The organism is Mycobacterium sp. (genome assembly GCF_052144515.1).
GTDB lineage: Bacteria > Actinomycetota > Actinomycetes > Mycobacteriales > Mycobacteriaceae > Mycobacterium.
This window is the reverse complement of sequence record NZ_JBKQQD010000373.1, coordinates 1-57671: the sequence shown is the minus strand read 5'-3', so window position 1 is coordinate 57671 and position 57671 is coordinate 1. Positions and strand designations below refer to the sequence as shown.

Here is a 57671-nt window from a genome sequence, read left to right as displayed (position 1 = left end):
ACACCGGCATACTTGCCGATCGGTTTCCCCTCGTAAAGAGGCGTCTTGGAGATGGGGTTCATCCACTCCGCGCGGCGGTCCATATTCTTGAACGTGGAGAAGGTATCGTCTCGCGACGGGTCGTTGATAGTCCAGCGTCGGCCGCGCTCCAGAACGATCGTATCCACACCCGCCTCGCCGAGGCGCAGGGCGGCGACCGCCCCACCGAAGCCGCTGCCGATAACGATCGCGCGCACATCATTCATCTCGCACCCGCTCTCGTGCGCTCTTGTTCAACGCGACTCCGGCCCTACCACTCGGTGGTCGTTGCAAATAACAGTATGGACGTAGTCACCTCAGGAGATCGGCAAATTGCGCGAACGCTTCGTGCTGCCCTGAGGCCGAACGCTCGGGAGCTGGCAACCACACGATCGGACCATAACACCGGGGCACAGTCCCAGGATGGTCTCGCCGACGAAGACGGCTGATCCATTACGAAGTACTGAACGTAGCGCCTCAAGGAGCGATGATGCGCCGAGCTTTGTGGAACTTTGGTGGTCTTGGAGAGTCCCTTGCGCAGGCTGGGGGCCGGCCGGAGTCGATGCGATCGAGTTCGGCCGCTGGGTCCAGCAGCCCGAACTGGACCACCAGCGCCGACTCGGCAAGATAAGCGCCGGTCATCGTACTACCCGCAGAAGCCTGAAGGTCTTGCAGCAGAAGGTTTTTAAGCATTCGGATGTTGCGAATCTGACACGCCTCGGTCCGGCGGCCCGATCCTAAGCAGGAAATTCTGTACCCGAGCGCCAACGCCTGGGAAGCGTACGGTGACCATCCACGGCCATCCTGCTGCGGGTGATGAGATGCCGGAAGGCCAGTCCCGCAACATCATTCGAGACTCACACGCTTAAGGAACCGTGATGCTCAGCGACGACGTTACGCCAAGCGGGCCATCGGACCGTAAGCGAAAGGCTAGTGTTCACGCCACCGCCGGTGAGAAGCTCAGCTGTCCGGGGCGATTGGCAGTTGCTGGCACTGCTTGATGTAGCCGATGTCGGGTGACACCCACTCGTTCCACTGCTTGTGGCTCATGTTTTCGGCGAGGTCGTCGCACAGGGTCTTCTGAGCATCGACGGGAAACGGCCACAAGTGTAGGTTCGCATCGTAGCCAGCGGAAACTATTCGGCTACCGTCCGCGCTGAACGCCAACGCGTCAACGACGAATTTATTCGCGCTCATTGGTGCGCCGACAGTATGTCCGTCTTCGGCGTTCCATATGCGGATGGTGCCGTCTTCGCCGCCGGAGGCGAGGTAGCGTCCGTTCGGCGAGAACGCGACCACGTACACGCTGCCCGCGTGGCCAGTTAACGGTTCGCCGACTTCTTTACGTCCGTCGACATCCCATATTCGCACGGTGCCGTCAAAGCTCGCGGAAGCGAGCCGATGCCCGTCGGGACTGAACGCGACACTGTAAACGTCATCGGTGTGATCGGTTAGCTGAGCCACTTGTTTGCCACTGGCGACATCCCACAGTCGAATCGTTCTATCGTCTGAGCCCGACGCTATGAGGTGCCCGTCCGGGCTGAATACCACGATCTCGGCTGGTGCGGTATGACCGGTCAACGGAGCTCCGATCGGTTGACCGGTGTCCGGGTTCCACATTTGCAGGTTGTTGTCGGCGTCGGCGGAGACAATGCGATGCCCATCAGGGCTGAACGCCACTGCCGCAACCGACTTGGTGTGACTGTCGATTACGCGGATAGGTGTACCGGTGGCGGTATCCCATAGGCGGATGGTTCCGTCCCAACCGGCCGATACGATCCGTCGCCCGTCGGGACTGAACGCAAGCCAGCCAACGCCTTTGGTGTGGCCCCGCAGCACCTCTCCCTTGGGTATGCCAGTTTTGCTGTTCCCCAGCCGCCACAGCCGGACGGTTTGATCAGCGCTGCTGGAGGCGATGACCTGCCCGTCGGGACTGAACGCAACGCTGGTCACGTTGTCTTCGTGATCTTCGAGCGGAAACGCCAGCTCGAGATTGCTCCGGAGCTGGATGCCGCCGGCGGCGCTGCAGGACAACAGATTCAGCTGCTTGCCTGGGCGAAACGCGACGGCTTGCACGCTGTCTCCCGGTCGAGTCCCCGGTAGCTGTGTCGACAGTCCGGACGCCACGATCCACCATCGCACCGTGCCGTCGTCGCTTCCTGAGACAAGGCTTCTGCCGGTGTTGCTGAAGCCGACGCTGTTTACCGCTGCGGTGTGGCCGACGACAGGTTGGCCCGAGACATAATGGCCGATCAAGGCGTGGCCAACGGGCCGGCCGGTCTGTACCTGATCCCATATCCAGATTGTCTTGTCGTTGCTGGCCGAGGCGATCCGCTGCCCGTCAGGGCTAAAAGCGACAGATCGGACGGATCCGTTTTGACCCGTCAGTGGTTGGCCGATCGGTTCTCCGGTGTGGGCATTCCATAAGCGAACCGTCTTGTCGCGGCCGGCGGATGCGATCATGTCACCGACAGGGCTGAATGCAACGCTGAACACCGCATCGGTGTGACCCGATATCGGGGGGCCGCTGGGCTGCCCGGTGTTTGCGTCCCATAGCCGGACCATTTTGTCGGCGCCGGCGGACGCGATGCGTAATCCATCGGGGCTGAACGCGACCGCCCATACCGTGGAAGGGCTGGCGGGTGATTGATCACTCGCAGTGATCGGCGCGCCGATTTGCTTACCGGTTGCCACGTCCCACAGTCGGATGCTGCCGTCTTGGCTGGCGGACGTGACGCGCCGTCCATCCGGACTGAACGCCACACTGGTGATCCTGGCCGTATGCCCGGCGAGCGGTGGCCCGATTTGCTCACCCGTGTCGGCGTCCCATATCCGCACGGTGTGATCGAAACCGCCGGACGCGAAGCGCCGCCCATCCGGGCTGTAAGCGGCGGTTTCGGTGCGTCCGGGTGGGGAAATCACCTTGGAAGCCCAGGAGAGCTTCAGGGCGGCGGCGACCGCGAGATCACCAGTTGTTCCTGGCGAGAGGGCCGACGCTGCCAGCATCTCCTCAACCGCTCGGGCGTCTCCACCGGGACGGTCACCGTTGAGGATGGCCAGCGCCTCTGATGCGACGCGCTGTGCGGTAGCTTCGCGAGTGCGCTGCTGCGCCACATGCCGGGAATAGGTCGCCAAACCGAAGCCGACGACGGCGATGATCGCCACGATTGCGGTCGCAGCCAGGACCGCTCGTAGTACGCGCGACCGTTTCCGGAGCACCACCGCATGCGCCTGGGCTTCCTCCTTGGCGGCGGTTTCCGCAGCGGCGAGTTTTTCGGCGGCCTCCTGGCGATCTTTGGCTGCTTGTAGTTCGGCTTCTCGGTGTTGTTTTTCGATCTCGATGCGCTCGTTATCCCGTTGCCGCGAGGCCTGCAAAAAGCCGAGGGCGGGTTCGAGGCGGTCGCGAAATCCGGGTTTGTCCGCCAGCGCTTCGGCGTCGAGCAGCCGAGTGCCTTGCAGCAGCCAGGCGTCGTCGCGGTCGTTCTTGTCCCACGCGGCGGAGGCGCGTTCCAGGTTGTCGGCGGCTTTGAGATCTTCACGTTCGTCGGCCAGCCAGCCGGCGAGCTCATCCCATTGCCGCAGCAGGCTTTCCAAGGCAACCTCGACGACGACCTCACCGTGGCGGTCGTCTTCGACCAGCAACCGTTTGGCGACGAACTTCTCCAAAAGCGGCCGGCTTTCTGCCGGCAGGTCATTCCACCGCGCGACCCGCCGCAGGGCCTGGTCGCTGTCGGGGTTGATGGTGGCCAGCCACGGAATGAATGCGGAGCGGAGTAGCTCGAGTTGGGTCGCCCGTTGCACACCGTCGGTCGCGAGCAAACCGTCGATTTCGGTGTGCACCACATGGCGCATGCCGCCCATCGCCTCATAGTCGGCCAGGCTGAGGTTCGGGGTCTGCTCGTCGGCGGTGCCGTCACCGCGGTAGTCCTCATACAGCCGGGCCAGGGTCAGGGATAGCAGCGGCAGGGTGTCGGCGCCCTCGGTGCAGTCATCCAACAGTTTGTTGACTAGTTCGGGTTCGATCTGCAGTGGGTGGCCGCCCTGCGTGGCACGCTTGGCCGGCCCGGTTATGACCTCCTTGAATTGGGTGCGCGGCATGGGTTTGAGTTCGTCGAACACCACGCTGCCAACTCCGGCCAGCTGCGGGGCCTCCTGCAGAGCCTGGAAGCGGTCGGTGCGGATGGTGACCGCCGCAATCAACCCCAGCCTGCCCAGGCGCTCGGTCTCATCAACGCCGTCATCGGTGTCCCCGGCCAGGCCGCCGATCAGCTCCAGAAACAGCGGCGCCTCGGCACCGGCATCGGCGCCGAACAGTTCCTCGGCCTGGTCGACCGGCAACACCAGCGTCGGCAGCGGCAGCTCGTTGGGTTTGTTCAGCAGTTGGGCGCTCGCCGCCCGTTGCGCCTCGAGAAGCCACCCGCGCACACGAGCCACATCAGGCTTGAGGCAGGCTTGTTTGACCACGCCCAGGCTCGGCGTACGCAGCCCAACGCGGCTGCGGATAGCGTGAATCGCTCGGGCGAAACCGGTGTCGCCGGTCAATACGTCGCGTTTCGGCCGCACGATGTCGAGGATCAGAAAGTCGCTGCTATCGCGGCGCAACCGCGGAAGCAACCCGGCCCGCAGAAATGACGACTTCCCGGTCCCGGACGGGCCCAGCACAACGAACATCGTTTCCACGCCTGATGTGCGCATGCCGCGCACGGCATCGAGTCCACGCAGGATCTGGGCGTCGCGACCGAAGAACACCGCCGCATCGACCTCTTCCAGGGCCTCCCATCCCCGATAGGGGGCGCGATCCGGGTCTTTAGGTGGCGGCCATACGAACGACTCCGCGCCGATGCCAGCTCCCACGATGCCTTGCCGCAACCGGTAGAGGCCCTCGGAAAGAAACACGACCGGATCTCCGTCATCGGCCACGTCGACTTCGGTGGTGAGGCCCTCACCCACTAGATCGATCTGTTGCCACTCTCGAGTCGGGTCCTCACCGATCAGCGGGCTGATCCGGGCGCTGAAAATCCGCTTGTTCAAATACTCCGCGAACCGATATTCCGTCTTGCACTCAGCGGAGGCCTCCCAGTTCGGCGACAGCAGGCAGATCACCGCCTCACAGCTGGCGCTCGCTTGCCGCAGCGCATCCTTCCACCGCTCACCCGGACGAATCCCGACGTCTCGATGTAAGTCCAGAAAGATTTCTTCGGCCAACGGCGGATCCTGCTCAATCAGCCACTGCCGCAACGCAATTGCTTGCCGGTTATCCAAGCTGGAATGACTTAGAAAGATGCGTGGCATGTCATCACCGGTCTAAGCATTGCGACCTTGAAGGCGGCGGCCACGCGCGTGTGTCCTACCCACCATCCGCCACCCGCTGTTAGGGCCCGTCGAGGATTTTGCGCTTCTCGGCCTCGAACTCCGCTTGGGTCAGTGCGCCGGAATCCCGCAGCGCCGCGAGCGTTTTGATTTGCTCGAGCTTGCCGCCCTCGTTGGTCTGCCCGTTGCGGCCGGCGCGATCGGCGGGTTCGGGACTCGAGTCGAAGGTCACCGGAGCGGTCGCGGTCGGAGCGGTCACCGGCGGGCCGGTCTGCTCGACCGATGAGGTCGGCGACTGGGGACCAGGCCAAGCGGTGGGTGGGCGTGCCGGGTCGAAGACGGGCATCGGGCCGGAAGTAGCGTCAGGTGGCCCGGCCGGGTTGTAGACCGGCAATGGGCCGGAGTTAGCCGGGTTGTAGACCGGCAACGGGCCGGAGTTCGTTGTGGGATACTGGGTCGGGCCGGTGAAACCTGATGGTGCACCGGCGGGTTGGGTCCGCTGGCGGTTACCGCGGCGCCGAATCACCATTGTTGCGATCACCGCGGCGATCACGAGGAGGGCAACGCCGAGGCCTCCGACGACGTAGAGAATTGTCTTCGAGCCTGATGAGGTTGACACGTCCCCGTATTGGTCGCGGGCCTTAGTCGCGTTCGTCTTGAATACGGCGGCCTGCTGGTAGCTGGGGGCCAGCGCAAGGATCTTGTCGAAGGTAGCGATCGCCGATGTGTAGTGGCCGGCGTAGTAATCATTGAGACCATTGCGGAACTGGACGTCGAGGGGGCCCAGCTGGGCCTTGACCCCATTGCGGTTGAGCAACTCAGCGAGCCCTGCTGCGGGTGCAATGAAGTTGAACGCCTGCGTTTCTCCTGCGGGCCCGCGGCTGTTGATGCCGACCACGCGGCCATCGAGTCCAACGGTGGGCCCGCCGCTCATGCCGCCCGACAGCGCGGCGTTGGTCTCATAGACCGGCACGGATCCGGCGGTCTTCTTGGCGCTGACCGTGCCGTCCTTGTTGTCGGGGTCCATCGATTCGTCGGTTATCTTGTCCGTGCTACCGGGGTAGCCAACCGAGATGATCTGTTGGCCGACCTCCACGTCGGTGTCGGTGGCAAGCTCGCTAGAGGCCATGTCGTTAGCCTCCACCTTCAACAGCGCCACGTCGCCCTGCGACACCGGCCGGAAGTCGACGACCCTAGCAGGAAAGGATTGCGGCTTGTCTCCGTTGGCGCCACTGCGCAAAACGGCGAAGGTCTGGTCAATCGGGGACCCGCCAACCGCGCCCTCGACCTTCCAATTCGCCATCCCGAAATTAAAGAGCTTGTCGGGGTCGATTGTCGGATCGTGCTGGGCGTCCTGCTGCGCGATCGCCTTGATGATGTCGCCCCGCGCCCCCTCTGCGCCGGGATCCACGCAGTGGCCGGCTGTTGCCACGTATCCTGCCGGATTAACCACGAAACCGGTGCACCGGAAGCTCATCTTGACCGGTTGATTCAGGTCGTTGAACCATCCCTTGTCGTTCCCCACGTAGGCAGTCAGCTGCTCTTCGATGTAGACCACCGCGGGATGGATCAGATTCTCGGCCTTCTGCACGGGGGAAGGCTGCGGGCGGCCCTGCCCGTTATCGGCCCAGGCTGGCGGGGCGGCGATTACCGCAACGCCCAACACGGATAGGACGGCGCATGTTGATTTGACTTGGTTGAGAACCATCTCAAGCCTCACCTTCGAACGCTAGGCCGAAAAAATTACGGTAGCAGGAACCAGGTCACAAGGCAGCAGGATTCACCGGGATACCGACGAGCGCGCGACTCCCAGCGCATTGAGACTACCGGCCAACCACCACCGGCGGGGGTCACTAGGCCCGCATGGGCTTCTGCTCACGGACATGACCAACCGCAAAGCTGCCGCAGCCGCAGCGGTGACCTCCGGCCGAGATGCTGGCCGACAGGTACAGACGGATGATTCAGCTTTAGAATTATGCTGATTCCGCCTACCAGGTGTTCCAGTGCGTGACGTCCTCGGCGGGTAGCCGCTTGGCTGGCCGGAAGTCGGTGCCTTTGGTGTAAGCGATGGGAAACAGGCCGCCCTGGCTGTACTCGTCGTAAGGAATGCCGAGCACCTCGGCCGCGCGGCGCTCGCCGTCGCCGACCAGGTGCAGCGTCGTCCAGCAGGATCCCAACCCGCGGGAGCGCAGCGCCAGGCAGAAACTCCACGCCGCCGGGAACAACGACGCCCAGAACGACGCCCCACCCAACGGCGAAGTATCTTCCCGCCCCTCGATGCAGGGGATCATCAGCACCGGCGCCTCGTGCATGTGCTCGGCGAGATAGGTCGCCGAATCCCGGACCGCGCCCATCCGTTCGCCGCGGGTGTCGCCCTCGGGGTACTCGCGCCCGGGCGTGCCGAGGTAGGCGCGGGCGCGAGACAGGTAGATGTCGCCGATCGCCTTCTTTCTTTCAGGGTCGTCGACGAACACCCACTGCCAGCCCTGGGAGTTGGAACCGGTGGGGGCCTGAATCGCGAGCTCGAGGCATTCCATCAGCACGTCGCGGCCTACCGGCTTGTCGAAGTCGAGGCGTTTGCGGACCGAGCGGGTAGTGGTGAGGACTTCGTCGACGGACAGGTTCAGGGTCACGCTGTGGAGGTTACCGTTACGTCGTGAGCCTCGAACTGACCAAAGAAGTTTCCAGCAGACTGACGTCCGACCACTGTGGGTGGCTGACCACGGTCTCCAAATCGGGACAACCGGTGCCGCGGCTGATCTGGTTCTATTTCGATGGTGCGGATCTGGTTGTGTACTCGATGCCGCAGGCGGCCAAAGTAGCCCACATCAAGGCGCGTCCGCAGGTGAGCCTGAACCTGGACTCCGACGGCAACGGCGGCGGCGTCATCGTCGTCGCCGGGATCGCGACGGTAGACGCCACGGACGTCGACGGCCGCGAAGACGGGCCGTATTGGGCGAAGTACCGCGCCGACGCCGAGCGGGAGGGCCTGACGGAGATGATGGGCGACTTCACTACCCGGCTGAAGATCACCCCGACCAAGGTCTGGACGACCCCCACGGCCTGAGCCCTCAGCCTTCGGCCGCGAGCGTGCGCGTCTGTACGCGACACGCCGGGAATGGCTGACATTCTGCGCACGCTCGCGAGGCCGATCAGCGGAAGTCGCGGGACTTCGAACCGACCGTCAGGCTGATGCGGCCCATCCGCTCGGCCACGACGGTGATCGCGCCGCTGGCGTTTTGGACCTGACCGCGGATCAGCAGCGCCGGCGCCGTGTGCGCCAGCTTGCGGTGCCGCGCCCACACCCCCGGCGTGCAGAGCACGTTGACCATCCCGGTCTCGTCTTCGAGGTTGAGGAAGGTCACGCCTTGGGCCGTCCCGGGTCGCTGCCGATGGGTCACCGCACCGGCGATCAGCACACGGTCGCCGTCGGGCACCGATCCCAGCGCGTCGGCGGGGACCACGCCCATCGCGTCCAGGTCCGCCCGCAGGAACTGGGTCGGATAGCTGTCCGGGGAGATGCCAGTGGCCCACACGTCGGCGGCGGCAAGCTCCAGCTCGCTCATCCCCGGCAACGCCGGGATGCGCGACGAGCCCACCCCGGGTAACCGGTCCGGCCGTTGGGTGGCCGCGGCCCCAGCCGCCCACAGCCCCTCCCGCCGGGACATCCCAAAGCACCCCAGCGCCCCCGCGGTCGCGAGCGCCTCGGTCTGGGGCACGCTCAGCTGCAGCCGGGCGGTCAGGTCCAGCAGAGAGATAAAGGGGCCGTTGGCCTTTCGTTCCTCGACCAGCCTCTCGGCCAGGTTGTCGCCGATATGGCGGACGGCGCCCAGCCCGAGCCGCACCTCCGTTCCCGCGTTCTCAAGCGTCGCGTGCGCCAGGCTCGCGTTGACGTCCGGCCCGTGCACCGTCACGCCGTGCCTGCGCGCGTCGGCCACCAGCGACTGCGGCGAATAGAAACCCATCGGCTGCGCGCGCAGCAGCGCGGCGCAGAACGCCGCCGGGTGGTGCAGCTTGAACCACGACGAGTAGAACACCAGCGACGCGAAGGACAGCGCATGGCTTTCCGGGAAGCCGAAGTTGGCGAAGGCCTCCAGCTTTTCGTAGGTCCGGTCGATCACCTCGTCGGTGGCGCCGTGCAGTTCGCGCATGCCCTCGTAAAACCGGCCGCGCAGCCGTTGCATCCGTTCGGTCGAACGTTTGGACCCCATGGCGCGGCGCAGCTGGTCAGCCTCGGCGGCCGAAAAGCCAGCGCAGTCGACCGCGAGCTGCATCAGTTGCTCCTGAAAAAGCGGCACCCCCAGCGTCTTTCGCAATGCCGGCTCCATCGACGGGTGGTCGTAGACGACCGGGTCGATGCCGTTGCGCCGACGGATGTAGGGGTGCACCGACCCGCCCTGGATGGGCCCGGGCCGGATCAGCGCGACCTCAACCACCAGGTCGTAGAACACTCGCGGCTTCAACCTCGGCAGGGTGGCCATCTGGGCCCGCGACTCCACCTGGAATACGCCGACGGAATCAGCGCGCGCCAGCATCTCGTATACCGCCGGCTCGGAGAGGTCGAGCCGGGCCAGATCCACCTCGATACCCTTGTGCTCGGCCACCAGGTCTATGGCGTAGTGCAGCGCCGAGAGCATGCCCAGCCCGAGCAGGTCGAACTTCACCAAACCGATTGCCGCACAGTCGTCTTTGTCCCACTGCAAAACGCTGCGGTTCTCCATGCGCGCCCACTCCACCGGGCACACGTCGGCGATCGGGCGGTCGCAGATTACCATCCCGCCGGAATGAATACCCATGTGCCGCGGCAGATTCCGGATCTGGGTGGCCAGGTCGATCACCTGCGGCGGGATGTCCTCGATCTCGGGCGAGTCGGCCAGCCCGTTCCAGTGACCGATCTGCTTGCTCCACGCGTCCTGCTGGCCCTGCGAGAAGCCCAGGGCGCGGGCCATGTCGCGCACCGCGATCCGTCCCCGGTATGTGATGACATTGGCGACTTGGGCGGCGTAGTCGCGGCCGTACTTGTCGTAGACGTACTGGATGACCTTTTCGCGCTGGTCGGATTCGATGTCCATGTCGATGTCGGGCGGTCCGTCGCGGGCGGGCGACAAGAAGCGCTCGAACAACAGCTCGTTGGCCACCGGATCGACGGCGGTGACACCCAGGGCATAACAGACCGCGGAGTTGGCCGCCGATCCCCTGCCCTGGCACAGGATGTTGTTGTCCCGACAGAACCGAGCGATGTCGTGCACCACCAGGAAATAGCCCGGAAAGGTCAGTTGTGCAATGACTTTCAGCTCGTGTTCGATCTGCGCGTACGCTAGCGGCGCTCGCTCGGCCGGTCCGTAGCGGTCGCGCACACCCGCCATCGTCAACTGCCGCAGCCAGCTGTCCTCGGTTTGGCCGTCGGGCACGTCGAACGGCGGCAGTTGCGGCGCGATCAGCGCCAGCCCGAAGGCGCACTGCTCGCCGAGTTCGGCGGCGGCACTCACCACCTCGGGCCGCTGCGCGAACAGCCGGGCCATCTCCTCACCGGACCGCAGGTGCGAACCACCCTGCGGAGCCAGCCACCCGGCGGCAGCGTCCAGGGACTGCCGGGCCCGGACCGCGCCCATCGCCATGGCCAGCCGTCCGCGCGACGGGTGCGCGAAATGCGCTGCGGTGGTAGCGACGACGCCCACGCCGAACCGCGGCGCCAGCCCGGCCAGCGTGGCGTTGCGTTCGGCATCGAGCGGCTGGCCATGGTGGGTCAGCTCGATGCTGACCCGGCTGGCGCCGAACCGGTCCACCAGATCGGCCAGCGCCCGTCCCGCCGCGTCCGGGCCCCCCTCGGAAAGCGCCTGGCGCACATGGCCTTTGCGACATCCGGTCAGGATGTGCCAGTGCCCGCCGGCCGCCTCGGTCAGCGCATCGAAGTCGTAGCGCGGCTTGCCTTTCTCGCCGCCGGCCAGATGCGCGGCGGCCAACTGCCGCGACAGCCGCCGGTAGCCTTCCGGGCCGCGGGCCAGCACCAGCAGATGCGGGCCGGGCGGGTCCGGCTGCTCGGTGCGGGCACCAGACCCCAAAGACAATTCGGCGCCGAACACGGTACGCACGTCAAGCTCCGCGGCCGCTTCGGCGAACCGCACCGCGCCGTACAGGCCGTCGTGGTCGGTCAGCGCCAACGCACGCAGATCCAGCCGGGCGGCCTCCTCGACCAGCTCCTCCGGCGTGCTGGCGCCGTCGAGGAAGCTGTACGCCGAATGCGCATGCAGCTCGGCATACGAAACGGAATGGGCGACGGACGACCGGGCCACCCTCTCGCCACTGGGCGGCTCATACCTTCCGCGCTTGCGCGACAAGGGAACATCGTCGTTGTGCTCCGCAGGCGGCGCACCGGCATGGCGCGGCTTGCCGTCGAGCACCCGCTCCATTTCCGCCCAACTCGGCGGCCCATTAAACCAGCCCACGGTCCCAGCCTATCGAAAGTATGTTCGATATGAAATATGGGACCCGCACAAGGTGCCGTGAGCCCTTAGAGCGGCCTGAGACAATTTGCAAACAGCACCGCGCAGCAGGCTATCGCCGCAGTTAAACATATCTTTAACTACAAAACACGTTCTTAACCTGGCAGGCCTACCGTCGCGCGGGTGCCCGACGGATACTGGTACACGTTAAGAAACGACATTCAGGGACGGACCATGGCGCAGCTGACGGCACTGGACGCCGGCTTACTCAAGGCTCAAGATCCAGATCGGCAGGCGAGCTTAGCGCTCGCTGCAGTCGCCATCGTCGACGGCGCCGTCCCTGACTACGATTCGCTCAAAATGACGCTGGCAGAACGAATTCAGGCGATACCTCGCTATACGCAAGTACTGCGGACGCAACCGTTCGAGGATGTCCAGGAGTGGACGGACTATCCGGAATTCGACCTCACCCACCATGTGCGACGGGTGGCCCTGCCGCAGCCGGGCGACGACGCCGAACTGTTCCGCGCCATCACCTATGCCCTGGAACGTCCGGTGGACCTGGACCGTCCGCTGTGGGAGTGCTGGGTCATTGAGGGCCTGCGACACAACCAGTGGGCGATCTTGATGAAGGTCCACCACCGCATGGCCGACGGCATCTCGGCCGCCCACATTCTCACCCGGCTCTTTGACGACGCCGACAGCGATGCGTTCGCCAATCACGTTGGGGTCAAACCAGTTCCGGAATCACACACGCGGAATTGGGCCGACACACTGCTGCGGGCTTCGGCCGGCACAGTCGCACGGGCAGCGGGAGCCGCCGCCGCGGCGATGTGGCCCGGCGCGCGGATATCGCCAGTGCGTCCCGTCAAAACCATGCGGCGGTACAGCACGGTACGAGTTCCCATCGCCGCCGTCGACGATGTGTGCCGCAAGTTCGGCGTGACCGCCAACGACGTCGCGCTCGCCGCGATCACCGAGGGCTTCCGTACTGTCCTGCTGCACCGGGGCGAAGAGCCGCGCGCGGACTCGTTGCGCACCCTGGAGCAAATCGCCGATCGCCCCTCGGTCATGCTGCCGTATCTGCCCGTGGAACACCGCGACCCGGTTCAGCGCCTCCGCACGGTGCATACCCGGTTGAAAGCCAAGCAGAGCGAGCAGCCCACACCCGGTGGCATCTTGGAATCAGCACTCAACTACATGCCTTTCATGTTGTGCGCCAAGGCAGTCCAAACGCTGCTGGCTCGGCTGCCCGAACCTGGCATCGTGACACTGGCGACCAATGGGCCCGGGCCACGGCACCAGTTAGGGCTGATGGGCAAGAAGGTGAACAGCCTGCTGCCCATCCCCCCGACCGCGCTGCAGTTAAGCACCGGAGTCGCGGTGCTCAGCTATGGCGATGAGCTGGTTTTCGGGATCACCGCCGGCTACGACGACGCACCCGAGCTCGAACAGCTCGCCGCCGGTATCGACCGGGGGATCGCACATCTGGTGGCGCTCAGCCAAGACTCCGTGCTGCTGTTCACCAAAGACCGCCGCAAGGGCTCGTCCCGCGCGCTGGCTAACGGTACGCAACGCCGCCGGGCGTCCGCACCGACCGTGCGAGCGCGCCGCTAACCGGTCTCAGCCTCGTTGACGGGCCTAATTGACCACCGTGAGAAGGTTGGTCGTGGGCAAGTTGGAGCCGGTCCTCATCGACCCGCGCCGCCATGACGCGGTGCTGTTCGCGCTCGACGCGGTGGTGGCCAACGCGGCGTCCACGCTGACGCTCTTCCGGCAACTGCAAGAGATCGGCGTCGGCACCGCCGTTTTCTCGTCAAACCCCGGCTGCCACGACGTCCTGTCCGCGGCCGGGGTCGACGATCTGTTTGCCCTGTGCCTCGACGGCCCGGTGTCCGCGAGCGCACTGGTCGAGCTGGCCGGCCGACTGGCGGTGCGACCGGGCCGGTGCGTCGTCGTCGCGACGGACGCCGCTAAGGTCACGACCGGGCGCGAGGGTGGGTTCGCGTTGGTGATAGGTGTCGACCGGACGGGGCACCGCGACGCACTGCGCCGCAGTGGCGCCGACACGGTAGTCGCCGACTTGCGCGAGGTCACCGTGCGAACCGGTGACCAGCGGATGGCTCAGCTGCCCGACGCCTTGCAGGCCCTCGGCTTGATCGACGGACTCGCCGCGCGACGGCCGGCGGTGTTCTTCGACTTCGACGGCACGCTGTCAGACATCGTGAACGATCCCGACGCGGCCACGCTCGCCCCGGGCGCGGGCGAGGCACTGCAGAAGCTGGCCGCGCGTTGTCCGGTCGCGGTGCTGTCCGGCCGCGACCTCGCCGATGTGACCGAGCGCGTCGGCCTGCCCGGCATTTGGTACGCCGGCAGCCATGGCTTCGAGCTAACCGCACCGGACGGGACACACCACCAAAACGACGCCGCCGCGGCAGCCATACCGGTGCTCGAACAGGCGACCGCCGAGTTGCGCGAACAACTCGGATCGATACCCGGCGTTGTGGTGGAGCACAAGCGCTTTGGTGTCGCCGCGCACTACCGCAACGCCGCCCGCGACCGAGTTGGCGAAGTGGCCGCGGCGGTGCGCGCGGCCGGCCAGCGCCACGCGCTTCGGGTGACGACCGGCCGCGAGGTCATCGAGCTGCGACCGGACATCGACTGGGACAAGGGAAAGACCCTTCGCTGGGTGATCGATCACCTGCAGCAGGCGGGTTCAGGACCCATGGTGCCGATCTTTCTCGGCGACGACATCACCGACGAGGACGCGTTCGACGCAGTGCGCCACGACGGCGTTCCGATCGTGGTGCGGCATAACGACGACGGCGACCGCGCCACCGCCGCGGTGTTCGCGCTGGACAGTCCGACACGGGTCAGCGAGTTCACCGAGCGACTGGCACGTCAGCTCACCCAAGGGCCGGCCGGGGCCGGCGGAACCGAACGTTAGGACGGTGTGCGATCAGCAAGCTCGGCTTCTGGAGCGTCGTCCTGCTCGGGATCAATGGGATCATCGGGGCCGGCATCTTCCTCACCCCGGGGGCGGTGATCAAGCTCGCTGGACCCTACGCGCCGCTCGCCTACGTCCTGGCCGGCCTCTTCGCGGGCGTCGTGGCGATCGTCTTCGCCACGGCGGCCAGATATGTCAAAACCAATGGCGCGTCCTATGCCTACACGACGGCCGCCTTCGGGGAACGCATCGGCATTTATGTCGGTGTCACGCATGCGATCACCGCCTCGATCGCATGGGGAGTCCTGGCATCGCTCTTCACCTCAACCCTGTTGGAGGTGATCTTTCCCGATGAGGCCTGGGCCGCGGGCACCGAGCTGTTCAGCATCAAGACGTTGACATTTGTCCTCTTCATCGCCGTGCTGCTGGCCATCAACGTGTTCGGCAACCGGGCGGTCAAATGGGCCAACGGAATCTCAACCGTCGGAAAGATTTTCGCGCTTTCGTTGTTCATTGCCGGCGGGCTGTTGGTCATCGCCACACGTCACGCCAACAACTACGCGACGTCGACCTCGGCCTACCACCCGGCGGCGAGCACGGCCGCGAGCTTGACGCTGGCCACCATCGCCGCGCTGTACGCGTACACCGGTTTCGAATCGATCGCGAACGCCGCCGAGGAAATGGACACACCGGACCGCACCCTCCCAAAAGCCATACCGTTAGCGATCTTCAGTGTCGGTGCCATCTACGTGCTCGCCGTGGTGGTCGCCATGTTGCTAGGAGCGGACAAGATCGCGACGTCGCACGACACCGTGCAACTGGCCGCGGCAATCGCAGACGATAGGTTCCGGACCGTCATCGTTCTCGGAGCCCTGGTGTCGATGTTCGGTATCAACGTGGCCGCGTCGTTCGGCGCTCCGCGGCTGTGGACCGCGCTGTCCGACCGCGGGGTCCTGCCGATCCGGTGGTCGGACAAGAACCAATTTGGCGTGCCGATGCTCGCTTTCGGAATCACCGCCTCATTGGCGCTGGCATTCCCGCTGGCGCTGCGCTTCGACAGCGTGAACCTCGCCGGCCTCGCGGTGATCGCCCGGTTCATCCAATTCATCATTGTGCCAATCGCTCTCATGGCGCTGGCGCTCGATCGGACCCCGGAGCACGCGGCGGTCAAGCGGAATGCGTTCACCGACAAGGTGTTACCGATCGTCGCGGTCGCGGTCTCGGTAGCGCTCGCGGTGTCCTTCGACTACCGGACCATCTTCCTGACGGCGCGCGGCGACGCCAACTACTTCTCGATCGTTCTGATCGTGATCACGTTCGTCGTCGTACCGGCGATCGCTTACGTGCACTACTACCGTCAGCGACAAAGGACATCAGGGATGCCAGGCCACTAACCTTCCGTGTATTCCACCTCGCCGTCGTCGAGCACCACCCGCACAGCGTCATTGGAGGTGCCATCGGAGCCGGCGACCTCGGTGCGAAACACCGCCTTGCCCGGCTCGGTTCGCCAGATCTGCGTGCTCAGCGTCTCGCCGGGAAACACCGGCGAGGTGAACCGCGCGGCGATCGAGGTGATGTTGGCGGCGACGCCACTGCCGAGCTCAGCCACCAGCGCGCGACCCGACACGCCGTAGGTGCACAGCCCGTGCAGGATCGGCTTGGGGAACCCGGCCATCTCCTTGGCGAACCAGGGGTCACTGTGCAGCGGGTTGCGGTCACCGGATAGCCGATAGATCAGCGCCTGATCCTCGCGGGTGGGCAGGTCGATCCGGGCGTCGGGCGCGCGGTCTGGGAACTCGGGTGCGACGGGCCGCTGGCCGGGCACTCCCCCGAACCCGCCGGCCTGGCGGATGACTGCGGTGCTCAGCGTTTCCGCGACGAGCTCACCCGACTTCGGATCCGTGCCGCGGCCGCGCAACATGACGATGGCGTTCTTGCCCTCGCCCTTGTCCTGGATGTCGGCGACCTCGGTGACCACCGACAGCTTTCCCGACGCCGGCAGCGGCGCATGCAGCCGGATGGACTGCGAGCCGTGTAGCAGTAACGCCCAGTTGAACTTTCCGATCAGCGCGCCCGCCGCGAACGCCGGACAGCAGATCACCGCATAGGTCGGCAGCACTTGTTGGGCGAGGTCGTGGCTGTTCTCCGTGGTGAAGGACAGGTCATCGGTGCCGGCGCCGACACCGAGCGCGTAAAGCATGGTGTCCCGGTCATTCCATTCGAACAGCATCGGTTCGGTCGTCGCGCCGATGGCAGTCGGGTCGATCGCCATGCGAATCTCCTCTCGATTCCAAAAGGGAAGCTTTTCTGCACCCAACCATTACCCAACCATTGCCAAACCCTTCACAACGACGCGGTAGGCAGGGCAGGCTATTGATATGCGCATTCGCACCAGATGGAAGGCCCCCAAAGTCCTGGCCTTGCTCGCCGCCACGGTAATCATCGGTGCCTGCGGCGGAACACCGCAGGCGCGCAGCATCACCGTGACGTTCGTCCGCAACGCACAGTCCCAGGCCAACGCGGACGGGGTTCTCGACACCAACGTTCCCGGTCCCAGCCTCACCGACGAGGGCAAGGGGCAGGCCCAGCAGTTGGTGCGCCAGCTCCCCCACAACGACTTCGACGCCATCTACGCCTCGACCATGGCCGAAGCTCAGCAAACCGCCGCGCCGCTGGCCAGCGAACTAGGCAAGCAAGTCGAAATCGTTCAGGGCCTGCAGTCGATCAACGCCGGCTGGTATAACGGCAAACCCGAATCGATGGCCAGCTCGACCTACATGCTGGCGCCGGCGGCCTGGTTGAACGGCGACATCAAAGACAGCATCCCGGGCTCGGTCAGCGGCAAAGAGTTCAACGATCAGTTCGCCGCCGCCATCCGCAAGATCTACGACAGCGGCCACAGCAAGGCGGCCGTGTTCTCGCAGGGCACGGCGATCATGATCTGGACCCTGTTGAACGTGAAGAACCCCAAGAGCAGCCTGCTGACCAGTCATCCGCTGCCCAATGCCGGCCGCGTGGTGATCACCGGTAACCCGATGGACGGCTGGACGCTGGTGGATTGGGACGGCGTCCGCAACTTCAGCTGACGGTTTCAGACGGCTTTAGTTGACCTGCGCGGTTGACGTGTGCCTCCCGGGCCGCCACCATGGGCTGAATGCGGTATGTCGTTACCGGCGGTACCGGGTTCATTGGGGGCCGCGTCATCTCACGCATATTGGACACCCAGCCGGATGCGCAGGTGTGGGTGCTAGTCCGCCGCCCATCGCTTGGGCGGTTCGAACGCCGGTCCGCACACTGGGACGAACGGGTAAAACCGCTGGTTGCAGACCTGACGGAACTCGAGTTGACCGACGAGACCATCGCCGAGTTGGGCGAGATCGACCACCTGGTGCACTGCGCGGCCATCTACGACATCACCGCCGGCGAGGCCGAGCAGCGGGCCGCCAACGTTGAGGGCACCCGCGCCGTCATCGAGCTGACGCAACGGCTGAATGCGACGTTGCACCATGTGTCGTCGATCGCGGTCGCGGGCGACTTCGCCGGCGAGTACACCGAGGACGACTTCGACGTCGGCCAGCAGCTGCCGACGCCGTATCACCAGACGAAGTTCGAAGCCGAGATGCTGGTGCGCTCTACGCCCGGGCTGCGGTACCGCATCTACCGCCCGGCGGTGGTGGTGGGTGATTCACGCACCGGCGAGATGGACAAGATCGACGGGCCGTACTACTTCTTCGGCGTGCTGTCGAAGCTGGCCGTGCTGCCCCGGTTCACCCCGCTGATGCTGCCCGACACCGGACGCACCAACATCGTTTCGGTCGACTATGTGGCAGACGCGCTCGTCGCGCTCATGCACGCCGAGGACCGTGATGGGCAGACATTCCATTTGACGGCGCCGAAGACAGTCGGACTGCGCGGCATCTATCGCGGCATCGCCGATGCGGCCGGGCTGCCGCCCCTGCGCGGGTCGCTGCCCCGGTCGGTGGCGGCGCCGGTGCTCAAGGTGCGCGGGCGCGCCAAGGCGCTGCGCAACATGGCCGCGACTCAGGTGGGAGTGCCCCCCGAGATTTTCGACGTCGTCGACCTGAAGCCCACCTTCACCGCCGACGAGACCCGAAAGGCCTTGCAAGGAACCGGAATCGAGGTGCCCGAGTTCGCCGCCTACGCGCCCAAGCTGTGGCGGTACTGGGCCGAGCACCTCGACCCCGATCGCGCCCGCCGGGACGATCCGAAGGGACCCCTGCAGGGCCGGCACGTCATCATCACCGGCGCATCCAGCGGGATCGGCCGGGCGTCGGCGCTCGCCGTCGCGGAGCGGGGCGCGACCGTGTTCGCGCTGGCCCGCAACGCCGACGCGCTCGACGACCTGGTCGCCGAGATTCGCGTGAAAGGCGGTCAGGCGCATGCTTTTACCTGCGATGTCACCGATTCCACCTCGGTGGAACACACCGTCAAAGACATCTTGGGACGCTTCGGCCACGTCGACTACCTGGTGAACAACGCCGGCCGGTCGATACGTCGCTCGGTGGTCAACTCCACCGACCGACTGCACGACTATGAACGGGTGATGGCGGTCAACTACTTCGGCGCCGTGCGGATGGTGCTGGCGCTGCTGCCGCACTGGCGTGAGCGCCGATTCGGCCACGTCGTCAACGTGTCCAGTGCCGGTGTGCAGGCCCGCAATCCCAAGTACAGCTCATATTTGCCCAGCAAGGCGGCGCTGGACGCGTTCGCCGACGTGGTCGCATCGGAGACGCTGTCCGACCAGATCACGTTCACCAACATCCATATGCCCTTGGTGAAGACGCCGATGATCGCGCCGTCCCACCGGCTCAACGCGGTGCCGGCGATCAGCCCCGAGCGCGCGGCGGCCATGGTGGTGCGCGGGTTAGTGAAAAAGCCGGCGCGGATCGACACCCCGATAGGCACGCTCGCCGAGGCCGGCAACTACTTCGCGCCCAGGACGGCGCGACGGTTCTTGCATCAGCTCTATCTGGGCTACCCTGATTCGGCTGCGGCACAGGGGATTTCGTCGCCAGAGCCAGAGCCGAGCCACACCCAGGCTCCGCGGCGTCCCAAGCCGCCGGCGCGTGCCGTCACCCGGATCGGTGTGCCCAAGCCGGTCAAACGGCTGGTCCGGTTGGTCCCCGGCGTGCACTGGTAGTCACTTCTCGCACGTGAATTGGTTGACGTCGATGTAGCCGATGCGGAACATCTCGGCGCAGCCGGTCAGGTACTTCATGTATCGCTCGTACATTTCCTCGGATTGCAGCGCGATGGCCTGGTCCTTGTTGGCTTGCAGTGCCGCGGACCAGATGTCGAGCGTCTTGGCGTAGTGCGGCTGCAGCGACTGAACACGGGTCACGGTGAAGCCGTTCGCGGAGGCACGCTCGTGCACCATCGGTATCGACGGCAGGCGGCCGCCCGGAAAGATCTCGGTGATCATGAATTTGAGGAATCGCGCGAATGTGAATGACATGGGCAGGCCGCGTTCGTGCATCTCCTTCGGGTGCAGCCCGGTGATGGTGTGCAGCAGCATGATTCCGTCGGTGGGCAGCAGGCGGTGCGCCAGCGTGAAGAACGCGTCGTATCGCTCGTGCCCGAAATGCTCGAAGGCGCCTATGCTGACGATCCGGTCGACGGGCTCGTCAAACTGCTCCCAACCCTGCAGCAGGACCCGCTGGGCGCGGGGACTTTGCGACTTGGCGATCAACTGCCCGACGTGATTGGCCTGGTTGCGGCTCAGCGTGAGGCCCACGACGTTCACGTCGTACTTTTCCACCGCCCGCATCATGGTGGCGCCCCAGCCGCAGCCAACGTCCAGCACTGTCATGCCGGGTTGTAAGCCGAGTTTTCCCAGCGCCAGGTCGATCTTGGCGATCTGCGCCTCTTCCAGCGTCATGTCGTCGCGCTCGAAGTAGGCGCAGCTGTACGTCTGCGTCGGGTCGAGGAACAGCCGGAAGAAGTCGTCGGACAGGTCGTAGTGCGCCTGCACGTCGTCGAAGTGCGGGGTCAGGTCGTCTTCTGGGGGCTTGGGCACCGTGACAGCGTAGTCCCCAGGAAGCGGCACTAAGGTTGGCGCGGTGGCCCCCGTTTTCGTCGACGTCGACACCGGAGTCGACGATGCGCTGGCGTTGGTGTACCTGCTGGCCAGCCCGGACGCGGACGTGGTTGGCATCGCCTCGACCGGTGGAAACGTTGCGGTGGAACAGGTTTGCGAGAACAACCTGGGACTGCTCGAGCTGTGCCGGCTCACCGACGTACCGGTCTCCAAGGGCTCCGACGAAGCGCTGACGGGCCCGATCCGCGCTCCTTCTGTAGTGCACGGGTCCCGAGGCTTGGGGTATGCCGATCTGCCGCCGACCGATGGCCGGCTCACCGACTACGACTCCGCGACGGCCTGGGTGCGCGCGGCACACGCCTTTCCCGGTGAGCTAATCGGCGTCGCGACCGCACCGTTGACCAATCTGGCACTGGCGTTGCGCGCCGAACCGGCGCTGCCGACGCTGTTGCGCCGACTCGTGATCATGGGCGGTGCCTACGATTACCGCGGCAACACCACCCCGGTGACGGAATGGAACATCGGCGTGGACCCCGAAGCAGCAGCCGAGGTGTTCGCCGCCTGGTCCGTGAACGTTGTTGAACAGCAAAGACTTCCGATCCTGTGCGGGTTGGATCTGACGCGTCGCATCGCGATGACGCCGGAGCACCTGGCGCGACTGGCGGCGGCCGCAGGGTCAAACCCGGCCAATCCGTTGATCCGGGTGATCGACGACGCGATGCGCTTCTACATGGAGGCCTATCACAGCCTCGGCCATGGATATGTGGCGCATCTGCACGATCCGCTTGCTGCCGCAGTCGCACTCGACCCGCAGCTCATAGCGACCCAGCCTGCGACGGTGGACGTCGAGTTGACCGGAACCCTGACCCGCGGCATGACGGTGACCGACTGGTCGGGGCGCTGGGGCCGAGAACCCAACGCGCACATCGGCATTGATGTCGACCCAGCGGTGTTCTTCGACCGGTTCATCGAACGGGTCGGGCCGTTCGCGCGCCGGTTGGGCTGAGATGTCGGCCGAGCTGGGACGCCGCGGCACGAGACGTTACTCGGAGCTTCGCTGCACCAGTGCAGTTACAGTTGTTCACCAATAACGGCGATGTCAGCTATGGGCAACTCCAGAAGCAAGGCAGCGTCCTGAATGGCCACATACGGCACTACCCCGGTTTCGATAAGGCCCGCGGCAGTCACATCAACGGCGGCCTGCGCAATGTGACCCGAGCCGAGAGCGGTCCCGGCCTTACTGAGGTCTTTGATCGCGATATTTCCCGCACTGCTGAGCTCGGTCTTGGCCAGGTTCTTCTGGGTCACGATTGCTTGCTTGTCCTCGGTCGCTACAGTTTGCAGGATATTGGCGGCGGGTTTGGCGGCAGCCGAGCCGGCCAGGCCGGGCAGGGCTTGCAGCGCCTGCTGCCACGGCGCCAATTGGGCGGCCACCGCCGAAGCCGCGCCGTGATAACCCGACAGCGCGGTCACATTCTGGGCCCACATGGCCTCATATGCGCCCTCGGTGGCCGCAATCGCCGGGGCGTTGAAGCCGAATAGGTTCGACCTCACCAGGGATACCAATTGCGCGCGGTTGGCCGCCACCGCAGTTGGATGCGTTACCGCCGCCTTGGCCGCCTCAAAGACGCCAATGACATCCGGCAAACCGAACCATTTGAGGAGCCGTCGAAAAACCTTTGGAAAACTCTATGACAGATCGCGGATGAAATCAGGTGCTTTCACCACTGACGGAGCACTTACTCGTAGATTCCTTCGAGATACCACCTCCGTTGGCGGTAGCACAGCAGCAGCGCGCGCTCGCCCTCCAGCAAAACCTGCGCACGGGCGGTGCGACCACCTCCTTGACCGGCCCCAGGCCGGTCATCCCACCACCGCTCGTCGACCGGCCACGGTCCCGCCCACCAGCGCAGCCGGTCCTCCCGGCCGATAACGTCACTGCCGATCAGTCGCGCGGGGTCGGCAGAGAACATCCCCCGGCTGGTCACCCGTATCGGATTCCCTTGGGCGTCAAGCAATTCCACCGGATCGTCGAGCAGCACCGCCGGCGACGGCTGGGGCAGTTGGCCTGGCCATGGCCGATCCGGGTCGGCCCGCGGTTCCGGCTCGTCGCCCAGCGGGGTCAGCGTGATGCGTTCGGCCGGCCCGCGACCGCCGGACAGCACCGGCACCTGCACCGCCTCCGGACCGAGCAGACCCTGAACCCGCACCAGCGCCCGACGGGCCCGAAGCCTGTCCTCCTCGCCGAGCCCGCCCCATAGCGGTAACTGCAGCGCCTCGGCGGACACCACCTCCACCGCCTGCAGCCGTAACAGCGTCACCGCCGTGGTGGGACGGGGGTCGCGGGTCCGGTTGCTCAACCACCCGTCCAGTTGCCAGCGCACCCGGTCGGCGGTGGCGTCCTCGGTCAACGGCTCGGCGCAGCGCCAAACCCTTTCCAGCTCTTCGCCGTTGGCGGTGATGGCGTGAATGGCCAGCCGGGTACATCCCACACCGGCGGTCATCAGGGTCTGATGCAGCGTGCCGGCCAGCGAGCGTCCGGCGAATGCCGCGGCATCGACCCGGTCGATCGGCGGATCGCAGTCCAGCACCGCCTCGAGTTCCGGCGGCGGCTCCCGCCCGGACGGTCCCCGCTCGGGTTCGCCGCGGGCGAACCGGTGCGCGGTCACCCCGTCGGCACCGAACCTGGAAGCCACGTCGGTACGCGACAGCGCGGCGAACTGTCCGATGGTGCGAATCCCCATCCGCCACAACAGATCCACCAGCTCTTCTCGACCGGGACCGGACAGGCTCGGCTCGGTGGCGAGCTGCCGGATCGAGAGCGCCGACAGAAACTTCGCGTCGCCTCCCGCCTGGACGACACGGCCGGCACGCGCGGCGAAAACCGCGGTGGACAGCTGATCGGCGATTCCGACCTGACACTCGGCGCCGGCCGCGGCCACCGCGTCGATCAGCCGCTCGGCAGCCTGCTCCTCGGACCCGAAATAGCGGGCCGCACCGCGCACCGGCAACACCAACAGCCCGGGCCGCAGCACCTCGGCGCGGGGCACCCGGTCGTCCACCGCCGCGACCACCCCCTCGAAAAAGCGGGCATCGCGGTCAGCATCGGCGGACGCGACGTGCAGTTGCGGGCAACGGGCGGCCGCCTCCCGACGCCGTAGCCCTCGCCGCACTCCCGCCGCGCGGGCGGCCGATGAGCAGGCGACCACCCGGTTGGCCAACGTGACCGCGACCGGAGCCATCGCGGACAGGCCCGCGGCCGCCGCGGCCGCGACCGCGGGCCACTCCATGCACCAGATCGCCAGCACCCGGGAAGAGCTCACTCGAATTCACCCCGTCCGCGCCCGGCCGATCGTCCGTCCCCCTGCACACACACCGCTGACCTGCAGCCGCACCCCGCTGATCCGCCCGAATCCGCAGGCTGGTGCGCCCCGACCGCCCGCCGTGATGTCATAGCCGCACACCCGGGCCTGAAGCCGCGTCGGCGCCCCTTCCCAGTCACCGTCGGTGACCAGCAGGGTGCAGCCCTTGGCGCGGGCGCGGGCCACCACCGCCCGCGCCCGGGACCGCGGCACCCGGCGCCCACCCAGACCCAGCGCCACCAGGTCCATGCCGTCGATGAGCACCGCGGCCACCTCCACCGGGTCGGTCCCGGGATCCGGTATCACCGCAAGCCGGCTCAGATCCGCCCCCATCTCCAGGGCGGCCAGCAGTCCGATATCCGGCTGGCCGACGATTGCCGCGTTGCCCCCGGCTGCCGTCACCGCGGCCACCATGCCCAACAGCAGCGACCGGGCCCCCGACAACACCGCCACCGTCCCCCGGGGCAAGGGGGCCGGCAGCACCTCGGCAAGCCACTGCGGGACCGCCAGCCCGGCTTCCGACTCCGACAGCAGATCATCCGAGCGGGCGACGGCCTTCCCGGACGCCGCCCTCGACAGCTTTCCAGAAAGAAGAGCCATTTTCCGGCGCAGCGATTCGAGCTGTTCAGCGCGATCTTCATGCCGTTGATGGGAGGCCAAAGCAGCAGTCATCCCAAGCCTCCTACCAGCACCTTTTTTCTTACGTTTCGAATGCATGTTCGATAGCTGTTTCCGAGTAAACACCCACCCTCCGACAACCGTCAAGCAACGTGAGAGGCTGCTTTATGCGCTCGGTGCTGGTGTGGCTGATGGTGCTTTCCGGCGGTGTTTTCGTGCCGACGAAGCTGCCGATAACGCCAGCCCCGACCTGTCATCCGGCGGAGCTCTTCGTCACCGACAACACCGATCCCCTGTTCGAGATCCAGGCCGACGTGACGATCGCTCAGAACGGCGCCGCGGCGACGGGATCGACCCCGCTCGACGGCGTGTATTGGTCAACCGAGCTGCAGCAGACCACCTCCGAGCGGTCGCGCGAATTTCATCTCTGCAGTCCCGACGAGCTCACGTTGCACACCCTCGCCGAGGCGTTGCGCCGGCAGTTCGACCAAGAAGCGGTGCTGATCTTCGACTACCTGCCGCAGGATGCGCCGGGAGCGGACGCGATCGCCGTCACCGTGCCCGCCATCGACCTCGCCCGCTTCCGCGAGGCGTTCGTGTCCGCTCCGGCCGCACACCGTCGATTGCGGGGCGGATCCGTCACCACAACCGACCACACCCTGATCCTGATCACCGACACTGGCGATCTCGACACCGCCCGCCGGCTCGTCGGCGCTGCCGGTGGCCGCTGGAGCGCAGCCAATATCGCCTACGACAAGCGCGAATTCGTGAAACTCAAAATTACCGACTCTTAAAAGGAGGCCGGTCAACACGACCGCTGGCGGTAGCGTTGTCTTCTTCGCAAAATGACGTGGATTCGCCTCTGCAGCGATATCTGTCATCCGAGCCGGCGATCGACGTTCAGGGAGCGCGATGGAACGCAATGTAGGCCTGTTCATCGTGGTGGTAGGGATCGCGATCGTGATGCTGGGCGTGCTCATGTGGGTGGGCGGGCTGTCGTGGTTCGGCCACCTTCCAGGTGATATCCGGATCGAGCGCGGAAACGTGCGCATCTACATTCCGGTGATATCGATGCTGCTGACCTCGGTGGTGGCGACAATCCTGCTTTCCGTGTTGCGGTATCTGTTTCGGCGGTGACCAGTTTCTGGTGGGCCGGTAGGGTTTGCCTCGATGAGTCACCGGTCCAACAACCGCGCGGACGCCGGGCTGCTGACCGGTGTCTCGGAGACAGCACTTATGACCCTCTACGGCAGGGCTCACCAGGCCAGCCACCCCGACCCGATCATCGATGACCCGATGGCAATCAAACTTGTCGAGTCCATCGACTTCGGCTTCGAAAAATTCGGACGCAAAGGCCAGGAAATGGCGTTGCGCTCACTGGCTGTCGACCAATGCGCAATCAGCTACCTCAGCAAGCATCCCGAGGCGACGGTCGTCGCGCTTGCAGAGGGCCTCCAAACCAGCTTCTGGCGGCTGGACAGCGCACTGCGCGGCGGCAAATTCCGTTGGGTCTCATTAGATCTGGCACCCGTCATTGAAATGCGACAGCGCCTGCTGCCGTATTCCGCGCGAGTCGCTCACCTGGCAAAGTCGGCTCTCGACTACACCTGGATGGACAAAATCGACAGCAGCAACGGTGTATTCATCACTGCCGAGGGTCTGCTGATGTACCTGCAACCCCAACAGGCGATGGGCCTGATCGCTGCCTGCGCCAAACGATTTCCCGGCGGGCAGATGTTCTTTGACCTGCCGCCGACCGCCGTCAAGATGCTCGCCCCCAAAGGACTGCGATCATCCAGAAGCTACAAGGTGCCGCCGATGCCGTTCAGCCTCTCGGTGCATCAGCTGGCGGACCTGGTGCACACCATGCCCGGAGTCAGAGCGGTAAACGACGTGCCGATGCCCAAAGGGCGGGGCGTGTTCTTTGGCACCGTGTTTCCCGCCTTCTGGCGCTTTGGACCGACGAAGCGGTTTCGCGGCGCCTACACGCTGCTCGAATTCGGCTGACCGCGGGCCCAGTTCGGGTGCCGGACTACTCCCACTCGATCGTGCCGGGCGGTTTGCTGGTGATGTCCAGCACCACCCGGTTCACCTCGGGCACCTCGTTGGTGATGCGGGTCGAGATGCGTTCCAACACCTCGTAGGGCACCCGGGTCCAGTCGGCGGTCATGGCGTCCTCACTGGACACCGGCCGGAGCACGATCGGGTGCCCGTAGGTGCGGTTGTCGCCCTGCACGCCGACCGAGCGGACATCGCCGAGCAGCACCACCGGACACTGCCAGATCTGGTTGTCCAGGCCCGCCGCGGTCAGCTCCTCACGCGCGATCGAGTCGGCGCGCCGCAGGGTCTCCAACCGCGCAGCGGTGACCTCGCCGACGATCCGGATGCCCAGGCCGGGACCCGGAAATGGCTGGCGCGCAACGATTTCCTCCGGCAGCCCCAACTCCCGCCCAACGGCGCGCACCTCGTCCTTGAACAGCAGCCGCAGCGGCTCGACGAGTTTGAACTTCAGTTCGCCGGGCAGACCGCCGACGTTGTGGTGGCTCTTGATGTTCGCGGTACCGCTGCCCCCGCCGGACTCCACCACGTCCGGATACAGCGTGCCCTGCACCAGAAACTCAATGTTTTTTCCAGGTTCATTGCCTCCTAACACATCTCGTACGGCGCCCTCGAACGCCCGGATGAACTGCCGGCCGATGATCTTGCGCTTGCCCTCGGGGTTGCTCACACCCGACAGCGCCTCGAGGAAGGTGTCCGCGGCGTCGACGGTGACCAGGTTGGCTCCGGTGGCCGCCACGAAATCGCGCTGCACCTGTGCGCGCTCACCCTCACGCAACAACCCGTGGTCGACGAACACACAGGTCAACCGGTCACCGATGGCGCGCTGAACCAGCGCGGCGGCGACCGCGGAGTCCACCCCGCCGGATAGTCCGCAGATCGCGTGGCCGTCGCCGATCTGCGCACGCACCTGCTCGACCAGCGCGTTGGCGATGTTAGCGGGAGTCCAGTCCGCGCCGAGCCCGGCGAAGTCGTGCAGAAACCGGCTGAGCACCTGTTGCCCGTGCGGGGTGTGCATCACCTCCGGGTGATACTGCACCCCGGCCAGCCGCCGACCGGAATCCTCGAAGGCGGCCACCGCTGCACCCGCGGTGCTGGCCACCACGTCGAATCCGTCCGGAGCGGCCGTGACCGCGTCGCCGTGACTCATCCAGACCGGCTGGACCTCGGGAAGTCCCGAATGCAGTTCGCCGCCAAGAACTTTCAGTTCGGTGCGGCCGTACTCGCTGGTACCGGTGTGCGCGACGGTGCCGCCGAGCGCCTGGGCCATGGCCTGAAACCCGTAGCAGATCCCGAACACCGGCACGCCGAGCTCGAACACCGCAGGATCGAGTTGCGGAGCCCCGTCGGCATAGACACTGGCCGGTCCTCCGGACAGCACGAGCGCCAGCGGATCACGGGACCTGATCTCCTCGACCGAGGCGGTGTGCGGGACAACCTCCGAATACACGCGTGCTTCTCGAACACGGCGAGCGATCAGCTGCGCATACTGCGCACCGAAATCGACCACTAACACCGGCCGCGGCGCCGCCGCTTCAGGATCACCAGGTTTCGCCACGCCGCAAGTTTAGTGGGCACCGCGTCATAGTCGGGCGCAATGCACCGGCCGCGGCTACATCGCCGGAGGCGGGGGTGGGGCCGTGACGACACCGCTGCCGCCGCCGAGGATCACGAGGTCTTCACCAGCCACCGACAGCGGAAGGGACTCGGCCCGGGCGGCCACTTCCAACCCCGTCCCGGTGTCGATAAGGCCCGCCTTGCCGACATCCTGAGCGGCCAGGCCGAAGCGACCCGAGCCAAACGCCGTGCCGGCCGCCGTGAAATCGCCGTCGGTCAGAGCCCCCGCATGGGACAACTGGATCCGGGTAGTGTTTTGGAAATTAGTCCAGTCGGCCCGGTCGGTTGCCACGATCTGTCCGAAAACCCCGCCACTAGTGGGGGGCGGCGAAATCGGCACCGCCTGCTGCAACACCGCGGCGGGCCCGCGCCCTATGACGGCACCGCCGCCACCGCCGAGGATCACCAGGTCTTGACCGGCCACCGATAGCGGGAAGGCCTCGACCCGGGCGGCCACTTCCAACCCCGTCCCGGTGTCGATAAGGCCCGCCTTGCCGACATCCTGAGCCGCCACGCCAAAGCGACTCGCATTGAAAGCCGCGCCTGCCGCCCCGAGATCGCTATTCGTCGAAGCTTTCGCATCAGCGATCTGGAACTTGGCGAACCTTTGCAGGTTAGTGAAGTCGGCCTTGTTCGTTTCCATTACCTGCTGCCACGGTGTCAGCTGGGCGACCACCGCCGACGCTGCGCCGTGATAACCCGCCAGCGCGGCGACATTCTGCGCCCACATCGCCTCGTACGTGCCCTCGGTGGCCGCAATCGCTGGAGCGTTGAAGCCCAACAGGTTCGACCTCACCAGCGATACCAACTGCGCGCGGTTGGCCGCCACCGCCATCGGATGCGCTACCGCCGCCTTGGCCGCCTCAAAGACTCCGGCAATGGCCTTGGCGTGCGCGGCCGCACCCACCGCCTGGGCCGCCGCCGTGCTCAGCCACTGCGCATACTGGGTGGCCACGGTGGCCATCGCCGCCGACGCCGCACCCCGCCAGGAACCGCTCACCAGGTCCGAGGTCACCGACGAAAACGACTCCGCCGCCGCACCCAGTTCGCTGCCCAACCCGTTCCAGCTGGCAGCGGCGGCCAGCATCGGCCCCGAGCCGGCACCGGAATACATCTGCGCCGAAGTCACTTCCGGCGGCAACACCGCAAAACTCATCACAACCGTCCCTTCTTCAGCTGGGCCTGACCTTGCCTAGACGCAACCAATTCCCGCCGCTCGAAACGGCTGGACGTGTGCACACACAGCGACATGAGCTCGACGACACCTGGCCCGGCGTGAATCTCCGCAACACGGACCACCACCCCAACGTCAAGTTGAGCTTGAGGTTATGACTTTTTGACTTTATGCCAGATGACCTCGGAAAATCCACGTTTTTTCAACAGGCCCTCGATGCGGCCCTACTTGCCGGCCCAGGTCCTGGTGTGCACCTTGCTCGCGAACCAGTCAGGCGAATCACATTCCCTCACGGCGCCACTGATGCAAACCCTGCGGGACTGGACTGCGCTCATGGCCCACGAAGCCCGACGCCTCGAAAGTGGATAAACAGATTGCACATGTGACGACATGCCTGCGCCTGCAACGAGAGTCGCCGAAGGCTAATGCGTCGCGGCGGCCTGGATTACGGCGTCAACAATTTGGCGGATTCGGTCGGCGGCTTGATCGGGGTTGGGTTGGCCGGCGTCGAGCCAGGCGATGACGGCGTCGATTGTCATGCTGGGCAATAGTCGTGCCGCCCAGCTACGCCATTGATCGTCGGCGATGCCCGCGAGGTGCCGTCGGGTGACCTCCGTCCCCCTGTCGATGAGGATGTCGATCATGTCGCGAAACTCGGGTTCGCGGGCGGCATATCGAAACAGCAGCCGGAAGGCGTCCGGATCCGCGGTGGCCGCGCGGATCAGTGCAGGGATGCTGGCGTCGTCGAAATCGTCTGCCCCCGTGGCTTCACCGAGCCGGGTATTAGCGGTCTCGAGGACTGCCCGGTAGAGGTCGGCCTTCGAAGCGAAGTGTCGGTAGAGGATCACCGGGGTAACACCGGCTTCCCCTGCGATGAGATCGAGGCTGGTGTTCGTAAACCCGCCGCGGGAGAATGCGCGGGTGGCGGCGGCGAGGATCTGTTCGCGCCGTTGAGCGCGGGGCATCCGCCGAGTCGGCTCGGATCGGACGGCCGTCATCTCAACCTCCTCTTGTCTAGGGGTTAGTGTACAAGTAATATTGTTTATCTTGTCTTATACAAGACTCGCTCTACTGCAAGGCAGGCGTGATGACATCCACCGAACTGCCGGTTCATCGGGTGCGCACTCCGGTGGGCCACGAGGCCTGGCTGGTCACGGACTACGCACAGGTGCGACGGCTGCTCGACGACGATCGACTCGGTCGTTCACATCCCGAACCCGATACGGCGGCGCGCACCGGGGAATCGGCGTTGTTCGGTGGGCCGCTGGGCAACTTCGACACCGAGGTGGCCGACCATGCCCGGTTGCGAACCCTGCTGCAGCCCCATTTCTCGCCCAAACATCTGCGGGCACTGGCGCCAAGAGTCGATGCACTCACCACCGGAGTGCTGAACGAATTGGCCGCGCAGGGCCCTCCGGCCGATCTGCACGCACGATTGGCGATGCCGCTGCCGATTCTGGTGATCTGCGAGCTGCTCGGAGTCCCCTACCGCGACCGTGACCAGTTCCGCACATGGGCACAGGACGCCGGCAATGTGCGCGATCACGCCCGCTCCGAGCGCGGGCTGGCCGAGCTGTTCGGTTACGGCCGCGAGCTGGTCGGGCGTAAGCGGGCTCATCCCGGCCACGATGTGATATCGCGGCTGTGTGAAACCGACGGCGTCTCCGATGATGAGGCCGCGAGGATGTCCATGTTCTTGCTGTTCGCCGGACACGAGACCACAGTGGTCCAGATCGGGCTCGGGGCATTGCTGTTGCTGACGAACCGCGATCAGTGGCGGGCACTCCTGGACAACCCCGCGCTGATCCCCAATGCCGTCGAGGAGCTGTTGCGTGCGGCGGCAACAGGAGGTGGCGTGGGCGGCATTCCGCGCTACGCGCGCTCAGATTTCGACATCGATGGTGTCGCCATCCACGCCGGGGACCTGGTACTGCTGGACATCGGGGCGGCCAACCACGACCCAGTGGTGTTCGCCGACCCGCAGTGTGTCGACGTCGCCCGCAAGGACGGCGCTCATCTTGCCTTCGGATACGGCGCACGCTATTGCATTGGGGCACCTTTGGCCCGGATCGAGCTGAAAACGGTTTTCGCCCAGCTCATTCCGCGATTTCCGACGATGCACCTGACGGTCGATCCCGCAACACTGCCGACACGTCGCGACGTGCTTGCCGGCGGGCTCGTCGAACTACCGGTTTCGTGGTGAGGCGGATCGATGTCCTGGTACACGCCTACAGCGAAAAGGCGGTGCGCAGCGCGTCGATGGCGTCCGGGTCGCCGTCGAAGCTGATGCGCCGCAGGGCCGCCTTGCGCTTGGCGTCGGTGGACCCGAGACGGGCGGTGACGAGATCCGCCGCGCTGGCGGACAGAGTCGCCGACGGTTCGCCGTGAGCGCCGGCCAGGCGGCCTTGTGTTACGGCGAACTCGAAACGGCGGCCATCGATCTCGACGCGGTACGTCGCCTCCAGACCTGCCGCGCTACCCGAGTTGAAGCCCAGCAGTATTCCGGCGAGGAACCCGTTCAACGGCGATACCGGACCGCTGTCGATCGGGTCAAGCCGATCCAGGCCAAACCACGCAATGGTCTGCAATACGGGCAGGACCCGCTGCCAGCCCAAGTCGCTGAGCGTGTAGACGGTCCGACCGATTGGAGCCGGTAGGTCGGCGCGATCGACCAGCCCAGCGTCTTGTAACTCTTTGAGTCGCTCAGCGAGCAGATTGGTTGCGATACCAGGCAGCTCGTCACGCAGATCGCCGTAGCGGCGAGGTCCGCCGACCAGTTCGCGCAGGATCAGCAGTGTCCACCGCTCCCCCAGCACATCGAGCCCGCGGGCGATGGGGCAGTTCTGGTTGTAATTCCGGCGGGTCGCCACCATGCCAGCGTATCAGAGTGCAGACATCTTTTTCCATTACGTACTTGATTCATTTGTCTTATCACTTTACTGTCTTGTTTATGCGTACGCTCCCCGTCTTCCGCAATCACCCGATCGCCGCGCTCGCCATCATCTGTCTTGGCGTCTTCGTCATCAGCGTCGACGCCACCATCGTCAACGTCGCGCTGCCCACGCTGTCGCGCGAACTCGGGGCCGACACCGCGCAGCTGCAATGGATCGTCGACGCGTACACCCTGGTCATGTCCGGGTTGCTGCTCTCGGCCGGCAGCCTCAGCGACCGCTACGGCAGGCGTGGTTCGCTCAGCTCCGGTCTGGCGCTGTTTGCGATCACGTCAGGCATTGCGGCACAAGCGAACTCCGCGGATCAGCTCATTGCGGCGCGGGCAGCCATGGGCGTGGGTGCCGCGGTGATCTTCCCGACCACCCTGGGATTGATCACCAACATCTTCACCGATCCGGTGCCGCGCGCCAAGGCGATCGGATTGTGGGCGGCCATGGTAGGTGTCGGGGTGGCCGTGGGACCGATCAGCGGCGGCTGGCTGCTCGGGCACTTCTGGTGGGGCTCGATCTTCATGGTGAACATCCCGATCGCGGCGCTGGCCATCATCGGCGGCATCTTGTTCGTTCCGACCTCGCGCGACCCTGCCGCGCCGCGCGTCGACGTCCCCGGCCTCATGCTGTCCGCGGCCGGAATCACGGCACTGGTCTACACCGTGATCGAGGCGCCCAGTTGGGGATGGACCAACACCCGGACTGCGACCGGCTTCGTCATCGCCGCAATCGTTCTCGCCGTGTTTGCGCTGTGGGAGCGCCACAGCACCCATCCCATGCTGGACGTCTCGGTGTTTTCCAACCGTCGGTTCTCCGGCGGCAGCCTGGCGGTGACCGCCGGCTTTCTGACCTTGTTCGGCTTCATCTTCGTCATCACCCAGTACTTCCAATTCATCAAGGACTACACCGCATTTGAGACCGGTGTGCGATTGCTTCCGGTTGCCGGATCGATCGCGCTGGCCAGCATCGCAGGCCCCCGGTTGGTCGAACGAATCGGCACCACCGCCGTGGTCGCCGCCGGCCTCATTGTGTTCGCCGCCGGCCTGGCGTGGGCCTCCACGGCGGACGCGGCCACGCCCTATAGCGAGATCGCCATGCAGATGCTGCTGCTCGGCGGCGGCCTCGGCCTGACGACAGCGCCGGCCACCGAGGCGATCATGGGATCGCTGTCCGCCGACAAGGCCGGGGTCGGCTCGGCCGTCAACGACACCACCCGTGAACTCGGCGGCACCCTCGGAGTCGCTATCGCCGGCAGCATTTTCGCCTCGGTGTACTCCGGGCATCTCGGCGCGTCCGCTACGTTGGCCGGACTACCGTCCGAAGCGATGCGTCACTCAATGGCCCTGGCGCACAGGGTGATCGAGCAGCTCCCCCCGCAACGGGCCAGCTCGGTCCGCGAAACCGTCAATCACGCATTCCTGCACGGCCTGCAGGTAAGCACGCTGGTATGTGCGGGCATCGCGCTGGGCGCGGCGATCGTCGTCGGCCGGTTATTGCCGGCCCGTCAAACCGAAAGGGAAATCAGATGAACCATCGCGTGTTGGTAACCGGTGCCACGGGCAGGATCGGCAGTGCAGTTGCCGCCCAGCTGCTGGAAAAGGGGGTTTCGACCAGAGCCATCGTGCATCGTGACGATGCCCGCAGCGCCCAATTGCGGGACTTGGGCGCTGATGTCGTCGTCGCTGATATGTTTGACGTCCAACAGGTTACGACCGCCCTGGACGGGGTGGACCGGCTATACTTCAACCCTCCGTACCATCCCCATGCGCTCGACAGCGCAGTCACCTTTGCCGTCGCCGCGCGGCGCAGCGGAGTGGAAGCGGTGGTGGCGCTCGGGCAGTGGCTGGCCAGCCCCGAGCATCCATCGCTGATGACCCGGCATGCCTGGCTGACCGACAAGTTGTTCGAGCTACTGCCGGACACCGCGCACGTCGCGGTTGATCCGGGGTACTTCGCCGACAACTATCTACAGCTGGTCCCGATGGCCGCCCAGCTGGGAGTGTTGCCGACGCCCACCGGGGCGGGCCGAAATGCGCCTCCCTCCAACGAAGACATCGCCCGGGTAGCGGTGGGTGCGCTACTTGACCCGCACCGTCATGACGGCCGCGCCTACCGCCCGACCGGACCGACGCTGCTGAGCGGAGCGGAGATCGCCGACGCGGTCGGTGAGGCGTTGGGCCGACGTGTGCGCCACATCGATATTCCGACGTGGATGTTCATGCGCGCAGTGCGCGTGAACGCCAAGCGACTCGGCGCCGACCTGTTTTTCGAGTCCAGCTTGCGCCACTACCTACCCGAGTACGCCCTGGGGACCTTTGAAGTGGGCGGCCCGACCACGCATGTCCGTGACGTAGCCGGTGTCGAACCCGAAGACTTCCTGGCGATCGCACGCCGCTACGTCACCGGCCCGGAATCCCGCCGTACCGCAGGCAATCTCATCCGCCAAATCTGGGAGTTCATGTTGACCGGACTCGTGCCGATGCACCGGCTGGACAAGTTCGACCAACTCCAACAGCATCCGCAGCCCGCGCATCCCCGGTTGTCGGGTCAGTCCGCAGTGTGGCGAAACGAGCACAACACACCAGCCGAGCCGGAAAGGGTAGGAACGCGATGAGTACGACATCACCCGCCGCAGAAAGCGGCAGCACCTATGTGCTGGGCCACACCGACGTGGAGGTTCAGCGGCTGCTCCTGCAAGGACGGCTGTATGACGATTACACCGAGCATGCGTTTCGGCTCGCCGGGTTGCAACAGGGCATGCGGGTGCTCGATGTCGGGAGCGGGCCCGGTGACGTGTCATTTGTCGCCGCTCGGCTAGTCGGCCCGACGGGAAGCGTTCTGGGTGTGGACGCCGCACCCGAAATGATCGAACTGGCTCGCGCCCGCGCCGCCGAACAAGGCTTGTCCACAGTGCATTTCGAGCGCGCTGCAATCGACGCGATCGCCTTGGACCAACCGGTCGATGCGGTGGTGGGCCGCTTAATCCTGATGCACTTGCCCGACCCGGCCGCCACGCTGCGGCGCCTCAGTTCCTTCGTGCGCCCCGGCGGCGTGATCGCGTTCTCCGAGAACGACATCACCGGGACGCACAGCATCCCGGACATGCCACTGTTCGGGCAGGTAACGGCTGGAATTGTCCGCGCCTTCGAGGCCATGGGGCTCAGTGCGCGGTTCGGCACCACCCTGCACACGATCTTTGCCGACGCCGGTTTGGGTACGCCACACCTGACCCTTGGCACGCCGATCGGCACCGCCGCCGACAGCGACATCCTGGCCTACGCCGCGGAAGTCTGGCGGCTGGTATCCCCGACAGCGCAACAGCTGGGCCTGGACACGGTCCTTGCGATCGACGAGCTTGCCGATATCGACAACTTCGTCTCGCTGTTCCGCGACGAGGCGCTTGCGGTCAATGCCCTCATCACGATGCCTCCAATGATCACCGCATGGACTCAGGTGCGCCCATGAACAACCAGCTGCAGAACCAATACTCGACGGGCCTGTCGCGCCGTAACATCGAGCAGGCTCTGCTAACCGCCGGCAAATACCTTGACCACCTGCAACCCGCCGACCTCGGCCTGCTGGAGGACTTCCACACCATGGGCCGCTACGCCACCGCCCAACTGGTGGACCTGGCCGGGATTACCAGCGAGAGTTCGGTGCTCGACGCGGGCAGCGGCATCGGCGGCACCGCCCGTTACGTGGCCGACCACTACGGCTGCACAGTTGCCGCCGTGGATCTGACCGACGAATACTGCGAAACCAACCGCTGGCTTAATGGACTCGTCGGCCTGGACGATCGGATATCGGTTCGTCAGGCCGACGTCACCGAACTTCCGTTTGCCGACGGCACTTTCGACGTCGCCATCAGCCAGCATGTTCAGATGAACGTGGCCGACAAGGCGCGCCTGTACTCCGAGGCACGTCGGGCACTGGCGGTGGGCGGACGGCTTGCCCTGTGGGACATTACGATTGGCGATCGCGGTGAAATCGACTATCCGCTGCCGTGGGCCGACGAACCCGCGCGCAGCCATCTGGCCGCCCCCGATGAGTTGCGCGCTGTGGTCGAGTCCGCCGGGTTCGCGGTCGAGCACTGGAATGACCTGACCGAGCAGGCGACCGCGCTCATGCACGCGCTGCTGGCCCAGCCGTCCAGCCCGTTGGGTCTGCAAGCATTCGTCCCCGACTTCGAGCGAAAAGTCGAAAACCTCACCCGTGCGCTCGCCGACGGGCGCCTGCGCACCATCCAAGGCATCGCACGAGCGGTCGACGGCGCAAGATCCTGAGTTCTCTGGCGGCTCACAGCTCGGCATGGTGGAGTGGAATCGCCAACTACTCCGATACCAGAGAATGAGGTGCACGGTGAGCTCAGGGCTGGGTTTGCCAGACAAGGTTCATGCCTGCCTGTTCGACCTCGACGGTGTGCTCACCGATACGGCGAGCGTGCACACCAAAGCATGGAAGGCCATGTTCGACGACTACCTCTCCCAACGGGCCGAGCGCACCGGTGACAAGTTCGTCCCGTTCGACCCGGGCGCGGACTACCGGAAATACGTGGACGGCAAGAAACGCGAAGACGGCGTGAGGTCGTTTCTGGACAGCCGCGGAATCGAACTGCCCGACGGCAATCCCGATGACCCCGGCGACGCTGAGACTATCTACGGCCTGGGCAACCGCAAGAACGACATGTTCCAGAAGGTGCTGGAGAAGGACGGTGTCGAGGTGTTCGACGGCTCGCGGCGCTATCTGGAGGCGGTCTCGGCCGCGGGTCTCGGTATCGCCGTGGTGTCGTCGAGCGCCAACACCCGCCAGATCCTCCAGATCACCGGGCTGGACCGGTTCGTCCAGCAGCGGGTGGACGGCATCACGCTGCGCGACGAGCACATCGCCGGCAAGCCGGCCCCCGACTCGTACCTGCGCGGGGCGCAGTTGCTCGATGTCGCCCCAGACGCGGCGGCCGTGTTCGAAGACGCGTTATCCGGCGTGGCGGCCGGTCATGCCGGTAACTTCGGTTTCGTGGTGGGCGTAGACAGGGTAGGCCAGGCCGAAGACTTGCGCCGCAACGGCGCCGACGTGGTGGTCACCGACCTCGCAGAATTGCTGCAGTCATGATCACCCAGGATGCGTTCCCCGTCGAACCGTGGCAGGTGCGCGAGACGCGGCTGGATCTGAACCTGATTGCCCAGTCGGAATCGCTGTTCGCCTTGTCCAACGGGCACATTGGGTTGCGCGGCAACCTCGACGAGGGCGAGCCGCACGGCCTGCCGGGCACCTACCTGAACTCCTTCTACGAAATCCGGCCACTGCCGTACGCCGAGGCCGGCTACGGCTACCCGGAGGCCGGCCAGACCGTCGTCGACGTCACCAACGGCAAGATCATTCGCCTGTTGGTCGGGGACGAGCCGTTCGATGTCCGGTACGGCAAACTGCTTTCCCACGAGCGCGTCCTCGACATGCGCGCCGGCACGCTGACCCGCCGCACCCACTGGAGTTCACCGTCGGGCAAGCAGGTCAAAGTGACGTCCACCCGGCTGGTGTCGCTGGCCCAACGCAGTGTCGCGGCCATCGAGTACTGCGTCGAGGCCGTCGAAGAATTCGTCCGCGTGACCGTGCAGTCCGAGCTCGTCACCAACGAGGACCAGCCCAAGACCTCGGGCGATCCGCGGGTGGCGGCCATCTTGGACAACCCGCTGGAAGCCGTCGACCACGAAAACACGGAAACCGGAGCACTTCTCATGCACCGGACCCGCAGCAGCGCGCTGATGGTGGCCGCCACGATGGACCACGAAATCGACGTGCCGGGCCGAGTGGAGTTCACCACCGACGCCCGCCCCGACCTGGCCCGTACCACGGTCATCTGCGGGCTGCGCCCGGGACAGACGCTGCGCATCGTCAAATACATCGCGTACGGCTGGTCGAGTCTTCGCTCCCGCCCGGCACTGCGCGACCAAGCCGCTGCGGCACTGCACAGCGCCCGCTACAGCGGGTGGCAAGCGCTGCTGGACTCGCAACGGAAGTACCTCGACGACTTCTGGGAGAACGCGGACGTCGAGGTCGAAGGCGACGCGGAATCTCAGCAAGCGGTGCGGTTCGGGCTCTTTCACCTGGTACAGGCCAGTGCACGCTCCGAAGGACGCGCGATCCCCAGCAAGGGACTCACCGGCACCGGCTACGACGGCCACGCCTTCTGGGACACCGAAGGGTTCGTGCTGCCGGTGCTGACCTACACCCTGCCGCATGCGGTGGCCGACGCGCTGCGGTGGCGGGCCTCGACGCTAGACCTCGCCAGGGAGCGGGCGGCCGAGCTGGGCCTCGACGGTGCCGCCTTCCCGTGGCGCACCATCCGTGGGCAGGAGTGCTCGGCCTACTGGCCGGCGGGTACGGCGGCCTGGCACATCAACGCCGACATCGCGATGGCCTTCGAGCGCTACCGCGTGGTGACCGGCGATCAGTCGCTCGAAAAGGACTGTGGCCTTACCGTGTTGATCGAGACCGCCCGGCTGTGGATGTCGCTCGGCCACCACGACCGCCACGGCGTCTGGCACCTCGACGGGGTCACCGGTCCCGACGAGTACACCGCGATAGTCCGCGACAACGTCTTCACCAACCTGATGGCGGCACACAACCTGGTCACCGCCGCCGATGCCTGCGTCCGCGATCCTGATGCGGCAGGACACCTGGGCGTGACCACCGAAGAAATGGCCTGCTGGCGCGACGCGGCCGCCGCGGTCAATATCCCTTACGACGAGGGGCTGGGTGTCCATCAGCAGTGCGAGGGCTTTACCACGTTCGCGGAGTGGGATTTCGAAACCAACGCCACCTATCCGCTGCTGATGCACGAGGCGTATGTGCGGCTTTATCCCGCGCAGGTGATCAAGCAGGCCGACCTGGTGCTGGCGATGCAGTGGCAGAGCCACGCGTTCACGCCCGACCAGAAGGCCCGCAACGTCGACTACTACGAGCGGCGCATGGTGCGCGACTCGTCGCTGTCGGCCTGCACGCAGGCGGTGATGTGCGCCGACGTCGGCCATCTGGAGCTCGCTCACGACTATGCCTACGAAGCCGGGCTGATCGACCTGCGCGACCTGCACAGCAACACCCGCGACGGGTTGCACATGGCCTCGCTCGCCGGCGCCTGGACCGCGCTGGTCGGGGGTTTCGGTGGGCTGCGCGACGACGAGGGCATCCTGTTCTTGGATCCCCAGCTGCCCGATGGCATTGCGCGGCTGCGCTTTCGGCTGCGCTGGCGCGGGTTCCGGCTCACCATCGACGCCAATCACTCCGACGTCACCTACACCCTGCGCGACGGTCCGGACGCGGAGCTGACCATCCGGCATGCCGGCGAAGACCTCACGCTGAACACGGATTCGCCGACGACCATTGCGGTGCAGCCGCGCAAGCCGCTGCTGCCGCCACCGCCCCAGCCACCCGGCCGCGAGCCCGTACACCGGCGGGCCCTGTCCCGAACGCCGGTTATTTAGTCGCGACGGCGAAGTTGTGGCTGGTCGCCCAGGACTTTTCGAAGGTGGCGATCGGAACCTGCTCGTCGCGGCCGGTGTTACTGCCGCTGTCGTTCAGGTGCACCACGCCGGCGTTGGCGTCGACGCCGGTGACCACCACGGAGTGGTCTTCCTGGCTGCGGTTTCCACGTTGGTTCCAAAGGATTTCGCTGTTGAGTCCGACGATCACCTTGCGCCCTTGTACCAGATCCTGTTCTAGCGCGCCGGTGGTGCTTTGGTCCGCGACGGCCCGGATGCCGTAGTGCGCCAGCAGAACCGGCAGGTCTTGATTATTGGTGGCGCCGCCGGGATTCCAAATCGATCCGGCGTGGGCGACGCTCGGCGTGCTTTCGGCAGTGGCGTTGATCTGCTGTTCGGCAGGCTCGCGGCCGGTTACCTGGCCGACCACATCGGCCACGGCCATCTCGGCGCAGTTGGAATCGTGCTGCCGGCGCCAGTATTGAGCGGCGGCAGCGGGGTCGCCGTACATTCCGCCGCCGTGAGCGACGTCGGAGGCGGGAGTGGCGTGCGCGGCGCCGGCGAATCCGCCCATCGACGCGGCAGCCACCGCACCCCACGCGCCCCACACGGCCACAATCCCTGCTATTCGCATGGCAAAAGGATCCGGGAGGGCCCTATCCCGATCCTTGGCGAATTCTTGGGGAATTCTTGCGCCGCAGGCAGCCCACCCTTTGTCAGTGCGGTTCGACGATGCGGGCCATCTCAGCACCGACGGCCTCGCGCAATTCGGCGTCCGTCAGCTCGTCGAGACCGGTCGACGCACGCAAGAAAGGCTCGAACAGCCGCCAACCAAATTGCAGCGCAGCGGCATTGGCGAGTGCCAGCCGCGCGCTGCGGTCGTCGGTGTGGCGCGGGCGGACTGCGTCCAGCAGCTCCCACATACCCGGAAACTGCGTCTGCAGCTGCCCCACCGGATACCCGTCGAGCAACGCGCGGGCGATGACCCGCATATGCCGGTCCATGGATCGCTGCAGCTGTTCGGGCGGCGCGTCGTTTCGCCGCAAGGTCGTCGAGGCCGTGCCCAGGTGATCGAGCACTGCACCGACCAACTGATCCTTGGTGCCGAAGTGCCGAAACACCAGCCCGTGGTTGACCTTCGAACGGGCGGCGATGTCGCGGATCGACGTCGCGGCCGGCCCGCGCTCGGCAAACAGGTCGGTGGCGGCCTCCAAGATCGCCGCCGCCACCTCTTCGCGCCCGGTGGGCATTTGTTTGCGGCTGGTTGCCGAATGTGTAGTCATGTGACTACAATAGCCGATAACGTAGTCGCTTGACTACACCTGACCTCTTCCAAAGGAACAGACATGACAGACCAGGTAACCATCACCAAGCTGGGCAGCCACATCGGTGCCCGGCTCGACGGGGTACAACTGCGCGGCGACCTCGACCCGGCGACGGTCGACGAGATCCGCCAGGCGCTGTTGATGCACAAGGTGATTTTCTTCCGCGACCAGCACCACATCGATGACCAGCAGCAGCTCGCGTTCGCCGGCCTGCTGGGCACGCCGATCGGCCACCCGGCCGCCGCTGTGCTGGCCGCGAAGAACGCGCCGGTCATCACCCCCATCAACTCCGAATACGGCAAGGCCAACCGCTGGCACACCGACGTCACCTTCGCCGCGAACTACCCGGCGGCCTCGATCCTGCGTGCGGTCACCCTGCCCAGCTATGGCGGGTCGACGCTGTGGGCCTCTACCGCGGCCGCCTACGAGCAACTGCCCGAACCGCTCAAGTGCCTCGTCGAAAACCTGTGGGCGGTGCACAGCAACCGCTACGACTACGTGACCGAAGAAGCGGCCCTGTCGATGACCGACGCGCAGCGGGCCTTCCGGCAGGCCTTCGAGAAAGCGGACTACCGGACCGAACATCCCGTGGTGCGCGTGCACCCGGAGACCGGTGAGAGCACGCTGCTGGCGGGCGATTTCGTGCGCAACTTCGTGGGCCTGGACAGCCACGAGTCCGACGTGCTGTTCGAATTGCTACAACGGCGAATCACCCTGCCCGAGAACACGATTCGCTGGAACTGGGAGCAAGGTGACGTTGCCATCTGGGACAACCGGGCGACGCAGCACCGGGCGATCGACGACTACGACGGCCAGCATCGGCTCATGCACCGGGTCACCTTGATGGGTGATGTGCCGGTCAATGTGCACGGGGAGCGCAGCCGGGTGATCAGCGGCGCACCACTGACGGTGCTCGCGAGCTAACTGGCGTCAGCCGCCGAGCTGACCGGGTCGATCGGCAGCCAGCGCAGCGTGCCCGGTGCGCCGAGGGGTACCACCGGGTGCGCGGGCGCGATCGGCGCCAGCCGACGATACTCATCACCCTGCAGCGGGCGCAGGTCATTTTCGCCCTTGTTCGGCCACAGCGAGGCGGCCCGCTCGGCTTGGGCGGTGATCGACAGGGACGGGTTGACGCCCAGGTTCGCCGAGATCGCGGCACCGTCCACCACGAACATTGTCGGGTAGCCGTAGACGCGGTGATACGGGTCGATGACGCCGTGCTCGGGGCTGTCGCCGATCACCGCACCGCCGAGAAAGTGCGCGGTCAGCGGGATGTTGAACAGCTCACCCCAGGTGCCGCCGGCCACCCCGTCGATCTTGGCGGCGATGCGGCGGGTGACCGCGTTGCCGACCGGGATCCAGGACGGGTTCGGCTCGCCGTGCCCCTGTTTGCTGGTGTACCAGCGGATACCCAGCTTCCCGCGCTTGGTGAACGTGGTGATCGAGTTGTCCAGGTGCTGCATCACCAGCGCGATCAGCGTGCGCTCGCTCCACTGGTGGACATTGATCATCCGCAGCATGCCGTGCGGATCCTCGCGAGCGGTGCGAATGAACTGCCGCCAGCGCGGCACGTCGCTGCCCTCGGGTCCTCGCCCGTCGGTCATCAGCGTCTGCAGCATCCCCATCGCGTTGGAGCCCTTGCCGTAGCGGACGGGTTCGATATGAGTGTCCGAGGTCGGGTGAATCGACGACGTGATCGCCACCCCATGGGTCAAGTCCATGTCGGGTGAGACCTTCAACCGCCCGGCACCGACGATCGACTCGGAGTTGGTCCGCGTCAGCACGCCCAGCTCTTCCGACAGCCCGGGCAGTTTTCCTTTGTCGCGCATCCTGAACAGCAGATGCTGAGTTCCCCAGGTACCGGCGGCCAGCACCACGTGCGTGGCGGTGAACGTGCGCCTGTCCCTGCGTAGCCAGCTGCCGGTGCGAACGGTACGCACCTCCCACAAACCGTCGGACCGCTGCTTCAAGCCTTTCACCGTCGTCATCGGAATCACTTGTGCTCCTGCTGATTCCGCGAGACCGAGATAGTTCTTCAGCAGGGTGTTCTTGGCGCCGTAGCGACAGCCCGTCATACAACAACCGCATTCCAGGCAGCCGGTGCGCGCCGGCCCGGCGCCACCGAAATACGGGTCGGGCACGGTCTTGCCCGGTGTCTTGGTGCCGTCGGGACCGAAGAACACGCCGACCGGGGCGGGCACCCACGTGTCGCCGAACCCCATCTCATCGGCGACCTCCTTGACGATACGGTCGGCGTCGGTGAAGGTCGGGTTCTTCACCACGCCCAGCATCCGCCGCGCCTGCTCGTAGTGCGGCATCAGCTCGGCATGCCAGTCGGTGATGTGCGACCACTGCTGGTCGGCGAAGAACGGCGCCGGTGGCACATACAGCGTGTTGGCATAGTTCAGCGAACCGCCGCCCACCCCGGCGCCGGCCAGGATCATCACGTTGCGCAGCGGGTGGATCCGCTGAATTCCGTAGCAACCCAGCCTCGGCGCCCACAGGAACTTGCGCAGATCCCAGGACGTCTTGGCGAAATCCTCGTCCGAGAAGCGCCGGCCCGCCTCCAATACGCCTACGCGGTAGCCCTTTTCGGTCAGCCGCAAAGCGCTGACGCTGCCTCCGAAACCCGAACCGATGATCAGGACGTCGTAATCCGGCTTCATCGCTGCAGTATGACCTTCCTCACAGGTCGTAAACCATTTAGCCAACCCTAACTCCAGCTATGCCTCTCTGGTGCCGGCGAAGCCCGAGTTGAACCGGCACGAGGTGGTGCGGCGGCTATCCCCGGCAAACTTTGGTACGTCCGCACGATTTTCTGACATGCGTGCAGTTGACGGGTTACGCTGCTGAGGACTTCAGCATTGAAGTTTTGGCTTCGATGCCGGGGGGCAGTGGGTCGACCTGCGAAGTTGCGGCGTTCCCATCCCGGGTTGAAATCCGACTTGAAATCCGGCCTATCCCCTTGAAGCACAGTTTAGGAGAGGTGAGCTGCCGTCGATAGGAAACCTGTTACCCCTATTGCTGTCATCGGCATGGCGTGTCGGCTCCCTCATGGCATCGATTCGCCAGAGGCGCTGTGGGAAGCATTGCTGCGGGGCGAGGACCTGATCAGCGAAATTCCCGCCGAGCGGTGGGACGCCGACAGCTACTACGACCCCGAGCCCGGCGTGCCCGACCGGTCGGTGTCGCGGTGGGGTGGTTTCCTCGACGACGTGGCGGGCTTCGATCCCGAATTCTTCGGGATCGGCGAGCGGGAGGCGGCCGCGCTGGATCCGCAGCACCGTTTGCTGCTGGAAGTGTCGTGGGAGGCGTTGGAGCACGCGGGTCTGGCGCCCAAGTCGGTGGCCGGCTCACAGGGGGGCGTGTTCGTCGGGCTGTCCCAGTCCGACTACGCATTCCTCGCCGCCGACGCAGGCGCGCTCGGCCAGATGTACGGCTTCAGCGGCTCGGCCGCCAGCCTGGCTTCCGGACGGATCGCCCACACGCTCGGACTGCGCGGCCCGGCGCTGACCGTGGACACGGCGGGCTCGTCGAGCTTGCTCGCGGTCCACTTGGCTTGCCGCAGTCTGCACGACGGCGAAAGCGACCTCGCCCTGGCCGGCGGCTGCATGGTGATGCTGGAACCGCGCACACTCACCTCGATGTCGGGCCAGGGCATGCTTTCGCCGACGGGACGCTGCAGGACGTTCGATGTCGGCGCCGACGGGTACGTGCGTGCCGAGGGTTGCGCCATGGTGTTGCTCAAGCGACTGCCGGACGCGCTGCACGATGGTGACCGCATCCTTGCCGTGTTGCGCGGCACCGCCGCCAATCAGGACGGAAGCAGCGAGAGCTTTGCGACTCCATCGCAAGACGCCGCGGACGCCCAGGTCGCGGTGTACCGGGCGGCCTTGGCCGCGGCGGGGGTGGACGCCGACACGGTAGGCCTGGTGGAGGCGGACGGCGCCGGCACCCCGGGCGGTGATTCGATCGAGTTCGCGAGCCTGGCACAGGTATACGGCGCCGACGGCAACGAGTGTGTGCTCGGATCGGTCAAGAGCAATGCCGGCCATACCGATTCCGCGGCGGGCGCGGTTGCCCTGACCAAGGCGATCCTTTCGCTGCGGCATGGTGCGGTACCGCCGATGCTGCACTTCACCCGGCTGCCCGATGACCTCGCCCGAATCGAAACCGGACTCGTTGTGCCGGAGCGGACAGCACCCTGGCCCGCGACTGACACGAAGCCCCGGCGAGCAGCCGTGTCGTCGTACGGGTTGTCGGGAACGAACGTGCACGCGATTCTCGAACAAGCGCCCGACACGGACGACCCGGAAGACTTAGCAACCGAAGCCGCCACACAGGGTCCGCTGCTGTTCGCGCTGTCGTCCACCTCCGCCGACGGGCTGCGCGAGACGTCGCGCCGGCTTGGCGATTGGCTAGAGAACCGTGCGGATTCCGTGGCGCTGTCCGACCTGGCGTACACCCTGGCGCGGCGACGTGGGTACCGGCCGGTGCGCACCGCGCTGGTCGCCGGCGATCTCCCCGAGCTGACCAGCGCGCTGCGCAAGGTCGCCGACGGCTCATATCAATCTGCTGCGTATCACGCCGCGGTGGGCCAAGACGACCGCGGCCCGGTTTGGGTGTTCTCCGGGGCAGGTTCGCAGTGGTCCGGGGTGGGCGCCGACCTGCTGGCCAACGAACCGGTGTTCGCCGCAACCGTCGCGCAAGCCGAGCCGCTGATCGCCGCGGAATCCGGATTCTCGGTTAGCGAGGCGATCACGGGGGCCCTTACCGAGCCGCAGGCCGTGACCGGGATCGACCGGGCGGAGCCGACCTTGTTCACCATGCAGGTCGCGCTGGCCGCCACCATGGAGAAGTCGTACGGGGTGCGCCCAGCCGCGGTCCTCGGCCATTCGGCGGGCGAGGTGGCGGCAGCCGTCGTCGCAGGAGCGTTGTCATTGGAAGACGGGTTGCGCGTCATCTGCCGCCGTTCGGCGCTGATGTCGCGGATGGCCGGTGCCGGTGCGATGGCGTCGGTGGAACTGCCCGCCGACCAAGTGCTTTCGGAGCTGATGACTCGCGACGATGACGACGTCGTCATCGCCGTGGTGGCCGCCCCGCAGTCCACGGTGATCGCCGGGCCAACCGCGGCGGTGCGCGAGCTCGTCGCCGCATGGGAGCAGCGCGGTGTGGTGGCACGCGAGATGGCCGTCGAGGTCGCGGCCAACTCTCCACACGTCGACCCGATCCTCGACGAGCTATCCGAGGCCCTGGTCGACCTCAGCCCGACGGCACCGCGGATACCGTTTTATTCCACGACCCTGTTCGACCCGCGGGAGCGGCCGGTCTGCAATGCCGGTTATTGGGTGGACAACGTGCGTCACACCGTGCGGTTCGCCGCCGCCGCGCAGGCGGCGGTGGAAGACGGCCACCGAGTCTTCGCGGAACTCACCCCGCAACCGCAACTGATCGACGCCGTCGAGCAGACCGCGGCCACCATCGGCGTACAGGTCGGCGGTCTGGCAGGCATGCCGCCGCTCGGGCCGCGCGGCCTGTTGGCGGATCTGCACAGCGCGGGCGCCGCGGTGGACTTCTCGGTGCTGTATCCGGGTGGGCGCCTGGTGGATGCGCCGCTGCCGGCCTGGACGCATCCGACGCACCGCAGGCTGCTCATCGTCCGCGACGGACAGGACTCCCCCGCACAGGGCGGGTGCACCGTCCCTGCCCATCCGTTGTTGGGTGCGCATGTGCGGTTGCCCGAGGAGCCGGAGCGCCACGTGTGGCAGGCGCAGCTCGGCACCGCCGCGCAGCCCTGGCTCGCCGACTATCAAATCGACGAGGCCGCCGCACTTCCCGGCGCCGTCTACTGCGAGATGGCGTTGGCCGCGGCCCGCACCGTATTCGGCGAGGACTCCGAGGTCCGCGACGTCCACTTCGAGCCGATGCTGTCACTGGATGCCGAGACCCCGTCCAGCGCCGTCGCCTGGGTCGGCGCCCCCGGCGCCGTCACATTTACGGTCCAGACCGAGCAGCAGGGCGAACGAAAGCAGCGGGCCAGCGCCGAGCTGCATGCCGTCACCGATGACGACCAGCCACCTGCACTGGAGGTTGCCGCGCTGCTGGCGGCGCACCCGTGCCGCGTCGAGGGCGCCGACCTGCGGCAGCGCTTCGACGACCGCGGTGTGCGCCTCGGTCCTGCCTTCACCGGCCTGGCGGCCGCCCACATTGCCGGCGGGACCGTCGGCACTGTGCTGGCCGAGGTGGGTCCGCACGGTTCGATCCGGTCGCAGCAAGCCGCCTACGCGGTGCATCCCGCGCTGCTCGACGCGTGTTTCCAGTCCCTGACGGCGCATCCCGCCCTCGACGGCGTGGGCGGCGCTGACAAAGGCGGCCCGCTGTTGCCCATCGGTGTGCGTCGGCTGCGCGCCTACGGCCCTACCCGCAACGCCCGCTACTGCCACGGGCGGGTGACCCCCGCCGAGGCCCCCGGCGTCCCTGGTGTCCCCGGTGTCATAGCCGAGGCCGACCTCGACGTATTGGACGAGCAGGGGACGGTGCTGCTGGCGGTGCGTGGGTTGCAGCTTGGAACCACGGTGTCCGAGAACGAAAGCCGCGATCGCGTGCTCAACGAGCGGCTGCTGACCATCGAATGGCAACAGCGCGAGCTGGCGGAGGAAGACCACGTTTACGCCGGTGCCTGGCTGTTGATCAGCACCTCCGATGCCGCCCATCTGCTGGCAACGGGGTTGACCGATGCGTTGAAGCTGCACGGCGCGGAATGCACGACGATGTTCTGGCCGCAGCACGGCGACCACGGTGCGGCGGCAGAGGTGCTGCGCGGTCAGCTCGGTGAAGGTGGGTTCGCCGGCGTCGTTGTGGTCACCGGACCAAAGAACGGCAACCCCGATGAGGAGTGCGCCCTGCGCGGCGGTGAGTACGCCGCGCATGTGGTGCGCATCGCCCGCGAGCTCAGCGAGATCGCCGGCGAGTCACCCCGGCTGTACGTCGTGACCAGGGGCGCCCAGGCGGTGCTGGACGGCGACCCGATCAACCTCGAGCAGGGCGGCCTGCGCGGCCTGCTGCGGGTGATCGGCACCGAGCACCCGCATTTGTGGGCCACCCACATCGACATCGACGATCGGACCGGCGCCGAGCAGGTGGCGCGCCAACTGCTGGCCGGCTCCGACGAGGACGAGACGGCCTGGCGCAGCGATGAGTGGTACGCGGCGCGCTTGTCTCCCACCGCGCTGCGGCCCGACGAGGGGCGCACCACCGTGGTGGACCACACCCGCGACGGCATGCGCCTGCAGCTCCGTACACCCGGTGACCTGCAGACCATGGAGTTCGTCACGTTTGATCGGGTCGCGCCGGGTCCCGGACAGATCGAGGTCGCAGTCACCGCGTCCAGCATCAACTTCGCCGACGTGTTGGCCGCATTCGGCCAGTACCCCACCTTCGGGGGACAGCCGCCGCAGCCGGGCACCGATTTCGCTGGCGTGGTGACCGCGGTCGGACCGGATGTCACCGACCACAAAGTCGGTGACCGCGTCGGGGGCATGTCCCCCAACGGCTGCTGGGCGACGTTCGTCACCTGCGATGCGCGCCTGGCCGCCACCCTGCCCGAGGGTTTGACCGACGCCCAGGCCGCCGCAGTGACCACCGCGCACACCACCGCCTGGTACGGGCTCCATGACCTGGCCCGCATCAAGGCCGGCGACAAGGTGTTGATCCACTCCGCGACCGGCGGGGTCGGGCAGGCCGCAATCGGGATCGCTCGCGCCGCGGGAGCCGAAATCTTCGCCACAGCCGGTAGCGAGCAACGCCGAGAATTGTTGCGCGCCATGGGTATCGAGCATGTCTACGACTCACGCAGCATCGAGTTCGCCGAGCAGATCCGGCGCGACACCGACGAGTACGGCGTAGACATTGTGCTCAACTCCGCGACCGGCGCCGCGCAACAGGCCGGCCTGAGGATGCTCGCTTTCGGTGGGCGGTTCGTCGAGATCGGAAAGCGGGAAGTCTACGGCGACACCCGGCTGGGGCTCTTCCCGTTCCGGCGCAACCTCACGTTCTCTTATGTGGATCTGGCGTTGATGTCGGCCACCCAGCCCGGCCAGGTCCGGGAGGTGTTGAACACCGTGTACCGGTTGACCGCCGACGGCACGCTGCCAATGCCCCAGAGCACCCATTACCCGCTGGCCGAGGCGGCCACCGCGATTCGAAGGATGAGCGCGGCCGAACACACCGGCAAACTTGTGCTCGACATACCGCGCGCGGGGTTCAGCAGCGCGGTGGTGCCTCCGGAACAGGCTCAGATCTTCCGCGGCGACGGCTCCTACGTCATCACCGGCGGCCTGGGTGAGGTCGGGCTGTTGCTTGCCGAGAAGTTCGCCGTGGCCGGCTGCGGCCGGATCGTGCTCTGCTCGCGTGCGGCGCCTAGCAAGACGGCGCAGGAGACCATCGAGCTGATCCGGGCGATCGGGTGCGATGTCGTGGTGGAGCGCGGCGACATCGCCCAACCCGAGACCGCCGACCGGTTGGTGGCGGCGGCAACCGCCACCGGGCTTCCGCTGCGCGGTGTGCTGCACGCGGCCGGGATCGTCGAAAACGCCAGCCTGGCCAACATCACCGACGAGCTGCTGGCGCGCGACTGGGCTCCCAAGGTCTACGGCGCTTGGCACCTGCACCAGGCCACGATCGACCAGGCGCTGGACTGGTTCTGCTCGTTCTCCTCGACAGCGGGCCTGCTGGGCTTGCCGGGTCAGGGCGGCTACGCCGCGGCTAACAGCTGGCTGGACGCCTTTACCCACTGGCGGCGGGCCCAGGGCCTTCCGGCCACCTCGATCGCATGGGAAACGTCGGCCGAAAGCAACGGCGCTGCTATCACTGTCCAGGAGGCCGCCTACGCGTTCGAGGCGCTGCTGCGCCGCGACCGCGCCTACACCGGCTACACCACGATCATCGGATCCCCATGGTTGACGGCCCTCGCACAGCACAGCCCGTTCGCCGAACGGTTCCAACACAGCGGGCAAAGCGCAATGGGCTCAAGCAGATTCCGTGCCGAACTGATGGCGCTTCCCCCCGACGAGCGGTCCGCCCGGCTTCGGGAGCTGGTCTCAGAACGGGTCAGCCTGATTCTGCGTCGTAACGTCGATGCGGATCGTCCACTGCACGAGTACGGATTGGACTCGTTGGGCCACACCGAGCTGCGCACCCGCATCGAGGCCGAAACAGGGGTGAGTATTCGCCCAGGCGACATCATTACCGTCGCGGGTTTGGCGCAACACCTCGGCGAGGCGCTGGCGAGCCAAGAGGTCCAGACGGGAGGGTAAAACTATGTCGGTGACCGAATCTTCCATTTTGACGGTGCTGCGCGAGCGCGCCAGTCTGAAGCCCAATAACACGGCCTTCACATTCCTTGACTACCAGCAGGACTGGCTCGGCGTTGCCGAAAGCCTCACATGGTCGCAGCTGTATCGGCGAGTGTCGAACGTCGCCGGGGAGTTAAGCGTGTGCGGTTCGGTCGGTGATCGCGCGGTGATATTGGCGCCGCAGGGCCTTGACTACATCGCGGCTTTCCTCGGCGCTTTGCAGGCCGGACTTATCGCGGTTCCGCTGTCGGTTCCGACCGGTGGCGTCGCCGATGACCGTGTCAGTTCGGTGCTGCATGATGCGTCGCCGTCGGTCATCCTCACGACATCCTCGGTCGTTGACGAGGTGAGCGAGTTTGCGAAGCCGCAGTCCGGCGAATCCGCTTCATCGATCGTCGAAGTCGATTTGCTCGACACGAACGCTCGGAACGGATCCAGCGCCGGAGGCGATCGTCCGAGCGTCGCGTATTTGCAGTACACGTCCGGGTCGACCCGTCAGCCGGCCGGGGTCATGATTTCCCACAAAAACCTGCGGGTCAATATCAAGCAGATTATGTCCGACTACTTTGTGGAATACGGAAAGGTCGCTCCGCCGGACATGACTGTTGTGTCGTGGCTGCCGTTCTTTCACGACATGGGTCTGATCGTGGGGATATGCATACCGATACTGGCCGGACTGCACGGCGTGCTCACCAGTCCGGCGTCGTTCTTACAGCGGCCGGCGCGCTGGATGCAATTGCTGGCAAGCAACCCTAAAGCGTGGTCGGCGGCACCGAACTTCGCTTTCGACTTGGCGGCACGAAAAACAACGGACGGCGACATGGCCGGGCTGGACCTCGGCGACGTGCTGCACATCCTCAACGGCAGCGAGCGGGTACAGCCCGCCACCCACAAGCGCTTCAATGAGCGCTTCGCCCGTTTCAACCTGCCCCCCGAGGTGGTACGGCCCTCGTACGGGCTGGCGGAGGCGACGGTGTACGCGGCGACTCCCAGACCGGGAGAGCCGGCAAAACTCGTCCACTTCGAATCCGAGAACCTGTCCGCCGGCCACGCGAAGCGGTGCGCAAGCGCAGACGGCACGCCGTTGTTCAGCTACGGCACGTCGGAATCACCGCTGGTGCGCATCGTCGATCGCGACACCGGGATCGAGTGTCCGGCCGAAACGGTCGGGGAGATCTGGGTGCACGGCGCCAACGTGGCGATGGGCTACTGGCAGAACCAGCAACTGACCGAGCGCACGTTCGGCGGCAAGCTCGTCGCCGCGCCGGCCGATACCCCCGAAGAGCCATGGCTGCGGACCGGAGATTTGGGCTTCTTCTGCGACGGCGAGCTGTTCATCGTCGGCCGCGACAAGGATCTCTTGGTCGTCTATGGGCGCAACCACTATCCCGATGACATCGAGGCGACGATCCAAGAGATCACCCGGGGCCGGTCGGCGGCGATAGCGGTCCCGGACGGTCGCACGGAGAAGCTTGTCGCCATCGTCGAACTCAAGAAGCGGGGCGATTCCCCCGAAGAGGTGATGGACAAACTCGGCACCGTCAAGCGTGAAGTGACCTCGGCCATATCGCGATCGCACGGCCTGCGCGTCGCGGACCTCGTCCTGGTGGCCCCGGGCTCGCTGCCCATCACCACGAGCGGCAAGGTCAGGCGGGCGGCCTGCGTCGAACAGTACCGAAACCGTCAGTTCACCCGCCTGGACTCGACGGGCGCCTGAATTCAGGAGCCGACGGCCAGGCCGACCTTCTGGAATTCCTTGAGATCGCAATAACCGGCCTTGGCCATCGATCGGCGCAGACCCCCGACCAGATTGAGGCTGCCGAACGGGTCGTCGGACGGCCCGTTGAGCACCCGCTCCAGCGGCGGCCGCTCGCCGACTGCGATCTGCAGCAACGCCCCACGCGGCAACGACGGGTGCGCCGCGGCGACCGGCCAGAACCACCCCTCGCCGAGCGCCTCGGCGGCCTCGGCCAACGGCGTGCCCAACAGCACCGCGTCCGCACCGCAGGCGATGGCCTTGGCCAGCTCGCCTGAGGTGTGGATGTCGCCGTCGGCCAGCACGTGCACGTAACGCCCGCCCGTCTCGTCAAGGTATTCGCGCCGCGCGGCGGCGGCGTCGGCGATCGCGGTGGCCATTGCCACGCTGATGCCCAGCACCTCGTCGCTGGTGGTCACCCCTTCGGTGGAGCCGTAGCCGACGATGACGCCGGCGGCCCCGGTGCGCATCAGATGCAGCGCAGTGCGATGGTCGAGCACCCCGCCGGCGACCACGGGAACGTCGAGCTCGGAGATGAAGGTCTTCAGGTTGAGCGGTTCACCGTTGCTGGCCACGCGCTCGGCGGAAACGATCGTGCCGTGGATGACCAGCAGGTCGATGCCGGCCTGCAGCAGCACCGGTGTCAGCGCCTGGGCGTTTTGCGGGCTAACCCGCACCGCGGTGATCACTCCGGCCTCGCGGATGCGCGCGACCGCGGCGCCAAGCAGGTCCGGGTTCAGCGGCGCCGCATGCAGCTCCTGCAGCAGCCGTATCGCCGCCGACGGTTCGGGCTCCTTTTCGGCGGCCTCGACGAGCTGTGCGATCTTGGCCTTGACGTCGGCGTGCCGGCCGATCAGGCCCTCGCCGTTGAGCACGCCCAGTCCGCCGAGCCGGCCGAGCTCGATGGCGAACTCCGGCGACACCAGGGCATCGGTCGGGTGCGCCAGCACGGGGATCTCGAACCGGTAGGCGTCCAGCTGCCACGCCGTCGAGACGTCCTTCGAGGAACGGGTGCGACGTGACGGCACGATGCTGATATCGCTGAGTTCGTAGGTGCGACGGGCGGCGCGGCCCATCCCGATCTCGACCATGGTCAGTTCGCTGTTCACCGCGCGTAGTAGTTGGGCGCTTCGACGGTCATGGCGACGTCGTGCGGGTGGCTCTCTTTGAGTCCGGCCGGCGTGATCCGGACGAACTGCGCCTGCTGCAGCACCTCGATCGTGGGCGAGCCGGTGTAGCCCATCGCGGCGCGCAGGCCCCCGGTCAGCTGGTGAATCACCGACGACAGCGGACCGCGGAACGGCACCCGGCCCTCGATCCCCTCGGGTACCAGCTTGTCCTCCGACAGCGCATCGTCGGCGAAGTAGCGGTCTTTGGAATACGACTTGCCTCCGCCCCGGCCTTGCATGGCGCCCAGCGACCCCATGCCGCGATAGCTCTTGAATTGCTTGCCGTTGACGAAGATCAGCTCACCCGGTGCTTCGGCGGTGCCGGCCAGCAACGAGCCCAGCATGGCCGTCGACGCGCCCGCGGCCAATGCCTTGGCGATATCGCCGGAGTACTGCAGCCCCCCGTCCGCGATCACCGGCACGCCCGCCGGTCCGCACGCCGCGACGGCCTCCAGAATCGCCGTGATTTGTGGTGCGCCGACACCGGCCACCACGCGGGTCGTGCAGATCGAGCCCGGCCCCACCCCGACCTTCACCGCGTCGGCGCCGGCCTCGACCAGGGCCGCGGCCGCCGAGCGGGTGGCGACGTTGCCACCGATCACCTCGACCCGGTCGCCGACCTCGGCCTTGAGTTTGCCGACCATGTCGAGCACCAGCCGGTTGTGCGCGTGCGCGGTGTCCACGATCAGCACGTCCGCCCCGGCGTCGACCAGCATCATCGCGCGGACCCAGGCGTCGCCTCCCACGCCGACGGCGGCGCCCACCAGCAGCCGGCCGTCGCTGTCCTTGGTGGCCAGCGGGTGTTGTTCGGTCTTGACGAAGTCCTTGACGGTGATCAGCCCGGTCAGCCGGCCGTGGCCGTCGACGATGGGCAGCTTTTCAATCTTGTTGCGGCGCAACAGGCCCAGCGCCGCATCGGCGCTGACACCCTCCTGAGCGGTGATGAGCGGGGCCTTGGTCATCACCTCGGCCACGGGCTTGCTCTGGTCGACCTCGAAGCGCATGTCGCGGTTGGTGATGATGCCGACCAGTGCGCCGGAGTCGTCGACCACCGGCAGCCCGGATATCCGGAACTTCGCGCACAGCGCGTCGACCTGGGCCAAGGTGTTGTCCGGGCGGCAGGTGACCGGATCGGTGACCATGCCGGCCTCGGACCGCTTGACCATCTCGACCTGGGCGGCCTGCTCTGCGACGGGCAGGTTGCGGTGCAGCACACCCATGCCGCCGGCCCGGGCCATCGCGATGGCCATTCGCGACTCGGTGACGGTGTCCATCGCGGAGCTGACCAGCGGCACCTTGAGCCGGATCTTCTTGGTGAGCTGGCTGGACGTGTCCGCTGTGGCGGGCACCACGTCGGACGCCGCGGGCAGCAGCAGGACGTCGTCGAAGGTCAGCCCCAGCATCGCGATCTTGTTCGGGTTGTCGCCCCCGGTGGGAACCGCGTCGCTCGCCAGGCCACCAAGATGGGTATCGCGCAGATAGGGACTGGCGACCAGGTCGGAGCTGTCTTCTAGGCGGGACATGCCACGGGACATCGGTGAGGCCCTCCATACGCATGGTTGGAGTGAGAAACCCATCCTATCGGCTCGCGGATCACCCGGACCCGCTTGTCCGGGCGTGCCGCCCTGCTGGCGTTATGACGGCCCCCCTGCGTAGTCTAGAGACGTGCGCGACTACCTTCCGCCGGGTTTGCCGCCCGATCCGTTTGCCGACGACCCCTGTGACCCGTCGGCGGCGCTGGACGCCGTCGAGCCGGGTCAACCCCTCGATCAGCAAGAGCGTGTGGCGGTAGAGGCCGACCTGGCCGATCTGGCCGTGTATGAGGCCCTGTTGGCGCACAAGGGAATTCGCGGGCTGGTGGTGTGTTGCGACGAGTGTCAGCAGGACCACTACCACGACTGGGACATGTTGCGCGCGAACCTGCTGCAACTGCTGATCGACGGCACGGTCCGTCCGCACGAGCCCGCCTACGATCCCGAACCAGACGCGTACGTCACCTGGGATTACTGCCGGGGGTACGCCGACGCCTCGCTCAATGAGGCGACGTCAGACGCCGACGGGTTTCACCACCGTCACTGACCCATCCGTCTAGGGTCCAGCGCTTGGCGCCACCGAAGGGTCGGTGTTCTGGCCGTGATGCCGGCGCCGGCCCGAGGGCGCAGGCGAAGACGAGCTCGGAGTGGTTGAGCTGGCCACCGTCGGAGGTGCGCTGGTCGTATTCGGAGTGGTCACAGGCGAACTAGCCGCGGAAGCCTTCGGCTTCGTCGCGGGACCCGGGAGATTCCCCGACGGCGGCGAGCCGGGCGGCAGCGTCGCGTTGGGGTTTCGCGACTCCACCCTGGTGTTCAGCAGGTTCACCTCGTCCATCAGGTTTTGCCGGCTGTTCCCGTCGTTCATGGCCTGCACGGTGCTGCTGACCTCGGCTAGCTGATTCTGGGCCTGAGCCCATTGGCCCTGGTCGATCATTTGCTGAACCTTGGCCAGATCGGCCTTGGCGGACAACGTGATCGTATCGTCGTTGACCCGCGGCGCGTCGAAGAACATGACGTGCAGCCCGTACAGCGGGTCTCCGCGATGGGCGTCAGCGACGAAGGCGCCGAACCCACTCAGCACCAACAGCGTCGCGGCAACCGATCCGATTGCCGCCAGGCCTCGGTGGGCGCGCCGGCGCTCGGCTAATCCCGTGCGCAGCGCCTCGACGGCCTCTTCGGCCGAAACCAGGGCGCTGGCCGGTGGCCACCTCAAGTCGTCGCGCCAGTCCCCCATCAGCACGGCCAGCGCGTCAACCTGGGGATCATCCAGGTCGATCCGCTCGCGCTCGGCGAGGGCGTCTAACAGCAGGTCGCTGCGGGCTATATCGTCCAGCGCCGGCTGATCGCCGAAGACATATCCAGAATTAGGCATAATCACCTGCCGCTACGATTTCGTCCTTGAGTCGCTGAAGTGCGCGGTGCTGGGCCACCCGCACCGCGCCCGTGGTGCTGCCGACGGTGGCGGCGGTCTCCTCGGCGGACAGGCCGACGACAACGCGCAAGATGAGGATCTCGCGTTGCTTGGCGGGCAGGATCTCGAGCAGTTCGTTCATCCAGGTGACCGAGTCGGCCTCGATCGCCAACTGCTCCGGACCGGCATCGGCCGATCGGCGTTCGGGAACCGACTCGGCGGGGTAGGCGCGATCACGGCCGGCGGCGCGATGGGCGTCGGCTACCTTGTGGGCCGCGATGCCGTACAGGAAGGCCAGAAATGGTCGTCCGCGGTCCCGATAGCGCGGCAGCGCGGTTATGGCCGCCAAGCAAACCTCCTGTGCCACATCGTCAGCCGACAGGCCGCTCCGCTCGCTGGTGCCGACCCGCGCGCGGCAATATCGCACGACGATCGGGCGGATGGTCTCCAGCACTTCCCGAAGCGCATTCCGATCCCCTGCCACCGCCTCTGCAACCACAGCGTCGAGACGTTCCCCTTGCATTGTCATCGACGACGGTCTCTCCAACGTAACGGTCAGGAAACATCCCGGGCTAACACACAGCTAGACAATAACGGGCGCAACGCATTTCACGCGGTATGCCAGGTTCCACCGGCGCGCCGCACCTGGCCTGCACAAATAACCCGAATTTCGGTCAGTTCGCGCAATTCTTGTACCGAAACCGTGACGCTTGCGATATCGATCAGCAAGCAAGCCAGCGCCCAGCGAAGCGGTGTCAGTCCGAATCGGCCGGTGGCCTCTAGCGCCGTCTGTGCGACGGCGCGCGCCCGCTCGGTGACACCGGCGCTGCACAGGGCGGCGGCCAGGACCACGTCGCTTTTGACCTGGTGTCGCACCGACGCAATCGCCATCGCCCGCGCCCGCTCGACCCCTTCCTCGGCATGGCGGACCGCGGTGGCCCCGTCGCCGGTGGCCATCGCCAGCTCCGCGCCCACCCATCGCCGCCGTACCGCCAGCCGCTCCGCCGCGGTGTCGGCCCACGCGGCGGGCGCCACCCCCGCGTCCGCGCGCGTCAGCAACGCGGCCGCGGCGGCGAAGCGGCCGACGCCCAGCGCGTCGGCCG

General features: G+C 66.3%; 40 protein-coding genes and 5 pseudogenes (1 of these 45 running past the window's edge). 21 read left to right on the top strand and 24 right to left on the bottom strand.

Going from position 1 to position 57671, the window contains the following annotated elements; genetic code table 11:
• The 6 genes and pseudogenes from ACLP9N_RS24555 to ACLP9N_RS24530 form a co-directional block, all read right to left on the bottom strand.
• On the bottom strand, positions 1–245 hold the 5' portion of the coding sequence (locus tag ACLP9N_RS24555; RefSeq protein ID WP_442409816.1) for a GMC oxidoreductase. 1288 nt of this gene lie to the left of the window's left edge; only the first 245 of its 1533 coding nucleotides appear in the window; its start codon is at positions 243–245; its stop codon lies off the left edge, out of view.
• Positions 246–495: 250 nt separating this feature from the next.
• Positions 496–660 (bottom strand): hypothetical protein, encoded by a 165-nt coding sequence (locus ACLP9N_RS24550; protein WP_442409815.1) that lies wholly within the window; start codon positions 658–660, stop codon positions 496–498.
• Between the two features lie 318 nt (positions 661–978).
• Positions 979–5310 (bottom strand): nSTAND1 domain-containing NTPase, encoded by a 4332-nt coding sequence (locus ACLP9N_RS24545; protein WP_442409814.1) that lies wholly within the window; start codon positions 5308–5310, stop codon positions 979–981.
• A gap of 79 nt (positions 5311–5389) precedes the next feature.
• Positions 5390–5497 (bottom strand): annotated as a pseudogene (locus tag ACLP9N_RS24540) (SHOCT domain-containing protein); the annotation flags it as partial.
• Positions 5498–6175: 678 nt separating this feature from the next.
• A pseudogene (locus ACLP9N_RS24535) lies at positions 6176–6805 on the bottom strand (trypsin-like peptidase domain-containing protein); the annotation flags it as partial.
• A 511-nt stretch (positions 6806–7316) separates the two neighbouring features.
• Positions 7317–7961, bottom strand: a complete 645-nt coding sequence (locus tag ACLP9N_RS24530; RefSeq protein WP_442409813.1) for a nitroreductase family protein — start codon at positions 7959–7961, stop codon at positions 7317–7319.
• A gap of 23 nt (positions 7962–7984) precedes the next feature.
• On the opposite strand from ACLP9N_RS24530, the gene ACLP9N_RS24525 reads away from it, so the two are divergent.
• Entirely contained in the window at positions 7985–8395 is a 411-nt protein-coding gene (locus tag ACLP9N_RS24525; protein WP_442409812.1) for a TIGR03667 family PPOX class F420-dependent oxidoreductase, read from the top strand.
• 85 nt (positions 8396–8480) lie between these two features.
• Here ACLP9N_RS24525 and ACLP9N_RS24520 read toward each other — a convergent pair whose 3' ends face one another.
• Positions 8481–11774, bottom strand: a complete 3294-nt coding sequence (locus ACLP9N_RS24520) for an error-prone DNA polymerase (protein WP_442409811.1) — start codon at positions 11772–11774, stop codon at positions 8481–8483.
• A gap of 231 nt (positions 11775–12005) precedes the next feature.
• Between ACLP9N_RS24520 and ACLP9N_RS24515 the strand changes: the two genes are divergently transcribed.
• Genes ACLP9N_RS24515 through ACLP9N_RS24505 form a run of 3 tightly spaced genes read left to right on the top strand, consistent with a single transcriptional unit; the run spans position 12006 to position 16112 of the window.
• The gene (locus tag ACLP9N_RS24515; protein ID WP_442409810.1) at positions 12006–13388 is read left to right on the top strand and encodes a wax ester/triacylglycerol synthase family O-acyltransferase; all 1383 of its coding nucleotides are present in this window, start codon (positions 12006–12008) and stop codon (positions 13386–13388) included.
• Between the two features lie 52 nt (positions 13389–13440).
• Complete coding sequence (gene otsB / locus ACLP9N_RS24510; RefSeq protein ID WP_442409809.1) at positions 13441–14718, top strand: trehalose-phosphatase; 1278 nt, start codon at positions 13441–13443, stop codon at positions 14716–14718.
• 11 nt (positions 14719–14729) lie between these two features.
• Complete coding sequence (locus tag ACLP9N_RS24505) at positions 14730–16112, top strand: APC family permease (protein WP_442409839.1); 1383 nt, start codon at positions 14730–14732, stop codon at positions 16110–16112.
• Here the strand turns inward: ACLP9N_RS24505 and ACLP9N_RS24500 are convergent.
• Positions 16109–16990: a MaoC/PaaZ C-terminal domain-containing protein gene (locus tag ACLP9N_RS24500; protein ID WP_442409808.1), complete on the bottom strand. Its 882-nt coding sequence runs from the start codon at positions 16988–16990 to the stop codon at positions 16109–16111. The two genes, ACLP9N_RS24505 and ACLP9N_RS24500, sit on opposite strands and share 4 nt — an antisense overlap.
• 106 nt (positions 16991–17096) lie before the next feature.
• On the opposite strand from ACLP9N_RS24500, the gene ACLP9N_RS24495 reads away from it, so the two are divergent.
• On the top strand, positions 17097–17804 hold the full coding sequence (locus ACLP9N_RS24495; protein ID WP_442409807.1) for a histidine phosphatase family protein: 708 nt from the start codon (positions 17097–17099) through the stop codon (positions 17802–17804).
• 68 nt (positions 17805–17872) lie between these two features.
• Complete coding sequence (locus ACLP9N_RS24490) at positions 17873–19879, top strand: SDR family oxidoreductase (RefSeq protein WP_442409806.1); 2007 nt, start codon at positions 17873–17875, stop codon at positions 19877–19879.
• On the opposite strand, the gene cmaA1 is transcribed toward ACLP9N_RS24490, so the two are convergent.
• The gene (cmaA1, locus tag ACLP9N_RS24485; RefSeq protein ID WP_442409805.1) at positions 19880–20755 is read right to left on the bottom strand and encodes a cyclopropane mycolic acid synthase CmaA1; all 876 of its coding nucleotides are present in this window, start codon (positions 20753–20755) and stop codon (positions 19880–19882) included.
• Between the two features lie 43 nt (positions 20756–20798).
• On the opposite strand from cmaA1, the gene ACLP9N_RS24480 reads away from it, so the two are divergent.
• Positions 20799–21782 (top strand): nucleoside hydrolase, encoded by a 984-nt coding sequence (locus tag ACLP9N_RS24480; protein ID WP_442409804.1) that lies wholly within the window; start codon positions 20799–20801, stop codon positions 21780–21782.
• 368 nt (positions 21783–22150) lie between these two features.
• On the opposite strand, the pseudogene ACLP9N_RS24475 reads toward ACLP9N_RS24480, so the two are convergent.
• The 3 genes and pseudogenes from ACLP9N_RS24475 to ACLP9N_RS24465 all read right to left on the bottom strand — a co-directional run.
• Positions 22151–22408: pseudogene (locus tag ACLP9N_RS24475) on the bottom strand (PPE domain-containing protein); the annotation flags it as partial.
• A gap of 107 nt (positions 22409–22515) precedes the next feature.
• Complete coding sequence (locus tag ACLP9N_RS24470) at positions 22516–24066, bottom strand: DNA polymerase Y family protein (protein ID WP_442409838.1); 1551 nt, start codon at positions 24064–24066, stop codon at positions 22516–22518.
• A gap of 39 nt (positions 24067–24105) precedes the next feature.
• Positions 24106–24810 carry a hypothetical protein gene (locus ACLP9N_RS24465; RefSeq protein ID WP_442409803.1) on the bottom strand — a complete coding sequence of 235 codons (705 nt, stop codon included), beginning with the start codon at positions 24808–24810 and terminating at the stop codon, positions 24106–24108.
• A 113-nt stretch (positions 24811–24923) separates the two neighbouring features.
• Here ACLP9N_RS24465 and ACLP9N_RS24460 point away from each other — a divergent pair, with 113 nt between their 5' ends.
• The 3 genes from ACLP9N_RS24460 (at position 24924) to ACLP9N_RS24450 (ending at position 26763) form a co-directional block, all read left to right on the top strand.
• Positions 24924–25550 carry a hypothetical protein gene (locus tag ACLP9N_RS24460; protein WP_442409802.1) on the top strand — a complete coding sequence of 209 codons (627 nt, stop codon included), beginning with the start codon at positions 24924–24926 and terminating at the stop codon, positions 25548–25550.
• A gap of 118 nt (positions 25551–25668) precedes the next feature.
• The gene (locus tag ACLP9N_RS24455; protein ID WP_442409801.1) at positions 25669–25893 is read left to right on the top strand and encodes a DUF2905 domain-containing protein; all 225 of its coding nucleotides are present in this window, start codon (positions 25669–25671) and stop codon (positions 25891–25893) included.
• Positions 25894–25926: 33 nt separating this feature from the next.
• The gene (locus ACLP9N_RS24450) at positions 25927–26763 is read left to right on the top strand and encodes a class I SAM-dependent methyltransferase (protein WP_442409800.1); all 837 of its coding nucleotides are present in this window, start codon (positions 25927–25929) and stop codon (positions 26761–26763) included.
• Positions 26764–26788: 25 nt separating this feature from the next.
• Here the strand turns inward: ACLP9N_RS24450 and guaA are convergent, their stop codons facing one another.
• From guaA to ACLP9N_RS24435, 3 genes and pseudogenes are all read right to left on the bottom strand, one after another.
• Positions 26789–28372 (bottom strand): glutamine-hydrolyzing GMP synthase, encoded by a 1584-nt coding sequence (guaA, locus tag ACLP9N_RS24445; protein WP_442409799.1) that lies wholly within the window; start codon positions 28370–28372, stop codon positions 26789–26791.
• Between the two features lie 696 nt (positions 28373–29068).
• Positions 29069–29587: pseudogene (locus tag ACLP9N_RS24440) on the bottom strand (PPE family protein); the annotation flags it as partial.
• A gap of 440 nt (positions 29588–30027) precedes the next feature.
• Complete coding sequence (locus ACLP9N_RS24435) at positions 30028–30603, bottom strand: TetR/AcrR family transcriptional regulator (protein ID WP_442409798.1); 576 nt, start codon at positions 30601–30603, stop codon at positions 30028–30030.
• 89 nt (positions 30604–30692) lie between these two features.
• Here ACLP9N_RS24435 and ACLP9N_RS24430 point away from each other — a divergent pair, with 89 nt between their 5' ends.
• Positions 30693–31808: a cytochrome P450 gene (locus ACLP9N_RS24430; protein WP_442409797.1), complete on the top strand. Its 1116-nt coding sequence runs from the start codon at positions 30693–30695 to the stop codon at positions 31806–31808.
• A gap of 25 nt (positions 31809–31833) precedes the next feature.
• On the opposite strand, the gene ACLP9N_RS24425 is transcribed toward ACLP9N_RS24430, so the two are convergent.
• The gene (locus tag ACLP9N_RS24425; protein WP_442409796.1) at positions 31834–32478 is read right to left on the bottom strand and encodes a winged helix-turn-helix transcriptional regulator; all 645 of its coding nucleotides are present in this window, start codon (positions 32476–32478) and stop codon (positions 31834–31836) included.
• Positions 32479–32555: 77 nt separating this feature from the next.
• Between ACLP9N_RS24425 and ACLP9N_RS24420 the strand changes: the two genes are divergently transcribed.
• The 6 genes from ACLP9N_RS24420 to ACLP9N_RS24395 all read left to right on the top strand — a co-directional run bounded on the left by ACLP9N_RS24420 (position 32556) and on the right by ACLP9N_RS24395 (position 40025).
• Positions 32556–34076 (top strand): MFS transporter, encoded by a 1521-nt coding sequence (locus tag ACLP9N_RS24420; RefSeq protein ID WP_442409795.1) that lies wholly within the window; start codon positions 32556–32558, stop codon positions 34074–34076.
• Positions 34073–35161 carry an NmrA family NAD(P)-binding protein gene (locus tag ACLP9N_RS24415; protein WP_442409794.1) on the top strand — a complete coding sequence of 363 codons (1089 nt, stop codon included), beginning with the start codon at positions 34073–34075 and terminating at the stop codon, positions 35159–35161. The genes ACLP9N_RS24420 and ACLP9N_RS24415 overlap by 4 nt, the downstream gene beginning before the upstream one ends.
• A complete protein-coding gene (locus ACLP9N_RS24410) occupies positions 35158–36012 on the top strand; it encodes a class I SAM-dependent methyltransferase (RefSeq protein WP_442409793.1) in 855 nt (284 codons plus the stop codon). Before ACLP9N_RS24415 ends, ACLP9N_RS24410 begins: the two co-directional genes overlap by 4 nt.
• Positions 35991–36830 carry a class I SAM-dependent methyltransferase gene (locus tag ACLP9N_RS24405; protein ID WP_442409792.1) on the top strand — a complete coding sequence of 280 codons (840 nt, stop codon included), beginning with the start codon at positions 35991–35993 and terminating at the stop codon, positions 36828–36830. Before ACLP9N_RS24410 ends, ACLP9N_RS24405 begins: the two co-directional genes overlap by 22 nt.
• 76 nt (positions 36831–36906) lie before the next feature.
• Positions 36907–37656, top strand: coding sequence for a beta-phosphoglucomutase family hydrolase (locus ACLP9N_RS24400; protein WP_442409791.1), 750 nt, complete (start codon positions 36907–36909; stop codon positions 37654–37656).
• Positions 37653–40025 carry a glycoside hydrolase family 65 protein gene (locus ACLP9N_RS24395; RefSeq protein ID WP_442409790.1) on the top strand — a complete coding sequence of 791 codons (2373 nt, stop codon included), beginning with the start codon at positions 37653–37655 and terminating at the stop codon, positions 40023–40025. Before ACLP9N_RS24400 ends, ACLP9N_RS24395 begins: the two co-directional genes overlap by 4 nt.
• Here the strand turns inward: ACLP9N_RS24395 and ACLP9N_RS24390 are convergent.
• On the bottom strand, positions 40018–40656 hold the full coding sequence (locus tag ACLP9N_RS24390; RefSeq protein ID WP_442409789.1) for a C39 family peptidase: 639 nt from the start codon (positions 40654–40656) through the stop codon (positions 40018–40020). The two genes, ACLP9N_RS24395 and ACLP9N_RS24390, sit on opposite strands and share 8 nt — an antisense overlap.
• Positions 40657–40738: 82 nt before the next feature.
• Positions 40739–41305 (bottom strand): TetR/AcrR family transcriptional regulator, encoded by a 567-nt coding sequence (locus tag ACLP9N_RS24385; protein ID WP_442409788.1) that lies wholly within the window; start codon positions 41303–41305, stop codon positions 40739–40741.
• 63 nt (positions 41306–41368) lie between these two features.
• On the opposite strand from ACLP9N_RS24385, the gene ACLP9N_RS24380 reads away from it, so the two are divergent.
• Positions 41369–42271 carry a TauD/TfdA dioxygenase family protein gene (locus ACLP9N_RS24380; protein ID WP_442409787.1) on the top strand — a complete coding sequence of 301 codons (903 nt, stop codon included), beginning with the start codon at positions 41369–41371 and terminating at the stop codon, positions 42269–42271.
• Here ACLP9N_RS24380 and ACLP9N_RS24375 read toward each other — a convergent pair.
• The gene (locus ACLP9N_RS24375; protein WP_442409786.1) at positions 42268–44013 is read right to left on the bottom strand and encodes a GMC oxidoreductase; all 1746 of its coding nucleotides are present in this window, start codon (positions 44011–44013) and stop codon (positions 42268–42270) included. The genes ACLP9N_RS24380 and ACLP9N_RS24375 overlap by 4 nt on opposite strands.
• A gap of 354 nt (positions 44014–44367) precedes the next feature.
• Here ACLP9N_RS24375 and pks2 point away from each other — a divergent pair, with 354 nt between their 5' ends.
• Complete coding sequence (gene pks2 / locus ACLP9N_RS24370) at positions 44368–50661, top strand: sulfolipid-1 biosynthesis phthioceranic/hydroxyphthioceranic acid synthase (RefSeq protein ID WP_442409837.1); 6294 nt, start codon at positions 44368–44370, stop codon at positions 50659–50661.
• A gap of 4 nt (positions 50662–50665) precedes the next feature.
• Positions 50666–52417 carry an AMP-binding protein gene (locus ACLP9N_RS24365; protein WP_442409785.1) on the top strand — a complete coding sequence of 584 codons (1752 nt, stop codon included), beginning with the start codon at positions 50666–50668 and terminating at the stop codon, positions 52415–52417.
• Positions 52418–52419: 2 nt separating this feature from the next.
• Here ACLP9N_RS24365 and ACLP9N_RS24360 read toward each other — a convergent pair whose 3' ends face one another.
• Both ACLP9N_RS24360 and guaB read right to left on the bottom strand, forming a co-directional pair.
• Complete coding sequence (locus ACLP9N_RS24360; RefSeq protein ID WP_442409836.1) at positions 52420–53547, bottom strand: GuaB3 family IMP dehydrogenase-related protein; 1128 nt, start codon at positions 53545–53547, stop codon at positions 52420–52422.
• A 14-nt stretch (positions 53548–53561) separates the two neighbouring features.
• Complete coding sequence (guaB, locus tag ACLP9N_RS24355; protein ID WP_442409784.1) at positions 53562–55160, bottom strand: IMP dehydrogenase; 1599 nt, start codon at positions 55158–55160, stop codon at positions 53562–53564.
• Between the two features lie 130 nt (positions 55161–55290).
• On the opposite strand from guaB, the gene ACLP9N_RS24350 reads away from it, so the two are divergent.
• Positions 55291–55704 (top strand): DUF5319 domain-containing protein, encoded by a 414-nt coding sequence (locus ACLP9N_RS24350; RefSeq protein ID WP_442409783.1) that lies wholly within the window; start codon positions 55291–55293, stop codon positions 55702–55704.
• A gap of 9 nt (positions 55705–55713) precedes the next feature.
• Here ACLP9N_RS24350 and ACLP9N_RS24345 read toward each other — a convergent pair whose 3' ends face one another.
• From ACLP9N_RS24345 to ACLP9N_RS24335, 3 genes and pseudogenes are all read right to left on the bottom strand, one after another.
• Positions 55714–56529 (bottom strand): anti-sigma-D factor RsdA, encoded by an 816-nt coding sequence (locus ACLP9N_RS24345; RefSeq protein ID WP_442409782.1) that lies wholly within the window; start codon positions 56527–56529, stop codon positions 55714–55716.
• Positions 56522–57097, bottom strand: coding sequence for an ECF RNA polymerase sigma factor SigD (sigD, locus tag ACLP9N_RS24340; protein ID WP_442409781.1), 576 nt, complete (start codon positions 57095–57097; stop codon positions 56522–56524). Before sigD ends, ACLP9N_RS24345 begins: the two co-directional genes overlap by 8 nt.
• Positions 57098–57177: 80 nt before the next feature.
• A pseudogene (locus tag ACLP9N_RS24335) lies at positions 57178–57671 on the bottom strand (hypothetical protein); the annotation flags it as partial.

What these genes read in the sequence shown, in the direction of transcription:
- guaB (WP_442409784.1), bottom strand. Translation starts at nt 55,160, where the DNA reads ATGTCCCGTGGCATGTCCCGCCTAGAAGACAGCTCCGACCTGGTCGCC.
- ACLP9N_RS24395 (WP_442409790.1), top strand. Translation starts at nt 37,653, where the DNA reads ATGATCACCCAGGATGCGTTCCCCGTCGAACCGTGGCAGGTGCGCGAG.
- ACLP9N_RS24410 (WP_442409793.1), top strand. Translation starts at nt 35,158, where the DNA reads ATGAGTACGACATCACCCGCCGCAGAAAGCGGCAGCACCTATGTGCTG.
- ACLP9N_RS24500 (WP_442409808.1), bottom strand. Translation starts at nt 16,990, where the DNA reads ATGGCGATCGACCCGACTGCCATCGGCGCGACGACCGAACCGATGCTG.
- ACLP9N_RS24430 (WP_442409797.1), top strand. Translation starts at nt 30,693, where the DNA reads ATGACATCCACCGAACTGCCGGTTCATCGGGTGCGCACTCCGGTGGGC.
- ACLP9N_RS24420 (WP_442409795.1), top strand. Translation starts at nt 32,556, where the DNA reads ATGCGTACGCTCCCCGTCTTCCGCAATCACCCGATCGCCGCGCTCGCC.
- ACLP9N_RS24490 (WP_442409806.1), top strand. Translation starts at nt 17,873, where the DNA reads ATGCGGTATGTCGTTACCGGCGGTACCGGGTTCATTGGGGGCCGCGTC.
- ACLP9N_RS24365 (WP_442409785.1), top strand. Translation starts at nt 50,666, where the DNA reads ATGTCGGTGACCGAATCTTCCATTTTGACGGTGCTGCGCGAGCGCGCC.
- ACLP9N_RS24465 (WP_442409803.1), bottom strand. Translation starts at nt 24,810, where the DNA reads ATGACTGCTGCTTTGGCCTCCCATCAACGGCATGAAGATCGCGCTGAA.
- ACLP9N_RS24425 (WP_442409796.1), bottom strand. Translation starts at nt 32,478, where the DNA reads ATGGTGGCGACCCGCCGGAATTACAACCAGAACTGCCCCATCGCCCGC.
- ACLP9N_RS24375 (WP_442409786.1), bottom strand. Translation starts at nt 44,013, where the DNA reads ATGAAGCCGGATTACGACGTCCTGATCATCGGTTCGGGTTTCGGAGGC.
- ACLP9N_RS24345 (WP_442409782.1), bottom strand. Translation starts at nt 56,529, where the DNA reads ATGCCTAATTCTGGATATGTCTTCGGCGATCAGCCGGCGCTGGACGAT.
- ACLP9N_RS24450 (WP_442409800.1), top strand. Translation starts at nt 25,927, where the DNA reads ATGAGTCACCGGTCCAACAACCGCGCGGACGCCGGGCTGCTGACCGGT.
- ACLP9N_RS24495 (WP_442409807.1), top strand. Translation starts at nt 17,097, where the DNA reads ATGCGCATTCGCACCAGATGGAAGGCCCCCAAAGTCCTGGCCTTGCTC.
- ACLP9N_RS24550 (WP_442409815.1), bottom strand. Translation starts at nt 660, where the DNA reads ATGACCGGCGCTTATCTTGCCGAGTCGGCGCTGGTGGTCCAGTTCGGG.
- ACLP9N_RS24470 (WP_442409838.1), bottom strand. Translation starts at nt 24,066, where the DNA reads ATGGAGTGGCCCGCGGTCGCGGCCGCGGCGGCCGCGGGCCTGTCCGCG.
- ACLP9N_RS24545 (WP_442409814.1), bottom strand. Translation starts at nt 5,310, where the DNA reads ATGCCACGCATCTTTCTAAGTCATTCCAGCTTGGATAACCGGCAAGCA.
- ACLP9N_RS24515 (WP_442409810.1), top strand. Translation starts at nt 12,006, where the DNA reads ATGGCGCAGCTGACGGCACTGGACGCCGGCTTACTCAAGGCTCAAGAT.
- ACLP9N_RS24380 (WP_442409787.1), top strand. Translation starts at nt 41,369, where the DNA reads ATGACAGACCAGGTAACCATCACCAAGCTGGGCAGCCACATCGGTGCC.
- ACLP9N_RS24460 (WP_442409802.1), top strand. Translation starts at nt 24,924, where the DNA reads ATGCGCTCGGTGCTGGTGTGGCTGATGGTGCTTTCCGGCGGTGTTTTC.
- ACLP9N_RS24390 (WP_442409789.1), bottom strand. Translation starts at nt 40,656, where the DNA reads ATGCGAATAGCAGGGATTGTGGCCGTGTGGGGCGCGTGGGGTGCGGTG.
- ACLP9N_RS24455 (WP_442409801.1), top strand. Translation starts at nt 25,669, where the DNA reads ATGGAACGCAATGTAGGCCTGTTCATCGTGGTGGTAGGGATCGCGATC.
- ACLP9N_RS24360 (WP_442409836.1), bottom strand. Translation starts at nt 53,547, where the DNA reads ATGGTCGAGATCGGGATGGGCCGCGCCGCCCGTCGCACCTACGAACTC.
- ACLP9N_RS24415 (WP_442409794.1), top strand. Translation starts at nt 34,073, where the DNA reads ATGAACCATCGCGTGTTGGTAACCGGTGCCACGGGCAGGATCGGCAGT.
- ACLP9N_RS24405 (WP_442409792.1), top strand. Translation starts at nt 35,991, where the DNA reads ATGGACTCAGGTGCGCCCATGAACAACCAGCTGCAGAACCAATACTCG.
- ACLP9N_RS24435 (WP_442409798.1), bottom strand. Translation starts at nt 30,603, where the DNA reads ATGACGGCCGTCCGATCCGAGCCGACTCGGCGGATGCCCCGCGCTCAA.
- ACLP9N_RS24385 (WP_442409788.1), bottom strand. Translation starts at nt 41,305, where the DNA reads ATGACTACACATTCGGCAACCAGCCGCAAACAAATGCCCACCGGGCGC.
- sigD (WP_442409781.1), bottom strand. Translation starts at nt 57,097, where the DNA reads ATGACAATGCAAGGGGAACGTCTCGACGCTGTGGTTGCAGAGGCGGTG.